Source organism: Inquilinus sp. NPDC058860, from assembly GCF_042743185.1.
In the GTDB taxonomy this organism is placed as follows: domain Bacteria; phylum Pseudomonadota; class Alphaproteobacteria; order DSM-16000; family Inquilinaceae; genus Inquilinus.
This window is the reverse complement of sequence record NZ_JBHYMS010000031.1, coordinates 1-54,163: the sequence shown is the minus strand read 5'-3', so window position 1 is coordinate 54,163 and position 54,163 is coordinate 1. Positions and strand designations below refer to the sequence as shown.

Annotated in this window: 59 protein-coding genes and 1 riboswitch (1 of these 60 cut by a window edge); of the genes, 40 read left to right on the top strand and 19 right to left on the bottom strand. The window is 70.3% G+C overall.

Going from position 1 to position 54,163, the window contains the following annotated elements:
• The 11 genes from ACFW16_RS20985 to murB form a co-directional block, all read left to right on the top strand.
• Positions 1 to 97: the final stretch of a tRNA1(Val) (adenine(37)-N6)-methyltransferase gene (locus ACFW16_RS20985; RefSeq protein WP_380308572.1), read on the top strand. Its footprint begins 647 nt before the window's first position; only the last 97 of its 744 coding nucleotides appear in the window; its start codon lies beyond the left edge, outside the window; it ends in the stop codon at positions 95 to 97.
• Between the two features lie 72 nt (positions 98 to 169).
• Positions 170 to 1,009 carry a S49 family peptidase gene (locus tag ACFW16_RS20980; protein WP_380308570.1) on the top strand — a complete coding sequence of 280 codons (840 nt, stop codon included), beginning with the start codon at positions 170 to 172 and terminating at the stop codon, positions 1,007 to 1,009.
• 8 nt (positions 1,010 to 1,017) lie between these two features.
• Entirely contained in the window at positions 1,018 to 1,242 is a 225-nt protein-coding gene (locus ACFW16_RS20975; RefSeq protein ID WP_380308568.1) for a hypothetical protein, read from the top strand.
• Between the two features lie 57 nt (positions 1,243 to 1,299).
• Positions 1,300 to 1,596 (top strand): CopG family ribbon-helix-helix protein, encoded by a 297-nt coding sequence (locus ACFW16_RS20970; protein ID WP_380308566.1) that lies wholly within the window; start codon positions 1,300 to 1,302, stop codon positions 1,594 to 1,596.
• Complete coding sequence (locus ACFW16_RS20965) at positions 1,586 to 1,870, top strand: type II toxin-antitoxin system RelE/ParE family toxin (protein ID WP_380308564.1); 285 nt, start codon at positions 1,586 to 1,588, stop codon at positions 1,868 to 1,870. Before ACFW16_RS20970 ends, ACFW16_RS20965 begins: the two co-directional genes overlap by 11 nt.
• Positions 1,871 to 1,963: 93 nt before the next feature.
• Positions 1,964 to 2,839 carry a glycine--tRNA ligase subunit alpha gene (locus ACFW16_RS20960; RefSeq protein WP_380308562.1) on the top strand — a complete coding sequence of 292 codons (876 nt, stop codon included), beginning with the start codon at positions 1,964 to 1,966 and terminating at the stop codon, positions 2,837 to 2,839.
• A gap of 11 nt (positions 2,840 to 2,850) precedes the next feature.
• The gene (glyS, locus tag ACFW16_RS20955) at positions 2,851 to 5,043 is read left to right on the top strand and encodes a glycine--tRNA ligase subunit beta (RefSeq protein ID WP_380308560.1); all 2,193 of its coding nucleotides are present in this window, start codon (positions 2,851 to 2,853) and stop codon (positions 5,041 to 5,043) included.
• A 585-nt stretch (positions 5,044 to 5,628) separates the two neighbouring features.
• Positions 5,629 to 8,304, top strand: coding sequence for a pyruvate, phosphate dikinase (gene ppdK / locus ACFW16_RS20950; RefSeq protein ID WP_380308558.1), 2,676 nt, complete (start codon positions 5,629 to 5,631; stop codon positions 8,302 to 8,304).
• Positions 8,305 to 8,308: 4 nt separating this feature from the next.
• The gene (locus ACFW16_RS20945; protein WP_380308556.1) at positions 8,309 to 9,226 is read left to right on the top strand and encodes an alpha/beta fold hydrolase; all 918 of its coding nucleotides are present in this window, start codon (positions 8,309 to 8,311) and stop codon (positions 9,224 to 9,226) included.
• Positions 9,223 to 9,927: a DUF1194 domain-containing protein gene (locus tag ACFW16_RS20940; RefSeq protein ID WP_380308555.1), complete on the top strand. Its 705-nt coding sequence runs from the start codon at positions 9,223 to 9,225 to the stop codon at positions 9,925 to 9,927. The genes ACFW16_RS20945 and ACFW16_RS20940 overlap by 4 nt, the downstream gene beginning before the upstream one ends.
• A 95-nt stretch (positions 9,928 to 10,022) precedes the next feature.
• Positions 10,023 to 11,081: a UDP-N-acetylmuramate dehydrogenase gene (murB, locus tag ACFW16_RS20935; protein ID WP_380308552.1), complete on the top strand. Its 1,059-nt coding sequence runs from the start codon at positions 10,023 to 10,025 to the stop codon at positions 11,079 to 11,081.
• A 9-nt stretch (positions 11,082 to 11,090) separates the two neighbouring features.
• On the opposite strand, the gene otnK is transcribed toward murB, so the two are convergent.
• Genes otnK through ltnD form a run of 3 tightly spaced genes read right to left on the bottom strand, consistent with a single transcriptional unit; the run spans position 11,091 to position 14,080 of the window.
• On the bottom strand, positions 11,091 to 12,362 hold the full coding sequence (gene otnK / locus ACFW16_RS20930; protein ID WP_380308550.1) for a 3-oxo-tetronate kinase: 1,272 nt from the start codon (positions 12,360 to 12,362) through the stop codon (positions 11,091 to 11,093).
• A gap of 10 nt (positions 12,363 to 12,372) precedes the next feature.
• Positions 12,373 to 13,158, bottom strand: a complete 786-nt coding sequence (gene otnI, locus ACFW16_RS20925; RefSeq protein ID WP_380308548.1) for a 2-oxo-tetronate isomerase — start codon at positions 13,156 to 13,158, stop codon at positions 12,373 to 12,375.
• Between the two features lie 4 nt (positions 13,159 to 13,162).
• Positions 13,163 to 14,080, bottom strand: a complete 918-nt coding sequence (gene ltnD / locus ACFW16_RS20920) for an L-threonate dehydrogenase (RefSeq protein WP_380308546.1) — start codon at positions 14,078 to 14,080, stop codon at positions 13,163 to 13,165.
• Positions 14,081 to 14,303: 223 nt separating this feature from the next.
• Between ltnD and ACFW16_RS20915 the strand changes: the two genes are divergently transcribed.
• From ACFW16_RS20915 to ACFW16_RS20900, 4 genes are all read left to right on the top strand, one after another.
• Positions 14,304 to 15,317, top strand: a complete 1,014-nt coding sequence (locus tag ACFW16_RS20915) for a LacI family DNA-binding transcriptional regulator (protein ID WP_380308544.1) — start codon at positions 14,304 to 14,306, stop codon at positions 15,315 to 15,317.
• 22 nt (positions 15,318 to 15,339) lie between these two features.
• Positions 15,340 to 16,005 carry an aldolase gene (locus tag ACFW16_RS20910; protein ID WP_380308542.1) on the top strand — a complete coding sequence of 222 codons (666 nt, stop codon included), beginning with the start codon at positions 15,340 to 15,342 and terminating at the stop codon, positions 16,003 to 16,005.
• A 69-nt stretch (positions 16,006 to 16,074) separates the two neighbouring features.
• A complete protein-coding gene (locus tag ACFW16_RS20905; protein WP_380308540.1) occupies positions 16,075 to 16,347 on the top strand; it encodes a DUF1778 domain-containing protein in 273 nt (90 codons plus the stop codon).
• Positions 16,344 to 16,838: a GNAT family N-acetyltransferase gene (locus ACFW16_RS20900; protein ID WP_380308538.1), complete on the top strand. Its 495-nt coding sequence runs from the start codon at positions 16,344 to 16,346 to the stop codon at positions 16,836 to 16,838. The genes ACFW16_RS20905 and ACFW16_RS20900 overlap by 4 nt, the downstream gene beginning before the upstream one ends.
• A gap of 1 nt (position 16,839) precedes the next feature.
• Here ACFW16_RS20900 and ACFW16_RS20895 read toward each other — a convergent pair whose 3' ends face one another.
• From ACFW16_RS20895 to ACFW16_RS20885, 3 genes are all read right to left on the bottom strand, one after another.
• Entirely contained in the window at positions 16,840 to 17,409 is a 570-nt protein-coding gene (locus ACFW16_RS20895) for a flavin reductase family protein (protein ID WP_380308536.1), read from the bottom strand.
• Between the two features lie 84 nt (positions 17,410 to 17,493).
• Positions 17,494 to 18,102 carry a superoxide dismutase gene (locus tag ACFW16_RS20890; RefSeq protein WP_380308534.1) on the bottom strand — a complete coding sequence of 203 codons (609 nt, stop codon included), beginning with the start codon at positions 18,100 to 18,102 and terminating at the stop codon, positions 17,494 to 17,496.
• Positions 18,092 to 18,778 carry a helix-turn-helix transcriptional regulator gene (locus ACFW16_RS20885; protein ID WP_380308532.1) on the bottom strand — a complete coding sequence of 229 codons (687 nt, stop codon included), beginning with the start codon at positions 18,776 to 18,778 and terminating at the stop codon, positions 18,092 to 18,094. Before ACFW16_RS20885 ends, ACFW16_RS20890 begins: the two co-directional genes overlap by 11 nt.
• A 140-nt stretch (positions 18,779 to 18,918) precedes the next feature.
• On the opposite strand from ACFW16_RS20885, the gene ACFW16_RS20880 reads away from it, so the two are divergent.
• The gene (locus ACFW16_RS20880; protein WP_380308530.1) at positions 18,919 to 19,350 is read left to right on the top strand and encodes an EamA family transporter; all 432 of its coding nucleotides are present in this window, start codon (positions 18,919 to 18,921) and stop codon (positions 19,348 to 19,350) included.
• Positions 19,347 to 20,177 carry a GNAT family N-acetyltransferase gene (locus ACFW16_RS20875; RefSeq protein ID WP_380308528.1) on the top strand — a complete coding sequence of 277 codons (831 nt, stop codon included), beginning with the start codon at positions 19,347 to 19,349 and terminating at the stop codon, positions 20,175 to 20,177. The genes ACFW16_RS20880 and ACFW16_RS20875 overlap by 4 nt, the downstream gene beginning before the upstream one ends.
• A gap of 93 nt (positions 20,178 to 20,270) precedes the next feature.
• Here ACFW16_RS20875 and ACFW16_RS20870 read toward each other — a convergent pair whose 3' ends face one another.
• The 3 genes from ACFW16_RS20870 to ACFW16_RS20860 all read right to left on the bottom strand — a co-directional run bounded on the left by ACFW16_RS20870 (position 20,271) and on the right by ACFW16_RS20860 (position 23,520).
• Positions 20,271 to 21,659, bottom strand: a complete 1,389-nt coding sequence (locus ACFW16_RS20870; protein WP_380308526.1) for a dipeptidase — start codon at positions 21,657 to 21,659, stop codon at positions 20,271 to 20,273.
• Positions 21,660 to 21,734: 75 nt separating this feature from the next.
• Positions 21,735 to 22,553 carry a c-type cytochrome gene (locus ACFW16_RS20865; RefSeq protein WP_380308524.1) on the bottom strand — a complete coding sequence of 273 codons (819 nt, stop codon included), beginning with the start codon at positions 22,551 to 22,553 and terminating at the stop codon, positions 21,735 to 21,737.
• Between the two features lie 85 nt (positions 22,554 to 22,638).
• On the bottom strand, positions 22,639 to 23,520 hold the full coding sequence (locus ACFW16_RS20860; protein WP_380308522.1) for a YgfZ/GcvT domain-containing protein: 882 nt from the start codon (positions 23,518 to 23,520) through the stop codon (positions 22,639 to 22,641).
• Positions 23,521 to 23,676: 156 nt separating this feature from the next.
• On the opposite strand from ACFW16_RS20860, the gene ACFW16_RS20855 reads away from it, so the two are divergent.
• The 4 genes from ACFW16_RS20855 to ACFW16_RS20840 are packed head-to-tail and all read left to right on the top strand — an operon-like array spanning position 23,677 to position 25,494.
• A complete protein-coding gene (locus ACFW16_RS20855) occupies positions 23,677 to 24,093 on the top strand; it encodes an EF-hand domain-containing protein (protein ID WP_380308520.1) in 417 nt (138 codons plus the stop codon).
• A 3-nt stretch (positions 24,094 to 24,096) separates the two neighbouring features.
• Positions 24,097 to 24,657 carry an RNA polymerase sigma factor gene (locus ACFW16_RS20850; RefSeq protein WP_380308518.1) on the top strand — a complete coding sequence of 187 codons (561 nt, stop codon included), beginning with the start codon at positions 24,097 to 24,099 and terminating at the stop codon, positions 24,655 to 24,657.
• Position 24,658: 1 nt separating this feature from the next.
• Entirely contained in the window at positions 24,659 to 25,072 is a 414-nt protein-coding gene (locus ACFW16_RS20845) for a hypothetical protein (RefSeq protein WP_380308516.1), read from the top strand.
• On the top strand, positions 25,069 to 25,494 hold the full coding sequence (locus ACFW16_RS20840) for a periplasmic heavy metal sensor (protein WP_380308514.1): 426 nt from the start codon (positions 25,069 to 25,071) through the stop codon (positions 25,492 to 25,494). Before ACFW16_RS20845 ends, ACFW16_RS20840 begins: the two co-directional genes overlap by 4 nt.
• A 13-nt stretch (positions 25,495 to 25,507) precedes the next feature.
• Here ACFW16_RS20840 and ACFW16_RS20835 read toward each other — a convergent pair whose 3' ends face one another.
• Positions 25,508 to 26,521: a DUF4424 domain-containing protein gene (locus ACFW16_RS20835; protein WP_380308512.1), complete on the bottom strand. Its 1,014-nt coding sequence runs from the start codon at positions 26,519 to 26,521 to the stop codon at positions 25,508 to 25,510.
• 428 nt (positions 26,522 to 26,949) lie between these two features.
• Between ACFW16_RS20835 and dksA the strand changes: the two genes are divergently transcribed.
• Positions 26,950 to 27,369, top strand: coding sequence for an RNA polymerase-binding protein DksA (dksA, locus tag ACFW16_RS20830; protein ID WP_225768652.1), 420 nt, complete (start codon positions 26,950 to 26,952; stop codon positions 27,367 to 27,369).
• Positions 27,370 to 27,536: 167 nt separating this feature from the next.
• A complete protein-coding gene (locus ACFW16_RS20825) occupies positions 27,537 to 28,259 on the top strand; it encodes a hypothetical protein (RefSeq protein ID WP_380308510.1) in 723 nt (240 codons plus the stop codon).
• 58 nt (positions 28,260 to 28,317) lie between these two features.
• On the opposite strand, the gene ACFW16_RS20820 is transcribed toward ACFW16_RS20825, so the two are convergent.
• Complete coding sequence (locus ACFW16_RS20820; protein ID WP_380308508.1) at positions 28,318 to 29,181, bottom strand: GyrI-like domain-containing protein; 864 nt, start codon at positions 29,179 to 29,181, stop codon at positions 28,318 to 28,320.
• Between the two features lie 181 nt (positions 29,182 to 29,362).
• Between ACFW16_RS20820 and recA the strand changes: the two genes are divergently transcribed.
• The 6 genes from recA to ACFW16_RS20790 all read left to right on the top strand — a co-directional run bounded on the left by recA (position 29,363) and on the right by ACFW16_RS20790 (position 36,668).
• A complete protein-coding gene (recA, locus tag ACFW16_RS20815; protein WP_380308506.1) occupies positions 29,363 to 30,442 on the top strand; it encodes a recombinase RecA in 1,080 nt (359 codons plus the stop codon).
• A gap of 93 nt (positions 30,443 to 30,535) precedes the next feature.
• Complete coding sequence (gene gltX, locus ACFW16_RS20810; RefSeq protein WP_380308504.1) at positions 30,536 to 31,897, top strand: glutamate--tRNA ligase; 1,362 nt, start codon at positions 30,536 to 30,538, stop codon at positions 31,895 to 31,897.
• 82 nt (positions 31,898 to 31,979) lie between these two features.
• Positions 31,980 to 32,801, top strand: coding sequence for an NYN domain-containing protein (locus tag ACFW16_RS20805; protein WP_380308502.1), 822 nt, complete (start codon positions 31,980 to 31,982; stop codon positions 32,799 to 32,801).
• 97 nt (positions 32,802 to 32,898) lie between these two features.
• A complete protein-coding gene (gene cysS, locus ACFW16_RS20800; RefSeq protein WP_380308500.1) occupies positions 32,899 to 34,284 on the top strand; it encodes a cysteine--tRNA ligase in 1,386 nt (461 codons plus the stop codon).
• 4 nt (positions 34,285 to 34,288) lie between these two features.
• Positions 34,289 to 35,884 (top strand): citramalate synthase, encoded by a 1,596-nt coding sequence (gene cimA, locus ACFW16_RS20795; protein ID WP_380308498.1) that lies wholly within the window; start codon positions 34,289 to 34,291, stop codon positions 35,882 to 35,884.
• Positions 35,885 to 35,897: 13 nt separating this feature from the next.
• Positions 35,898 to 36,668, top strand: coding sequence for an RNA methyltransferase (locus tag ACFW16_RS20790; protein ID WP_380308496.1), 771 nt, complete (start codon positions 35,898 to 35,900; stop codon positions 36,666 to 36,668).
• Positions 36,669 to 36,671: 3 nt separating this feature from the next.
• Here ACFW16_RS20790 and ACFW16_RS20785 read toward each other — a convergent pair whose 3' ends face one another.
• The 4 genes from ACFW16_RS20785 to ACFW16_RS20770 all read right to left on the bottom strand — a co-directional run bounded on the left by ACFW16_RS20785 (position 36,672) and on the right by ACFW16_RS20770 (position 39,629).
• Positions 36,672 to 37,313 carry an alpha/beta family hydrolase gene (locus ACFW16_RS20785; RefSeq protein ID WP_380308494.1) on the bottom strand — a complete coding sequence of 214 codons (642 nt, stop codon included), beginning with the start codon at positions 37,311 to 37,313 and terminating at the stop codon, positions 36,672 to 36,674.
• A 38-nt stretch (positions 37,314 to 37,351) separates the two neighbouring features.
• On the bottom strand, positions 37,352 to 37,813 hold the full coding sequence (locus ACFW16_RS20780) for a Fur family transcriptional regulator (RefSeq protein WP_380308492.1): 462 nt from the start codon (positions 37,811 to 37,813) through the stop codon (positions 37,352 to 37,354).
• Positions 37,814 to 37,823: 10 nt separating this feature from the next.
• A complete protein-coding gene (locus ACFW16_RS20775) occupies positions 37,824 to 38,480 on the bottom strand; it encodes a PadR family transcriptional regulator (protein WP_380308490.1) in 657 nt (218 codons plus the stop codon).
• 222 nt (positions 38,481 to 38,702) lie between these two features.
• Positions 38,703 to 39,629, bottom strand: a complete 927-nt coding sequence (locus tag ACFW16_RS20770) for a class I SAM-dependent methyltransferase (protein ID WP_380308488.1) — start codon at positions 39,627 to 39,629, stop codon at positions 38,703 to 38,705.
• A gap of 355 nt (positions 39,630 to 39,984) precedes the next feature.
• Here ACFW16_RS20770 and ACFW16_RS20765 point away from each other — a divergent pair, with 355 nt between their 5' ends.
• The 10 genes from ACFW16_RS20765 (at position 39,985) to rpsD (ending at position 47,366) form a co-directional block, all read left to right on the top strand.
• On the top strand, positions 39,985 to 40,179 hold the full coding sequence (locus tag ACFW16_RS20765; RefSeq protein WP_380308486.1) for a hypothetical protein: 195 nt from the start codon (positions 39,985 to 39,987) through the stop codon (positions 40,177 to 40,179).
• A gap of 55 nt (positions 40,180 to 40,234) precedes the next feature.
• Positions 40,235 to 40,492, top strand: coding sequence for a type II toxin-antitoxin system Phd/YefM family antitoxin (locus ACFW16_RS20760; RefSeq protein ID WP_380308484.1), 258 nt, complete (start codon positions 40,235 to 40,237; stop codon positions 40,490 to 40,492).
• The gene (locus ACFW16_RS20755; protein ID WP_380308482.1) at positions 40,492 to 40,923 is read left to right on the top strand and encodes a type II toxin-antitoxin system VapC family toxin; all 432 of its coding nucleotides are present in this window, start codon (positions 40,492 to 40,494) and stop codon (positions 40,921 to 40,923) included. Before ACFW16_RS20760 ends, ACFW16_RS20755 begins: the two co-directional genes overlap by 1 nt.
• Positions 40,924 to 41,266: 343 nt before the next feature.
• The gene (locus ACFW16_RS20750) at positions 41,267 to 41,542 is read left to right on the top strand and encodes a hypothetical protein (RefSeq protein ID WP_380308480.1); all 276 of its coding nucleotides are present in this window, start codon (positions 41,267 to 41,269) and stop codon (positions 41,540 to 41,542) included.
• 7 nt (positions 41,543 to 41,549) lie between these two features.
• Positions 41,550 to 42,488 carry a restriction endonuclease gene (locus ACFW16_RS20745; RefSeq protein WP_380308478.1) on the top strand — a complete coding sequence of 313 codons (939 nt, stop codon included), beginning with the start codon at positions 41,550 to 41,552 and terminating at the stop codon, positions 42,486 to 42,488.
• A 78-nt stretch (positions 42,489 to 42,566) separates the two neighbouring features.
• The gene (locus ACFW16_RS20740; protein WP_380308476.1) at positions 42,567 to 43,289 is read left to right on the top strand and encodes a hypothetical protein; all 723 of its coding nucleotides are present in this window, start codon (positions 42,567 to 42,569) and stop codon (positions 43,287 to 43,289) included.
• A gap of 222 nt (positions 43,290 to 43,511) precedes the next feature.
• Positions 43,512 to 43,743: riboswitch (cobalamin riboswitch) on the top strand.
• Positions 43,744 to 43,775: 32 nt separating this feature from the next.
• Complete coding sequence (locus tag ACFW16_RS20735) at positions 43,776 to 44,816, top strand: ABC transporter substrate-binding protein (RefSeq protein WP_380308474.1); 1,041 nt, start codon at positions 43,776 to 43,778, stop codon at positions 44,814 to 44,816.
• The gene (locus ACFW16_RS20730) at positions 44,813 to 45,847 is read left to right on the top strand and encodes a FecCD family ABC transporter permease (protein WP_380308472.1); all 1,035 of its coding nucleotides are present in this window, start codon (positions 44,813 to 44,815) and stop codon (positions 45,845 to 45,847) included. The genes ACFW16_RS20735 and ACFW16_RS20730 overlap by 4 nt, the downstream gene beginning before the upstream one ends.
• Complete coding sequence (locus tag ACFW16_RS20725; protein ID WP_380308470.1) at positions 45,844 to 46,608, top strand: ABC transporter ATP-binding protein; 765 nt, start codon at positions 45,844 to 45,846, stop codon at positions 46,606 to 46,608. Before ACFW16_RS20730 ends, ACFW16_RS20725 begins: the two co-directional genes overlap by 4 nt.
• Positions 46,609 to 46,751: 143 nt before the next feature.
• Positions 46,752 to 47,366, top strand: coding sequence for a 30S ribosomal protein S4 (gene rpsD / locus ACFW16_RS20720; RefSeq protein ID WP_380308468.1), 615 nt, complete (start codon positions 46,752 to 46,754; stop codon positions 47,364 to 47,366).
• 52 nt (positions 47,367 to 47,418) lie between these two features.
• On the opposite strand, the gene ACFW16_RS20715 is transcribed toward rpsD, so the two are convergent.
• Positions 47,419 to 48,714, bottom strand: a complete 1,296-nt coding sequence (locus ACFW16_RS20715) for a CynX/NimT family MFS transporter (RefSeq protein WP_380308466.1) — start codon at positions 48,712 to 48,714, stop codon at positions 47,419 to 47,421.
• 348 nt (positions 48,715 to 49,062) lie between these two features.
• Between ACFW16_RS20715 and ACFW16_RS20710 the strand changes: the two genes are divergently transcribed.
• Entirely contained in the window at positions 49,063 to 51,768 is a 2,706-nt protein-coding gene (locus ACFW16_RS20710; protein ID WP_380308464.1) for a beta strand repeat-containing protein, read from the top strand.
• A gap of 76 nt (positions 51,769 to 51,844) precedes the next feature.
• Here the strand turns inward: ACFW16_RS20710 and grxD are convergent, their stop codons facing one another.
• The 3 genes from grxD to purL all read right to left on the bottom strand — a co-directional run.
• On the bottom strand, positions 51,845 to 52,183 hold the full coding sequence (gene grxD / locus ACFW16_RS20705; protein ID WP_380308462.1) for a Grx4 family monothiol glutaredoxin: 339 nt from the start codon (positions 52,181 to 52,183) through the stop codon (positions 51,845 to 51,847).
• A 24-nt stretch (positions 52,184 to 52,207) separates the two neighbouring features.
• Positions 52,208 to 52,444 carry a BolA family protein gene (locus tag ACFW16_RS20700; protein WP_380308460.1) on the bottom strand — a complete coding sequence of 79 codons (237 nt, stop codon included), beginning with the start codon at positions 52,442 to 52,444 and terminating at the stop codon, positions 52,208 to 52,210.
• Positions 52,445 to 52,446: 2 nt separating this feature from the next.
• A partial coding sequence (gene purL, locus ACFW16_RS20695) for a phosphoribosylformylglycinamidine synthase subunit PurL (protein WP_380308458.1) occupies positions 52,447 to 54,163 on the bottom strand: 1,717 nt, incomplete at its 5' end.

The following is a 54,163-nucleotide window of genomic DNA, read 5'->3' as shown; positions in this document are numbered from 1 at the left end:
GGTGCTGGCGGCCGGGCTGGTGCTGCACGAGGCCGGCGGCGGCTACACCCCGGCGGCGCAGGCGGTGCTGCGCGACGCGGCGCCGCTGGCACTCTGAAGCGCGGCACCTTTTGAAATCGAGGCCCGGCGGGCCATATCCTGCCGACGGAAACCGATCGAGAGCGCAATCATGGGCCTGCTGTCCCGACTTCCCCTGCTCGGCCGCGGCGACGCGCCGCTGGTGACCGTTCTGCCGCTGCGCGGCGTGATCGGGGGCGGGCGCGGCTTCCTGGCCCAGGGCCTGTCGATGGAGAAGCTGGCGCGACCGATCGCCGCCGCCTTCAGCCCCAAACGCCTGGCCGCGGTGGCGCTGCTGGTGAACTCCCCCGGCGGGTCGCCGGTGCAGTCCTCGCTGATCGCGCGCCGCATCCGCGACCTGGCGGAGGAGAAGAAGGTCCCGGTCTACGCCTTCGTCGAGGACGTCGCCGCCTCGGGCGGCTACTGGCTGGCTTGCGCCGGCGACGAGATCTGGGTCGACGACAGCTCGATCATCGGCTCGATCGGCGTGATCTCCGCCGGCTTCGGCTTCCAGGACGCGATCGCCCGCATCGGCGTCGAACGCCGGATGCACACCGCCGGCACGCGCAAATCGATCCTCGACCCGTTCCAGCCGGAGCGGCCGGAGGACGTGGCCAAGCTGGAGGAGCTGCAGCGCGAGATCCACGCCGCCTTCATCGCCCATATCCGCGCCCGGCGCGGCGGGCGGCTGACGGCGGACGACGCCACCCTGTTCAACGGCGAGTTCTGGACGGGCGCGAAGGGCCGTGCCCTTGGCCTGGCCGATGGCATCGGCCACGCCCATGCGGTGCTGCGCGCCAAGTTCGGTCCGAAGGTGCGGCTGAAGCTGGTGCAGCAGCCGACCGGCTGGCTGCGCCGCCTGACCCGGGCCGACAGCCTGGCCGCCTCCGCTGTGGACAGCGCGGTCGGCGCGGTGGAGGATCGCCTCCTCTGGTCCCGCTACGGGATGTAAGGACTTAAATGCTCGGCAAGATCCTCGTCGCGATTGCGCTGGTGGTCGGCGTGCTCTGGCTGATGGGCATGGCCCGCCGCGTCGGCGTCGCCCGCGATACGGCGGCGCGGCGCGATGCGCTGTCGCAGCAGCACCGCGCCCGGAAGGCGGAGAAGCGCACCGAGGACCTGGTCCGCTGCCCGAACTGCGGCGCCTACCATGCCGACGGCCTGAGCCATCGCTGCGAGGGGTGAGTTTGCACTGGCCCTGTCAGTGCGCTATTCTTGCTGTGCCCGTGCAGGAGCCGCTCGATGACCGACACCAACTTCACTTTCCGCGTCGACGAGGATCTGAAGGCCGAGTTCACGAGGGCTGCCAAGGCCAATGACCGCCCGGCCTCCATCCTGCTCCGCGATTTCATGCGTGACTATGTGAACCGGAACCGGGAGGCATCAGAGTACGATGCCTGGGTCGACGCCGAGCTGGAGCAGCGGCTGCGCGAGGCCGACGATCCGGCCACGAAGTGGATTCCGCACGAGCAGGTGATGGACGAAATGGAGGCCTTGCTGAAGGAGCGGATCGCCCGGGCGGCCAAGCGTGCGGGTTGAGTGGCAGGACAGGGCGCAACAAGACACGTTCGAGATCGTCGCCTATATCGATATTCACAACCCCTTCGCAGCTCTCGCGATCGTGGGGGAGATTCGGCGACAAGTGGCAACCCTGGCCGAACACCCGCATCTGGGTCGGCCGGGACGCAGGCGCGGCACGCGCGAATTGGTGGTCAACGGAACACCTTACATCGTGGCCTACCGCATCGACGGAAACGTGGTGCGGGTCATCCATGTGCGGCACGGCGCCCGACGTTGGCCGCGACGCCTCTAATCCGTTCGCCGGCTTGAAGCCACCCGCCCGGCGCCCTATGGTGCGCGGCCTCACTCCAGCGCCAGCCGAGACATGCCGCCCCGAGACTTAGCAGTGGTCGCCCCACCCCCGAAGAGTTTTCAGGAGATCATCCTGCGGCTGCAGAATTTCTGGGCCGCCCAGGGATGCCTGATCCTGCAGCCCTACGACATGGAGGTCGGCGCCGGCACCTCGCACCCGGCGACGACGCTGCGCTCGCTCGGCCCCGACCGGGTCTGGAACTGCGCCTATGTCCAGCCTTCGCGCCGGCCGAAGGACGGCCGCTACGGCGAGAACCCGAACCGGCTGCAGCACTACTATCAGTTCCAGGTGCTGATGAAGCCGGCGCCGGCGGATGCGCAGGACCTGTATCTGCAGAGCCTCTACGCCCTCGGCATCGACCCGGCGCTGCACGACATCCGCTTCGTCGAGGACGACTGGGAGAACCCGACGCTCGGCGCCTGGGGCCTCGGCTGGGAAGTCTGGTGCGACGGCATGGAGGTCACCCAGTACACCTATTTCCAGCAGGTCGGCGGCATCGAGTGCGACCCGGTTCCGGTCGAGTTGACCTACGGGCTGGAGCGTCTGGCGATGTACCTGCTGGATGTGAAGAGCGTCTACGATCTGCCGTTCAACGACCCGCAGACGCCGGGCGCCAAGCGCTACGGCGAGGTGTTCCTGCGGGCCGAGCGCGAGTACTCGGCCTATAATTTCGAGCACGCCGACACCGCCATCCTGCTGCAGCACTTCAAGGATGCGGAGCAGGAGTGCAAGGCGCTGCTGGAACGCCGCCTGGCGCTGCCGGCCTATGACCAGTGCCTGAAGGCAGGGCACACCTTCAACCTGCTCGACGCCCGCGGCGTGATCTCCGTGGTCGAGCGTGCCGCTTATATCGGCCGCGTGCGCGACCTCGCCCGGGCCTGCTGCCGACTCTGGCTGGACGCGGCCTGAGGGGGGCTGACATGGCTGAATTCCTGCTCGAACTCTTCTCCGAGGAGATCCCGGCCCGTATGCAGGCGCGCGCCGCGGAGGATCTGAAAACCCTCGTCACCGACGCGCTGAAGGCGGCCGGGCTGGCCTTCGACCGGGCCGAGGCCTTCGTCACGCCGCGGCGCCTCGCCCTGGTGGTCGACGGCCTGCCGGCGGTGCGGCCCGATGTGGTAGAGGAGCGCAAGGGGCCGAAGGTCGACGCGCCGCAGCAGGCGATCGACGGCTTTCTGAAGTCGACCGGCCTGACGCTCGACCAGTGCGAGCAGCGCGACACGCCCAAGGGCAAGATCTGGTTCGCCAGCCTGACCATCCCCGGCGGCCCGACCGCGGAGCTGCTGCCGGAAGTGATCCGCAAGGCGATCCTCGGCCTGCCCTGGCCGAAATCGATGCGCGCGGCGGAGCAGGTGGTGCGCTGGGTGCGCCCGCTGCACCATGTGCTGGCACTGTTCGACGGCAGGCTGGTCCCGTTCCGCTACGACCTGCACAAGCCGGACATCGACGGCTCTGCCGAGGGCGCCGAGGAGGCCGTCGCTTCGACGGTGGGCCATCGCTTCCTGGCGCCCGGCCGGATCACGGTCGGCGGCCTCGCCGACTACAAGGCGAAGCTGCTCGACGCCTATGTCGTGCTCGACCGCGAGGAGCGAAAGGCGCTGATCCGCGAGCAGGTCGAAGGCCAGGCCAAGGCCGCCGGCCTGGTGCTGCGCGACGATCCCGGCCTGCTGGAGGAAGTGGCGGGGCTGGTCGAATGGCCGGTGGCCCATCTCGGCCGCATCGACGACGCCTTCATGGAGGTGCCGGAGGAGGTTCTGGTCACCTCGATGCGCACCCATCAGCGCTACTTCGCCCTGGAGGGGGCCGATGGCAAGCTGGCGCCGCGTTTCGCCGTGGTCGCCAACACCGAGACGAAGGACGGCGGCGCCACCGTCGTCGCCGGCAATGAGCGGGTGCTGCGCGCCCGCCTGTCGGACGCCAAGTTCTTCTGGGACCAGGACCGCAAGGCCCCGCTGGAGAGCCGGGTCAAGGACCTGGAGCCGATCATCTTCCACGCCAAGCTCGGCAGCGTGGCGCAGAAGGTCGAACGCATGGCGGCGCTGGCTGCCTGGCTGGCGCCGAAGCTCGGTGCCGACCCGGCCCGGGCGGACCGCGCAGCGCGGCTGGCCAAGGCCGACCTGACCTCCGGTATGGTCGGCGAATTCCCGGAGCTGCAGGGGCTGATGGGTCGCTACTACGCCCTGGCCCAGGGCGAGGCACCGGACGTCGCCGAGGCGATCGCCGACCATTACAAGCCAGTGGGGCCGGGCGACCGCTGCCCGACCGCGCCGGTCTCGATCGCCGTGGCGCTGGCCGACAAGCTCGACACCCTGGCCGGTTTCTTCGCCATCGACGAGAAGCCGACCGGCAGCCGCGACCCCTATGCGCTGCGCCGCGCCGCGCTCGGCGTGATCCGGCTGGTCGTCGAGAACCGCGCCACCCTGCCGCTGCGCGAGGCTTTCGCCACCGCCCATCGGCTGTACGAGAGCGGGACGACCGCCGGCTATGCGCGCCTGGAGCAGTCGCGTGACGGAGGCGGCCGCGTCCCGGAAAGCGTGCAGGTCGGCCGTCCGCCCGTCGTGCCGCTGCGCGACCAGGTCACCGTGGTCGAGGATCTGCTGTCCTTCATCGCCGATCGGCTCAAGGTGGCGATGCGCGAGAAGGGCGTGCGCCACGACCTGATCGACGCGGTCTTCGCCATCGGCGCCGAGGACGACCTGCTGCGTCTGCTCGGCCGGGCCGAGGCCCTGGCCGGCTTCCTGGGCAGCGAGGACGGCGCCAACCTCCTCACCGCCTATCGCCGCGCCGGCAACATCGTCCGGATCGAGCGCAAGAAGGACGGGGTGGAGGGCTTCGGCGCGGTCGACCCCGCCCGCTTCGCCATGGCCGAGGAGCGGGCGCTGTTCGAGCGATTGGAGGCGGATGCGCAGCCGCTGAAGACGGCGCTGGCGGCCGGCGATTTCGGAGGGGCGATGACCACGCTGGCCGGCTGGCGGCCCGCGGTCGACGCCTTCTTCGACGCGGTTCTGGTCAATGATCCGGACCCGGCGCTGCGCCGCAATCGCCTGGCACTGCTGGAGGATCTGGCGCGCTCGATGGATGCGGTCGCCGACTTCTCTCGGGTCGAGGGGTAGCCGCGGTCGGGTTCACTTTTGTGCGAAGAACCCGACCGCTGTTCCATCGTCGTGTCGAAGCCGTGCCCAAGGGGCGGCGACGTGGCACTCCTGACGCTGCCGAAGCGATACCGCGATCGGGCGAATTGTCGGCTGGTCGTACCTGTGAGACAGATTCATTCGTGTTTTCGGGTGGATGCGACGGCATCGGCATATCGATGCGGAAGCCTTCGAATGACCGTTATCAGATATGTCCGCTTATCAAATGCACACAGATTTCCATCTTCGCCCTTAGCAACTCCAGAATCGGCCATGTTGCATTGCAAACAGATAAAACTCTGAGGAATTCCGCGGCTTTTCCGCGCTTGACTTCGTCGCCTCGCTGCGCTGCAAGACACGGAACACGCGCGGGGATCGAACCGTTGTTCCCGCTGCGCTGGATCGAGGCGGAGGTACGATGAATCCGACCGCAAGGGCCCTGGAGGCGGCTGTCTGCCCGTCGCCCGTCCGAACGCCCGGTCCTGGGCCGGCGTACCGCTTCCGCCGTTTCCGGTCTAAGATCGGACCAACGTCTCCCACGAACGCCAAGGCGGAGAAAAGAACGAAATGACCAAATGGGTCTACGGCTTCGGGAACGGCAAGGCCGACGGCCGCGCCGACATGCGCAACCTGCTCGGCGGCAAGGGGGCCAATCTCGCCGAGATGAGCGTTCTGGGGCTGCCGGTGCCGCCCGGCTTCACCATCACCACCGAGCTGTGCTCCTACTACTACGACCACGGCCGGACCTATCCGGACGAGCTGGCGGAGCAGGTCCAGGCCGCGCTGGCCGCGATCGAGGGCCTGGTCGGCGCCAGGTTCGGGGACAAGGCGAACCCGCTGCTGGTCTCGGTCCGCTCCGGCGCCCGTGCCTCGATGCCGGGCATGATGGACACGGTGCTCAACCTCGGCCTCAACGACGAGACCGTCGGCGGCCTCGCGGCCCGCACCGGCGACGAGCGCTTCGCCTATGACAGCTATCGCCGCTTCATCCAGATGTATGGCGACGTCGTGCTGGGGGTGGAGCATTACCGCTTCGAGGACGAGCTCGAGGGCATCAAGCGCGAGCGCGGCGTATCGCTCGACACGGAATTGACGGCTGCCGACCTGAAGTCCCTGGTCGATCGCTACAAGGGCGTGGTCCAGACCGATCTCGGCCAGCCTTTCCCGCAGGACCCGAAGGACCAGCTGTGGGGCGCGGTCGGCGCCGTGTTCGGCTCCTGGATGAACCAGCGCGCCATCACCTACCGCCGGCTGCACGACATCCCGGCCAGCTGGGGCACGGCGGTCACCGTCCAGGCCATGGTGTTCGGCAACATGGGCGACGACTGCGCCACCGGCGTCGCCTTCACCCGCAACCCGTCGACCGGCGAGAACGCCTTCTACGGCGAGTACCTGGTCAACGCCCAGGGCGAGGACGTGGTCGCCGGCATCCGCACGCCGCAGAACCTGACCAAGGTGTCGCGCGAGGCGGCGGGCAGCGACCTGCCGTCGATGGAGGAGACGATGCCGGAGACCTTCCGGCAGCTCTGCGACATCCGCGACCGGCTGGAAAGCCATTACCGCGACATGCAGGACATCGAGTTCACGGTCCAGCAGGGCCGGCTCTACATCCTGCAGACCCGCAACGGCAAGCGCACCGCCGCCGCGGCGCTGCGCATCGCGGTCGAGCTGGCCGAGGCCGGGCTGATCGACCAGCGCGAGGCGGTGCGCCGGGTCGAGCCGCAGGCGCTCGACCAGCTGCTGCACCCGACGCTGGACCCGAAGGCCAAGCGCGAGGTCATCGCCAAGGGGCTGCCGGCCTCGCCCGGCGCCGCCTCGGGCAAGATCGTGCTGACCGCGGACGAGGCCGAGACCCTGGCCCAGATGGGCGACAAGGTGATCCTGGTGCGCGAGGAGACCAGCCCTGAGGACATCCACGGCATGCACGCCGCCGCCGGCATCCTCACCACCCGTGGCGGCATGACCAGCCACGCGGCGGTGGTGGCCCGCGGCATGGGCCGGGCCTGCGTCTCCGGCGCCGGCGAGCTGCGCATCGACACCAAGGCGAAGACCGTCTCGGTCGGCGGCGTCACGCTGAAGGCCGGCGACGTCATCACCATCGACGGCGCCGCCGGCGAGGTGATGAAGGGCGAGGTGCCGACGGTGCAGCCGGAGCTGTCCGGCGACTTCGCCAAGCTGATGGGCTGGGCCGATGCGGTGCGGCGGATGAAGATCCGCACCAATGCCGAGACCCCGCTCGACGCCCGCACCGCGCGCAAGTTCGGCGCCGAGGGCATCGGCCTGTGCCGCACCGAGCACATGTTCTTCGAGGCCGACCGCATCACCGCCGTACGCCGCATGATCGTGGCCGAATCGGTGGAGGCGCGGAAGGCGGCGCTGGCCGAGATCCTGCCGATGCAGCGGCAGGATTTCGTCGAGCTGTTCACCATCATGAAGGGCCTGCCGGTGACCATCCGGCTGCTCGACCCGCCGCTGCACGAGTTCCTGCCGCGGACCGAGGAGGACCTGGAGGAGGTCGCCCGGATCGCCGGGGTCGATCTCGGCCGGGTGCGGCACCGCACCGCCCAGCTGCACGAGAGCAACCCGATGCTCGGTCATCGCGGCTGCCGTCTCGGCATCTCCTTCCCGGAGATCTACGAGATGCAGGCGCGGGCGATCTTCGAGGCGGTGGCCGAGGTCCAGGCCGCGTCCGGCGAGACGGTGACGCCGGAGATCATGATCCCGCTCGCCTTCTCGAAGAAGGAGCTCGACATCCTCAAGGCCGCGATCGTGGCGGTGGCCGCCGCGGTCGAAAAGGAGAAGGGGATCAAGCTCGACTACCTCATCGGCACCATGATCGAGCTGCCGCGCGCGGCGCTCAGGGCGCATGAGCTGGCGGAGACGGCGGAGTTCTTCTCCTTCGGCACCAACGACCTGACCCAGACCACCTTCGGCATCAGCCGCGACGATGCCGGCACCTTCCTGCCGGACTACACCCGCGCCGGCATCCTGGAGCAGGACCCGTTCGTCACCCTCGACCGCGACGGGGTGGGCGAGCTGGTGTCGCTGGCGGCGGAGCGCGGCCGCAAGACCCGCTCGGGCATCAAGCTCGGCATCTGCGGCGAGCATGGCGGGGACCCGGCCTCGATCCATTTCTGCGAATCGGTCGGGCTCGACTACGTCTCCTGCTCGCCCTACCGGGTGCCGATCGCCCGCCTGGCCGCGGCGCAGGCGGCGCTGAAGGCCGAGGTCAAGGCCGAGTGACCTGATGGACCTCGCAGCCGTGCCCCGCACCGATGTCCTGACGACGCCGGACGGGGCGCGGCTGCGCTGGGCCGTGTGGCCGGAGCCGGAGGGGCGGGTGCGCGGCACCGTGCTGATCCTGAACGGCCGCAGCGAGTTCATCGAGAAGTACCGCGAGACCGCGGGCGAGCTGATCGCCCGCGGTTTTCGCGTCTTCGGCTTCGACTGGCGCGGCCAGGGCCTGTCGTCGCGCACGCCGACGGGCGACGAGACCGGCCATTACGACAGCTTCGATCCGCTGGTGCGCGACGCCGCTCTCCTGATCGACCAGGTGGTGCGGCCGGCGGGGGAGGGGCCGCTGATCCTGCTCGGCCATTCCATGGGCGGGCATCTGGCGCTGCGCCTGCTGGCAGGCCGGCCGAACCTCGCAGCGGGCGCGATCCTGACCGCGCCGATGGTCATGCCGATCGCCCAGTCCTATGCGCGCCAGGCGGCGCGGCTGCTGTCGTCCATGGCCGCATCCTTCGGCCGCGGGCGGCGCTATGCGCTGGGCGAGGGAGCCTACGACTCCGAGCGCCTGCTCGATCCGCGGCGCCTCTTGTCCAGCGACCCGGTGCGCAACCGCATCCAGGCCGACTGGTTCCGCGACCATCCGGACTACCGCGTCTCGGGCATCACCTGGGGCTGGCTGGCGGCCGCCTTCCGATCCTCCGCGGCGATCACGCGTGAGGCACCGTCCATCGGGGTGCCGGTGCTGATGCTGCTGGCCGGGCAGGAGAGGCTGGTCGACAACGCGGCCTCCCGACGGGTCGCCCAACGGATGCCGCAGTGCCGGGTCAGCGTCTATCCGGACGCCCGGCACGAGATCCTGATGGAACGCGACGACATCCGCAGCGCCTTCTGGCGCGACGCCGACGATTTCCTGGCAACGCTGGCGCCATGAGGCGGCGGCACTTCGCCGGCTGGCTGGCGGGCGCGCTGCTGGCCCGGCCGCTCGCGGCTCAGAGCCCGTCGCCGGAGCCCAAACCTGCGCCGGCGGGAGAGCCGGTCGATCTCGAGCTGGTCCTGCTGGTCGATGCCTCGGCCAGCATCACCGCCGGCGCGCTCGACTTCCAGCTGCGCGGCCATGCCGCCGCCTTCCGCGACGAGAAGGTCAAGGCGGCGATCGCCGCCGGCCCACGCGGCGGGATCGCGGTGACGATGGCCCGCTTCGACGGTCCGCACAGCCTGAAGGTGCTGCTGCCCTGGCGCCGCCTCGCCAACGCGGCCGATGCCGACGCCTTCGCCGAGGCCGTGCTGGCGGCACCGGCGGGGCAGGAGACCGGGTCGACCGCGGTCGGCAGCGCCGTGCTCGACGCGCTCGAGCTGTTCAAGGGCAGCGGCTTCGACAGCCCGCGCCAGACCATCGACATCGTCTCGAACGGCTTCTCCAACGCCGGGCTGGATCCCACGCTGGCCCGCGATGCGGCGGAGACGGCCGGGGTGACGGTCAATGCGCTGGTCATCCTCGACGAATACGACTGGCTCGAAGGCTATTACCGGCAGCAGGTGATCGGCGGCATCGGCGCCTTCGTCCGCACCGCCGAGGGCCGCGACAGCTTCATCCAGGCGCTGATCGCCAAGCTGATCGACGAGATCGTATAGGAGCCCCGACGATCTTTTCTTCTTGTCATTGCCGGGCTTGACCCGGCAATCCAGAGGGCCTCGACATCTTCTGGATGCCCGGGTCAAGCCCGGGCATGACAGTTGAAGATGGGCCACCGTCCCGAAGCCGCCATGCCTTCCTGATGTATCAGATCCTGACCGACCACCCGCTGCAATCCGCCAACAGCTTCGGCATCGCCGCGCGCAGCCGCTACGCCGTGGAGATCCGTGACGAGGCCGACCTGCCGATGGCGCTGGCGGATCCGCGCTTCGCCGGGCTGCCGCGCCGGCTGCTGGGCGGCGGCAGCAATGTCGTGCTGACCGGCGATTTCGACGGGTTGACGCTGCTGATGCGCATCCCCAGCCGTCGGCTGGTAGGGGAAAGCGCGGAGGCGGTGCTGGTCGAGGCCGGGGCCGGCGAGGTCTGGCACGAGCTGGTGGCCTGGACCATCGCCCAGGGCCAGCCGGGGCTGGAGAATCTGGCGCTGATCCCGGGCACGGCCGGGGCCGCGCCGATCCAGAACATCGGCGCTTATGGGGTGGAGCTGGAGGAGCGATTCGAGAGCCTGCGCGCGTTCGACACCGCGACCGGCGGCTTCGTCACGCTCGATCGCGCCGCCTGCCGGTTCAGCTATCGCGACAGCCTGTTCAAGCGCGAGCCGGAGCGCTGGATCGTCACCGGCGTGACCCTGCGCCTGCCGCGGCCCTGGACGCCGGTGACGGCCTATCCCGACCTGGCGCGGGTGTTCGGCGACCGCACCGACGTTACGGCGGCGGAGATCTTCGAGGCGGTGGTGGCGGTGCGGCGGCAGAAGCTGCCGGACCCGGCGGTGATCGGTAACGCCGGCAGCTTCTTCAAGAACCCGATCGTGCCGGGGGCGCAGTATGACGACCTGGCCGCGTCCTTCCCCGGCATCGTCGGCTATCCACAGCCGGACGGCCGGGTGAAACTGGCCGCCGGCTGGCTGATCGACCGCTGCGGCTGGAAGGGGCGGGCGGTCGGCCAAGCCGCGGTGCACGACCGCCAGGCGCTGGTCCTGGTCAACCGCGGTGGCGCCACCGGGGCCGAGATCCTCGACCTGGCCCGGCAGATCCAGAGCGACGTCCGTGCCACCTACGGCGTGGCGCTGGAGCCGGAGCCGGTGATCCTCTGAAGCGGTGCCCTACGGCATCGCCTTGAGCGCATCGGCGAAGAAGTCCGGGCCGCCGAAATTGCCGGATTTCAGGGCCAGCACCATCGGCGGCTCGCGGCCGACCGTATAGAGCACCGGCACGCCCGGGGCGATCTCGGCGCCGATGCGGAAGGCGGGCAGGGCCAGGGCGTCGACCACCGCGCCGGAGGTCTCGCCGCCCGCCACCACCAGCCGGCGGACGCCGGCCTCGACCAGGCCGAGGGCGATCCGCGCCATCGCCTGCTCGATGGCATGGCCGGCGGCGTCGCGGCCCAGCTTCTGCTGCACCGCCGCCACCTGCTCGGGCGGCGCGCTGCTGGCGATCAGCACCGGTCCCTCGGCGCGATGCCCCTCGGCCCAGGCGAGGGCCCGCCCGACCTCGCCGGGATCGCCGGCCAGCGCCTCGGGGTCGAGACGCAGGACGGGCATGCTCCGCTCCGCCGTCGCGATCTGGCCCAGCGTCGCCTGCGAGCAGCTGCCGGCCAGGATCGCGGCCGGGCCGCCCGTCGGGACCGGCGCTTCGGTCCCGCCCGCGGCCGTGATCCGGCCGGCGGCGACCAGCGCCCGGGCGAGGCCGAGGCCCAGACCGGAGGCGCCGGTCGAGATCGGCTGGTCCAGCGCCGCCACGCCCAGCGTCTCCAGATGCCGGTCCAGCACCGCGTCGGCGATCACCGCGCCGGCGCCTTCGACGGCCAGTTGGCGGAGATAGGTCCGCACCGTCTCCGGCCCGGCCTCCACCGTGGCCAGGGGCAGCAGGGCGACCGGTGCCCGGCTCTGCCGGCCCAGCACGCGGACCAGATTCGAATCCCGCATCGGGTTCAGCGGGTGGTCCTTCAGCGGGCTCTCGTGCAGCGGCACGGCGCCGACGAAGAGATGGCCGAGATAGACGGTCCGCCCGGTCTCCGGGAAGGCGGGGGTGACCAGGGCCGGGCCGGCGCCGATCTCGGCCCGCAGCGCATCGGTCACCGGGCCGATGTTGCCGGCATTGGTCGAATCGAAGGTCGAGCAGATCTTGAACAGCACATGGCCGGCGCCGCGGCTGCGCAGCCAGCGCGCGGCCGCCAGGCTGCGCTCCACCGCCTCGGCGGCCGGGATCGACCGGCTCTTCAGCGCCACCACCACGGCGTCGACCGCGGGAAGATCCAGGTCGTCGCGCGGCACGCCGATGGTCTGGACGGTGCGCAAGCCCGCCTTGGACAGGGTGTTCGCCAGGTCGGAGGCGCCGGTGTAGTCGTCGGCGACGCAGCCGAGCACGAGGGTCATCGTCTCCTCCTCATCCTTCGCGGCGGCCGGCATAGGGCGCGAACCAGCCGAGGCCTTCGAGCGTGCCGGCGCGGGGCCGGTACTCGCAGCCGATGAAGCCGGCATAGCCCAGCCGCTCCAGCTCCTGGAACAGGAACGGATAGTTCAGCTCCTCGATGTCCGGCTCGTGCCGGCCGGGCACGCTGGCGATCTGGACATGGGCGGTGATCGGCAGCAGCGCCCGCAGGGCCATGGTCACGTCGCCATGCAGGATCTGCCGGTGGTAGCAGTCGAACTGCAGCTTCAGGTTGGGCAGGCCCAGCTCGCCGATCAGCGCCGCGGCCCGGTCGAAGCCGCCCAGGAAATAGCCCGGCATGTCGCGGGTGTTCAGCGGCTCCAGCAGCAGGTCGACGCCCTTGGCGGCGAAGGCCTCGGCGGCAAAGGACGTCGCCTCGCGCCAGGCCCGCTGCGCCCGCGGGTCGGCGGGGTCGGCATTGCCGCTCATCATGTGCACGCGGCCGACGCCGGTGGCCTCGGCATAGGTCAGGGCGGTGGCGACCGAGGCGCGGAACTCCTCCGCCCGCTCGGGCAGGGCGGCCAGGCCGCGCTCGCCCTTGGCCCAGTCGCCGGGCGGCAGGTTGAACAGCGCCTGGGTCAGGCCGTTGCGCGACAGCCGTTCGGCGATCGCCTCGGGCGGGTGCTCGTAGGGGAACAGGTATTCGACCGCGGTGAAGCCCGCCCCGGCCGCCGCGTCGAAGCGGTCGAGGAAGTCCCACTCGGTGAACATCAGGCTGAGATTGGCGGCGAAGCGCGGCATCGGCCTAATCCTCCTTCTTCGCGCCGGGCAGGTCGAGGCCGGCGATCCGGGCATAGAGCCGGGCGACCGAGGCGTCGTCGTCCCGGCCCATGCCGGCGGCGGCGGTCATCAGGAACATCTGCAGGGCGGCGCCGGCCACCGGCACCGGGAACTTCCCGCTGCGCGCCATGTCCATGACGATACCGAGATCCTTGGTGAAAATGTCGACCGCGCTGCGCGGCGCATAGTCGCCGTCCAGCACATGCGGGATGCGGTTCTCGAACATCCAGGAATTGCCGGCCGAGGCGGTGATCACCTCATAGACCTTGCGGATGTCCAGGCCCTGGCGGGCGGCGAAGGCGATCGCCTCGCAGGCGGCGGCGATGTGCACCCCGGCCAGCAGCTGGTTCACCATCTTGAAGGCGGCGCCGGTGCCCGGGGCGTCGCCGAGCTCGTACAGCTTCGCCGCCATGGCGTCGAGCGCCGGCCGGGCCGCAGCGAAGGCGGCGGCGCTGCCGGAGGCGAGGATGGTCAGCGCCCCCTCCGCCGCGCGCTGGGCGCCGCCGCTGATCGGGGCGTCGAGATAGTGCCGGCCGGTCGCCTCCAGCCGCTCGGCCATGGTCCGCGCCGCTTCCGGCGCCATGGTGGCGGACGACACGAACACCGCCCCCTCCGGCATCGCCGCGGCGCAGCCGGCCTCGCCGAACAGCACCGACTCGGTCTGGGCCGCGTTGACCACGACCGAGACCACGATATCGGCGCCCGCGGCGGCTTCGGCCGGGGTCTTGGCACCGGCGCCGCCGGCGGCGACCAGGCGCTCGACGGCGGCGGCGGACAGGTCGCAGCCGGCGACCTCGAATCCGGCCCGGCGCAGCGACAGAGCCATGCCCAGCCCCATCGAGCCCAGCCCGATCACGGCGGCCTTTCGAGTGGCGTTCTGCATCTCCGGTTCTCCTCGCCCGATCTCCCGGCCGGCGATCCCGACCGTTCGGATCGCATCGCAGGCCAGCATCCGGCAGATTGATTGATACCGATATCATACGAGGTTGACCGGCGCGGCAAAGGGAAAAGTCGTGTAGATCCTTCGGGCTTCGGGTTGGCTATGATACCGCTATCGTGACGCCGATGCCGGATGCATGGGCTGCGAATCCAGAGACAGGATCCCGATGGCGCGCACGAGACGGCCCGATCCCAGGGGCATCACGCTGGCGGATGTCGCGCGCGCCGCCGGGGTCAGCAAGATCACCGCGTCGCGGGTGCTGCGCGGCGGGCCGGTGGCCGGGGAGACGCGCGAGCGGGTGCTGGAGGTGGTGCGGCGCCTGGGCTATGTGCCGAACCGCCTGGCCGGCACCCTGTCCTCCGCCGGCTCGAACCTGGTCGGGGTGATCATCCCGTCGCTCGCCAACATCGTCTTCCCCGACGTGCTGCGCGGGGTCGAAGGCGTGCTCGACGCCGCCGGGTACCGGCCGGTCGTCGGCGTCACCGACTACGATCCGGCGCGGGAGGAGGGGCTGATCGAGGCGATGCTGGCCTGGCGCCCGGCCGGGCTGATCGTCACCGGGCTGGAGCACACCGACCGCGGCCGGGCGATGCTGGCCAAAGCCGGGATCCGCGTGGCCGAGCTGATGGACCTCGACGGCACCGGGCTCGACATCGTCGTCGGCCTGTCGAACCGTGCGGTCGGCCGGGCCAGCGCCCGTCATCTGGTCGAGCGCGGCTATCGCCGCCTCGCCTATGTCGGCCACGATCTCGGCCATGACCGGCGCGCAGCCAAGCGGTTCGAGGGCTTCCGCGAGGCGCTGTCGGAGAGCCCGGCGGCGCTGGTCGCGACCGAGCTGCTGCCGGGCCGCTCCTCCGCCGCCTCCGGGCGGGAAGGGCTGGCCCGCATCCTCGACCGGGACGACCGTGGCGACCGGGTCGACGCGGTCTATTTCTCCAACGACGACATGGCGATGGGCGGCTGCTTCCTGTGCCTCGCCCGCGGCATCGCCGTGCCGGACCGGGTGGCGCTGTTCGGCTTCAACGGGCTCGACCTGGCCCAGGCGCTGCCGCAGCCCCTCTCCACCATCCGCTCGCCGCGGGTGGAGATGGGGGAGGTCGGGGCGCGGCTGGTCTGCGGTCGCGAGCCGCCGGCGGTCGTCGATCTCGGCTTCGAGCTCATCGCCGGCGCCACCGCCTGACCGGTATCGGAAGGAAGGACCCATGGACGAGACCAGGCTGCGCGAGGACATCTGCCGCTTCGGCCGCTCGCTGTTCGAGCGCGGGCTGACGCCCGGCTCCTCCGGCAACATCAGCGTGCGGCTGGACGATGGCGGCTGGCTGGTGACGCCGACCAACGCCTCGCTCGGCTTCCTCGACCCGGCGCGGCTGTCGCGGCTCGACGCCGAGGGCCGGCTGCTGTCGGGCGACAAGCCGACCAAGGAGATCCCGCTGCACGGCGCCCTCTACGAGACGCGCGGCTCGGCCCGCGCCATCGTCCATCTGCACTCGACCCATTCGGTCGCGGTGTCGATGCTGCCGGGCATCGACCCGAAGGCGGTGCTGCCGGCCTTGACCGCCTATTACCTGATGCGGGTCGGGGCGACGGCGCTGGTGCCCTACTACCGGCCGGGCGACCCGGCGGTGGCCGACGCCATCCGCGGCCTCGCCGGGCGCTATTCATCCGTGCTGCTGGCCAATCACGGCCCGGTGGTGGCGGGCGAGAGCCTGGAGGCCGCGGTCTATGCGACCGAGGAGCTGGAGGAGACGGCGAAGCTGCACCTGCTGCTGCGCGGCCTGAACCCGCGCCTGCTGTCGCCGGGCCAGATCTCGGAGCTGAAAGAGGCGTTCAAGCTCGACCTGCCGGAGGACGGGCACGGGCACGAGTAGGTTGTATTGACATTCGCTACACATTCTCCATCTTGTGTGGCAATTGTGTATGCGAGCGTGAGGTGGACCATGCGTGATGCCGCCATCAATCTGCGCGCTCTGCCCGAGCAGCGAGATCTAATCGACCGTGCTGCGGACCTGCTGGGCAAGAGCCGCTCGGATTTCATGTTGGAAACCGCCTGCGAGCGGGCGCAGTCGATCATGCTCGATCAGGTCTTTTTCAACCTGGACGCGGAAAAGTTCCGGCAGTTCACGAGCATGCTCGACGCGCCGCCGGCCGCCAATCCCGGCTTTGAACGCCTGATGGCCGTCAAGGCTCCCTGGCGCACCGGCAAAGCGTGAGCTTGCAGCTCTCGGCGCCACGGCCTCTGGCTGCAGCCCACCACCTCGACGCGTTCGATTGCGGCGAGCCATCGCTCAACGACTGGCTGAAGCGTCGGGCGCTGGCCAACCATTTGAGCGGAGCCAGCCGCACCTTCGTCGTGGCCGATGCCGAGCATCGCGTTTTCGGCTACTACGCATTGTCTGCAGGGGCCGTCGCGCATCGGGATGCGACCGGTGCTGTCCGGCGCAACATGCCCGATCCGGTGCCCGTGATGATGCTGGCGAGGCTCGCGGTCGATCTCCACGCCCAAGGCATCGCACTGGGAGCAGCGCTGCTGCAGGATGCAGTGCTCCGTGTCCAGGCCATCTCGCAGAATGCCGGGGTCCGTGCCCTGCTCGTCCACGCGCTGCACGAGCGGGCCAAACGGTTCTACGAGCACTACGGATTCCAGGAATCGCCGGTGCAGCCCATGACCCTGATGCTGCGGATCAGGCCTGAAATGCCATGATTCAGTCCTCATCCACCCCGGGCGTCGCGGCCGGGCGTGCGGCGACGCCGGCGTAGCGGCGCAGGCTCCAGAGCAGGGGGGAGGCGTCGCGGGTCTCGACCTCGGTGACGAGGCCGACGAACAGGATGTGGGTCGACACCTCGGTCAGGCCGATCAGGTGGCAGTCGATCACGGCGACCGCTTCCTCCAGCTTCGGCCGGCCGGACGGCCAGGCGGACCAGGTGCCGCGGGTGAAGCGCTCGGAGCGGTCGATCGGCAGCCTGCCGGCGAAGGCGTCTGCGACCTCGTCCTGGTGCTCGGCCAGCATGGCGACGGAGAAGCCTTCGGTGGCCTCGATCACCCCGGCCATGGCGCTGGTCCGATCGATCGAGACCAGCATGGTCGGCGGGTCTGCCGCCAGCGACATCACCGCCGTGGCGGTGCGGCCATGCCGGGTGCCGTCGGGCTCCGCCGCCGCCACCACGCAGATGGTCGCGGTCAGGCGCGACAGCGCCTCGGCGAAACGGGCTCGGGGAACGGCCGGCGGGTGCCGCGGGTCCGGGTTGAGGCGAAGCGAGGTGCGCGCGACCAAGGTCTGTCCCTGAGGGCCGTCGGAAAAGGGCGCCCGCCAGCCCGGTTCCCTTGCAGGAAACCTGACTGGCGGGCGGTGTCGGCGTCAGGCGGCCTTGAGCTGGGCCTCGGCGAACTCGTAGTTGGCGAGCTTGTCGAGGAAGTTCTGGGCGTAGTCCGGACGACGGTTGCGGAAGTCCAGATAGTAGCTGTGCTCCCACACGTCGAGGCCGAGCAGCACCTTGCCCTCGCCGGTGGCGAGCGGGTTCGATCCGTTCGGGGTCTTGGTGATCTTCAGCTTGCCGTCCTTGCCCAGCACCAGCCAGGCCCAGCCGGAGCCGAACTGGCCGATCGCGGCCGCCTTGAAGGCGTCCTTGAAAGCCTGCACGCCGCCGAGATCCTCGGTGATCTTCTTCTCCAGCGCACCCGGGATGCCGCCGCCGTTCGGCGACAGGTTCTGCCAGAACAGGATGTGGTTCCAATGCTGGCCGGCGTTGTTGAACACCGGCGCCAGGTTGTCCTTGCCGTAGGCGAAGGTGACGATCTCCTCGAGCGACTTGCCCTTCAGCGAATCGTCCTTCTCGACGAAGCCGTTCAGCGCCGTGACATAGGCCTGGTGGTGCTTGCCGTGATGCAGCTCCAGCGTCTCCTGGCACATGCCGCGCTCGGCGAGGGCGTTCTGCGAGTAGGGCAGGGAGGGGAGTTCAAACGCCATGGTGGTGCTCACTTTCTGATCGGCTTGGTTGTGGAAGGATGCGGTAGGCGCAACGGCGCGCCCCCGCCTGGATGTGCTCCGTGCGCTCCACCCGGGCCTCCGGCCCGAGCACGCGGCGGAACAAGTCGAGCTCGGAGCGGCAGAAGCCCTGGCAGGCGGCCGCCGCGGCGCAGATCGGACAATGATTCTCGACCAGAAGGAAGCCGTTTTCGTCTTCCTCCCACCCAGCCATGTAGCCCTCGCGGGTGCGAAGGCCAGCCAGGGTGGCGATGCGGTCGCGCAGCGTCGTCGCGCCCGCCACCGCGTCGGCATAGCGGGCGAAGGTCTCGGCCTCGCGCGCGGCGATCAGCCGGTCGAGCGCCGCGTCGCCCAGCTCGCGCCGGACGCCGGCGATCAGCCCGGCCACCATCTCGGCATGGCCGTCGGGGAACCGGGCGTGGCCGGCGGCGGTGAGGGACCAGAGCTGGACCGGCCGGCCGACCCCGGCGCGCTGCGGCGCCGACTCGACCAACCCGGCCTCGGCCAGCTTGACCAGCTGCTGCCGCGCCGCCTCCCCGGTGGTGCCGAGCGCGGCGCCGAGCGCGGATGCGCTCTGGCTGCCGCGGGTCTTCAGCAGCAGGAGCAGCCGCTCCGCCGCCGTCGCCGGCCCCCGGGAAGGATCATTGTCAAAGTCCATTCTTTGAAAATAACGATGCCGTCCGGCGCTCGCAAGCGTCATGCGCCGCCACATGGCTGGCGCATCGCCGCGGCCCCTTCCGCTGCGCTCGGGATCGGGGCCAAGGTGGCTCGGTGCTCCCGCAAGCCGAGTCGACCCGCATGAACCTCCTCTCCTCCTGGCAGCTCTGGGCGCTGCTCTCCGCCGTCTTCGCCGCCCTGACCGCGATCTTCGCCAAGATCGGGATCGAGGCGATCAGCTCCGACCTCGCCACCTTCATCCGCACCGTCGTCATCCTGCTGGCGATCGGCGGCATCGTCGCGGCCACCGGGCAGTTCCAGCCGGCCTCCTCGATCTCCGGCCGGACCTGGCTCTTCCTGGTGCTGTCCGGCCTCGCCACCGGGGCCTCCTGGCTCTGCTACTTCCGGGCGCTCAAGCTCGGCCAGGCGGGGCAGGTGGCGCCGATCGACAAGCTCAGCGTCGTGCTGGTGGCGGTGTTCGGCGCGATCGTGCTGGGCGAGTCGCTGTCCGGGCTGGCCTGGCTCGGCGTGGCGCTGATCGGCGGCGGCGCCGTGCTGGTGGCGGTCGGATGACGCCGGTCTGCCGCCGGATGCGGCCGGAGGAGGCGGAGGCGCTGGCGGCGCTGCTGGCCGCGGCCTATGGCAGCCCGCGCTTCGGGCCGACCGTCGCCCGGCTGTCCCGCATGCCAGATGCCGCCATCCATGTGCTGGAGGCGGACGGCGCGCTGCGCGCCGCCGCAGCGGTGGTGGATTACGGCCGGGTGGCCTATCTCGGCATCGTCGGCACCGACCCGGCGATGCAGGGCCGCGGCTTCGGCCGCCGCATCGTCGAGGCGGCGCTGGCGCCGGTGCCGGCCGACCGCGTGATCCTGCTCGACGCCTCGCCTTCCGGCGCGCCGCTGTACGAGAAGCTCGGCTTCGTCGATGTCGATGCCTCGGTGGTGCTGGAGGCGAAGGCGCCGGTCGAAGCGCCGTCGGTGCCCGGCCTCGCGCCGATGACGGAGGCCGACCTGCCGGCCGTCGCGGCCTATGATTCGGCAGTGTTCGGCGCGGACCGCACGACCGGGCTCACGGCGCTGTTCCGCGAGCACCCGGCCGGCGTGGTCTGCCGCCGTGACGGACGGGTGATCGGCTACGGGCTGCGCCACCCCGACCGGGTCGGCCCGGTCCTGGCCGAGGACCAGGAGACCGCGGTGGCCCTGGTCGCGGCGCTCTCCGCCCTCGCGCCGGCGGGGCCGATGACGATCACCGTGCCCTCCAGCCACGCCGCGCTGCTCGACCATCTGCGCCGCCGCGAGGTGCCGGAGCTGCGCCGGCTGCGCCACATGCGCCGCGGCGGCGACCGCCACCCGAGCGACCGGGGACGCATCGCCGCCATGGCCAGCTTCCACCTGGGGTGATCGGCTTCGTAGGTTGGGTTCGCCGTTGGGCGAACCCAACATCAACAGGCGGCGAAGAGTGTTGGGTTCGCTTCCGCGAACCCAACCTACGGCCTACTTCTCCGCCAGCGCCGCCAGGATCCGGGCCCAGGAGCGGATGCCCTTGTGGAAGCTGGTCAGGTCGTATTTCTCGTTCGGGCTGTGGATCTGGTCGTCGTCCAGGCTGTAGCCGACCATCACCGAATCCATGCCCAGAATGCGCTTGAACGACCCCACCACCGGGATCGAGCCACCGGAGCCGATCAGCATCGCCGGGCGGCCCCATTCGTCCTGCAGCGCCGCACGGGTGCGGGTCAGGGCCGGGCTGTCGATCGCCAGCGACAGCGCCGGGCTGCCGTCGCGCGACCAGAACTCGGCCGAGCAGTCGGCGGGCAGGCGGGCGAGCACGAAGTCGTGGAAGGCATCGCGGATCTTAGCCGGGTCCTGGTCGCCGACCAGCCGGAACGAGACCTTGGCATGGGCCTTGGACGGGATCACCGTCTTGGCGCCCTCGCCGGTGTAGCCGCCCCAGATGCCGTTGACGTCGCAGGTCGGTCGCGCCCATAGCCGCTCCAGCGGTGCGCGGTCGTGCTCGCCGGCCGGGACCGACAATCCGATCTGGCGGAGGGCCTCGGCCTCGTCGAACCCCATCGACTGCCACTGCGCCTTCAGCTGTGTCGGGGTCTCGGGCACCCCCTCGTAGAAGCCGGGGATGGCGATGCGGCCATCCTCGTCGTGCAGGGCCGCCAGGATCTTGGTCAGCACGTGGATCGGATTGCGGGCGGAGCCGCCATAGATGCCGGAATGCAGGTCGCGATTGGCCGCCGTGACCGTCACCTGCTCATACACCATGCCGCGCAGGCTGGTGGTGATCGCCGGCGTCTTCGGGTCCCACATGCCGGTGTCGCAGATCAGGGCCAAATCCTTCGACAGCTCCTGGCGGTTGGCCTCCAGGAACGGGTTCAGGCTCGGGCTGCCCGATTCCTCCTCGCCCTCGAAGAACACGGTGATCGGCAGCGGCAGCGACCCGGTCACCGCCTTCCAGGCGCGGCAGGCCTCGACGAAGGTCATCAGCTGGCCCTTGTCGTCCGAGGCGCCGCGGGCGCGGATGCGCTTCACCCCTTCGGCGCCGGTCTCGATTCGCGGCTCGAACGGCGGGGCGTGCCACAGATCCAGCGGATCGACCGGCTGCACGTCGTAATGTCCGTAGAACAGCACCGACGGGCCGGCGCCGGCCGTGACGGCATGCCCCACCACCATCGGATGGCCGGGAGTCGGCCGCACCTCGGCGGCGATGCCGGCTTCGGCCAGGTACGCCGCGAGCCACTCGGCGGCGGCGCGGCATTGCTCCTTGTAGGCGGGGTCGGTCGAGATGCTGGGCTGGCGCAGGAACGCCATCAGCCGGTCGAGGCTGGAATCAAGGCCGGCGTCGATCGCCGACAGGACCTGGTCGAGCGTGCTCACGGGAGAGAATCCTCTGGAAGTCGCTGGCACGACCCTAGAGCAGATCCGGTGGCGGCGGAAACGGGGAAGGGAGCTTCAGCCTTTGCGGCCCGCCATGTGCCTCAGATAGGCGATGACCTGATCGATTTCGTGGTCGTTCATCTGCTCCGGCGTGAAGCCCTGCATCTTGCGGTCGGGCCAGTCGCGCACCGAGGCCGGGTCGCGGATCAGCGCATGCAAAGCCGCCGGCGCCAGATACTCGGTCGGGTTCATCGGCCGGTTCAGGTCCGGCCCGACCTCGGCCGACCCGGCGCCGTTCAGCTTGTGGCAGACCAGGCACTGGGTGACGAACAGCGTCTGGCCGCTGCGGATCGGGTCGGCCGCCGGCAGGGCCGGGTCGACCGCCAGCTCGGGCCAGCGCGCGGCGGGGGAGGGCTGGGTCGTCAGCCTGGCCATCTGGTAGGGCCACTGCTCGCTGCGCACCGTCGCCGCCTCGGCCCCGGTCCACACCAGGTAGAAGGTGCCGGCGCTGACCGTCTTCTCCGGCAGGGTGGGCCAGGGAGCATCCGCCGGCTCGATCGCCACCCAGGCGATCACGGATTTCGAATCGGTGCCGAGGATCTGGTCGACCGGCAGCTGCGCCGCGTAGCCGTCCGTCGCCACCGCCTCGATCACGGTGTCGGGCGGCGGCGTCAGCCCGGCGATCAGCCCTGCCACCGGCACGGCGCGATAGGTCATGGCGCGGCCGTAGATCGCGTCCTTCGCCACCTCGATCGTGGCGGCGTCGGGCCGGGCCAGCAGCTGGTCGCGGGTGAAATGGCGGGTCTCGCCGCCGATGGTCAGGTCCAGCGCCGGCTCGGCAGCACCGGCGGTGGCGGCCCACAGCAGCAGGCCGATGACAGCAAAGATGCGCATGGTTGCCTCCCCCTCGCGGCGAGAACGCGCCGCAACGGATAGGAAACCATGCCGCCAGGGTGAGTCGCCAGCGTGCGGAGGTCTCTCAGGCGGCTTTTCCGGTGGGTGCCGCGGGACGGATCTCGGTCTCGCCGGCCAGCAGCGGTCCGACGTCGCCCTCCAGCGCCTCCAGCCGCAGCAGCGCCAGGCCGATGCCGTCGCGGCTCGACCGCATCTCGCCGGCCTCGCGGCCGTCGCGCAGGATCACGGTGCCGGGCTCGGGCGCCGGGCCGTCCAGCAGCACCGGCGCCAGCCGTTTCTTCAAGAGGCCGCGGTAGCGGGTGCGGGCGGTCAGCTCCTGGCCCATGTAGCAGCCCTTGTCCCAGGCGATGGCGTTCAGCGAATCGTAGTTCGCCTCCAGCAGCACCGTCTTCTCCGGCACCAGGTCTCGGCTGCCGTCGGGCACGCCGAGGGTCAGGCGCAGCCGGTCCCAGGCCTCCGGGCCGGTCTCGGCCAGGCCGAGACCCTCCAGCGTGGCCTTCGCCGTCGCCTTCGGCAGCAGCGCCCGGGCGCCGAGCGCCGCCAGCCGGGCATCGACATGGGCCGCACCGTCGGCCAGGGCTCGTGCGGCGCCGGGTTCGTCGGACAGGCCGAGGGCGGCGTTGCCGGACTCGCCCGGGATCGCCGCCACGGCCCAGTCGGCGCTGACGTCGGCCAGCTCGACCTTGGAGCGCAGCTTGTACATCCGCAGCCGCCGGAACAGGTCGGCGCCGCGCCCGGCCTCGCAGTCGATCAGCCAGGCATCGCCCAGCGCGGCCACGTGGAAATCGTGCAGATACTTGCCTTGCGGCGTCAGGAAGGCGGCGAAGACGGCGCGGTCCGGCGCCACCTTCCGCATGTCGTTGGAGACCAGCCCCTGCAGGAAGGCGGCGCGGTCCTCGCCGGTCAGGCGCAGGACATCGCGGTCCAGGAGGGTGAATTCGGCCATGGCATCGCCCGGTTGCGGATCGGCATCTGCACCAAGAGGTGGGCCAAGTCGCGGGGTCGCGCAAGCGCCTGGGAGTCTGACTTGCGACGGAAGCGGCGCTCTGCGTCGTGAAGGGACCATAAGGCACCCATGGTGGTGCGCAATGTCGAGAGCATCATGAAGACGAAGTGGATTGTCGGTTCCGCGCTGCTCGCCCTCGTCGCCGGCACCGCCCTGGCGGCCGCCCAGGAGGGGGCGCCCGAGGGCGGCTGGCGCGGCGGCTTCTTCCGCCAGCTCGACGCCAACAAGGACGGCAAGGTCGAGCGGACGGAGGTCCAGGCCTGGTCCGAGGCGCGGTTCAAGACGCTCGATACGGCAGGTGACGGGGCGCTGACCAAGGAGCAGTATGTCGACGCCATGATCGCGCAGATCCGCCCCCGCCTGGAACAGCGTTTCGACAAGCTCGACGCCGACAAGGACGGCAAGGTGACCGCGGCCGAATTCGAGGCGCCGGCTCTGGCCCGCTTCGACCGCCGCGACACCGCCAAGACGGGTGCACTGTCGATCGATGACCTCAAGACCCACCGCAACTGAAGCGTGGCCGAGAGCGACGATGCCCTGGTGGCGGCGGTGGCGGCAGGAGACGCCGCCGCCTGCCGCCGCCTGGTCGACCGGCATCTCGGACGCCTGCTCGCCTTCGCCCAGCGCATGCTGGGCAGCCGCGCCGATGCCGAGGACGTGGCCCAGGACGCGTTCCTGGCCTTGTGGAAGGAGGCCGGGCGCTGGCGGCCCGACGGCAGCGCCACGGTCTCGACCTGGCTCACCCGCGTCACCTACAACCGGGCAATCGACCGGCTGCGGCGGCAGCCTTCGGTCGCGCTCGACGCGGTGCCGGAGCCGCCGGACCCCGGCGCCGGTGCCGAGGCCGGGCTGCAGCGCGCCCGGGTCTCGCGCCGGGTCGCCGAGGCGCTGGCCCAGCTGCCCGAGCGGCAGCGGGCGGCGATCCTGCTCAGCCACTACGAGGGCCAGGGCAATCGCGAGATCGGCGAGGCCCTCGGGGTCGGGGTCGAAGCGGTGGAATCGCTCCTGGCGCGCGGCCGGCGCGCCCTCCGCCAGGCCCTGGCGGCGGAACGGGCCGATCTGATGGGAGAGGTGTGAGATGGCCGAGATGACGCTCGATCGGTTCCTCGATCTGCTCGACCGGCACGGACCGGTGATCGACCGATGGCCGGCGCCCGACCACGACGGCGCGGAGGCGCTGCTGACGGCCTCGGCCGAGGCGCGATCCGCCATGGCCGACGCCCGGGCGGTGGCCTCGATCCTCAACGACCTGCGGGCGGCTCCGCCCTCGGCGGCGCTGCTGGGCCGCATCCTCGACACGGCGCCGCGGCCGCGCCGCTGGATCGCGGAGATCCTGTCCTGGCGGCCGGCGGTCGCTTTCGCCGCCGCGCTGGTGGTGGGGGTCTATCTCGGCGCCATGGTGCCGACGGTGCAGGCCAGCGACGACGACTGGTCGTCGACCCTCGGCTATGCCCTGGCCGACGACGTGTCGCCCTTCGGAGGAACGCCGTGACAGCACGCTCCTGGCGCTGGGCCTTCGTCGCCTCGCTCGCGCTCAACCTCCTGCTGCTCGGCGTGATCGGCACCACCTGGTGGCGCTGGGATTCGCGGTCCGGCCCGTCGGCGCTGGCCGAGGCTGTGGCGACCCTGCCGGAGCCCGACCGAACCGCGCTGGGGCATCTGCTCGACCAGCGGCGGGCCGAGGCCGACGCGATCTGGAACGATATGCGCCGGCTGCGCTCGTCGGCGAACCAGGCGCTGTCGGCCGATCCTTACGACCCCGGCAAGGCGGCGGCAGCGCTGGCGGCAGTGCGTGACAAGTTCAAGGATCTGCGCGACGTGGTGGAGGGGACGGCGCTCGAGATCATGCCCAAGCTGCCGGCCGAGCAGCGGCGGAAGCTTCTGGAACGGCGCAGCGCGCTCTGGCGGCTGTGAGGCCTGCGGGCTCTCACCGGGCCGGGCTCGGCCGCAGGATCAGCACGGCGAGATCGGCGGCGGGCGTGAAGTCGGTCTTCCGCATCTCGAACCGGGTCGGCGAGATCTTCTTCACCCCGTCGCCGCAGAAGCTGACCAGGTTCCGGGCGTCGCCCTTGTCGACCACCAGGCGGAAATCCTTGATCGGCGCCGCCCAGTTGGCACCGGTGGTCAGGATGTAGGCGACCCGCTGCTCGCTGAACGGCATGCCGTCCTTGCCGGCCTTGGCCTGCGCCCGCTTGACGGCGGCAAGGAGGCTCTGGTCGACGCAATAGGTCCGCAGGTCATTCGCATATTCCGTGCTGCCGTTGGCGTAGGACGAGCCGATCACCGACCCGACGCTCTGGCCGGTGGCCGGCGTGTAGCGGTGCTCGATCACGACCTCGCGCCCGGCCGGGAAGGTCTGCTGGAAGTGGTAGGTGGTCTTCAGCGTCCAGCTCGGCACGACATGCTGCTCCCACCCCCGGCCGGCGTCGAATTCGTTGACGGCGGCGAGGCCGAGGCCGATCAGCTCGTCCCGCTGCGCCTTCGGCAGGGCCGTCAGGCCATCATAGTCGGCATCGGGATACAGCGGCACGCCCAGCCTGCGCAGCAGCGCCGTCTGGTCGACGCCGTTGCCGAAAGCCTTGACCTCGACATCGGTCGCCACCGGCTTGCCGTCGGCCTTGGTCGAGAAATCCAGGAAGTTCTCGCTGCCGGGATGCGGCACCGAGGTCATGCCGTCGATGAAGTCGAGCGTCACGTCCGGCATCGGGAAGGCGACCGTCACCGTCCGGTCCTGCGCCGCCTGGTTGAAGAAGCGGTAGGCGACCCGGATCTCCTGCGCCGAGACGAACAGCTCCTCGGACCGCATCTCGATGTCGGCGGTCTTGGTCAGCACAAGCCCGCCGGCCGCCAGCTCCGCCGTCGAATCATTGGCCAGGGCGGCGGCGGGCGGGACGATCAGGGCGGCCAGGCCGATCGACAGTGCGGCGAAGGGGGTGTTCACGATCAGCTCCCGGCAGTCGGCTCCTGCCGCAGTTTCGCGCGGCAGGTCGGGCTTTTCCAGGGGGATCGGCCCGCCCGGAAAGATCCGTTCACCGCTGCTCTTCGCCATGCGCATGGCCGATCGGAATTCCGCCATACTCTGATCCCCTTGCGTTCCTGCCCCGTTCGGCGCTATCAGGGCGCCGCATGCCGCAATGTGCCGACCGGCCCCGATCCGGTGGGCCGCTGCGGCACCCCGATGCTGCGAGGCGAAGCGGCGTCCGGGGGCGACGGATCTTGTGCAGTCGTCAAAAGTCCAACAAAATCAGCGGGTTATAAAATACGATCCGCGCGTCGTTTCGATTGTTTCCGTTCCGGCGTCTCCCTATACTCCGCGCCGCCCAGGCTTCGGAAGAAGGCCGGCACGTCAGACAGTGAGTGGTTGTTGCGATGACAGCGATGCTTCTGCCCCCGGATTATCGGCCGTCGGATGATGAAGATTTCATGAATCCGATGATGCTGGAGTATTTCCGGCGCAAGCTTCTGAAGTGGCGGGCCGACCTCCTCGCCGAATCCAATGCGACCCTGAACAGCCTGCAGGATGGCGGCATCCAGGAGCCGGATCTGACCGACCGGGCCTCCGCCGAGACCGACCGTTCGCTCGAGCTCAGGACCCGCGACCGCGAGCGCAAGCTCCTGTCCAAGATCGACGCGGCGATGCGGCGGATCGAGGACGGCTCCTACGGCTTCTGCGAGGAGACGGGCGAGCCGATCGGCGTCAAGCGGCTGGAGGCGCGGCCGACCGCGACCCTCAGCCTCGAGGCGCAGGAGCGCCATGAGCGGCTGGAACGCACCCACCGCGACGATTGATCGATCCCACGGCGCCGAAAGGCGCCGTTCTCGTCTGTGGTCCCGGCCGAAAGGTGTGGTTCCGCCCGCCCGGCGCCATCTTTGACCGAAGGCGCCGTTCTCGTCTCCGCCTCGCTGCGTGTCCGTGCTAGGGTGGCGCCGAGGGGCTTTCAGATCGAGGTTATTCGATGGTTCGTGGCGCAGCGCTTTTCGCCGCCGTTCTCGCCGTCTCGGGCTGCGGGATCGATCCGGTGACGCCGAAGGAGACCCGCGTCGACTATGCGGGTTTCATCAACAGTGCGGATCAGGCCGCCATCTACGCCAACGCGCAATGCGCCCAGATCAACCGGCTGGCCGTGTTCAAGGCCGAGGACGTGGTCGACGGCCGCAAGGGGGCGAGCTTCCAGTGCCTGCCGGTGCCGAACTGCTACCCGGCCGAAGCGGCGGCCCCGGGGCAGCCGGTCGCGCTGACGCCGGCCGCCGTGCCGGTCGCTGCGCCGCCGGCCGCGGCCGGCCCGGGGCAGCCCTATACCGTTCCGCCCGCCGCGGCGGCGCGGCTGCCGGGCCCGATCGTGGCGATGGCTCCGGTGTCCTCGGCCCGCGACCGCCGCGCCGCGCGGCGCGCCGCGGCCGGACCATCGATCGAGGATCAGTCGGACGACACCTACATCCCCTTCGCCGCGGTCCCGGTGGCGGCCGGCGAGCAGCCGCAGCGCGTGCCGGCCTATGACGTGATCAACGTGCCGACCGGCCCGAACCCGGTCTCGGCGGAGGCCCCCGGCCCGTATCCCGAAGGCTCCTATGCCACCGCCGCAGAGCCGAGCTGGCGGCGGGCGGTGACGTGCAAGCCCAACGCCGCGCTGCCGCTGGCCGTGAACCGGCTGCCGACCGGCGACGTCTATCCGTTCTGAGGTCTGATCGGACGGCGGGGAAGGCCGGATCGTCCACGGATCCGGCCTTCCGGCGTCGTCAGCGCTCCCCCGGAATCGCCCGCACCGGCAGGTGGATGTCGGTGATCAGCTCCGCCGGCGGAGTGCTGCGCGGGTCGTTGAGATACTCCTCGAAGATCGGCGCCTCCGCAGGCTCGGCGCCGCTGGTCGGCAGCCAGGTCCGGTACAGCCAGGCATAGGACCGCTCCAGCTCGGCATAAGGGCCGGTGTGGCGCAGCACCGCATGCGGCCCGCCGGCGACGGTGCGGAGGACGACCTCGCCCTCGCCCGCGACCCCCTCCGGCACCTCCAGGCAGGCGTCGGATCGGAGCTCGGCGGGCGGCACCGCGGCCGGATCGTCGTAATAGACGCCCAGGCTCCGGGCGCCCGGGCGCAGCAGCTGGCGGGCGCGGGCCCAGGACATCAGGATGTCGAAGCTGCGGCCGACCTCCATATAGGGGCCGGTGTGGCGGACGGCGGCGACGCGGATCGGCGCCAGGGTGCGGTAGGTCACGTCGGGCATGGCTGTCTCTCCTTCGGGTGAGTCGAAGGGGAACGACCGGCGCGTGCCGCGATAGGCCCCCGGCGGGCGGCCGTAGCGCTCGGCGAAGGCGCGGCTGAAGGCGGCGGTGCTGCCATAGCCCGCCCGGCGGGCGATGCGGGCCACCTCCGTCTCGCCCTCCAAGAGGGTGCCGGCGGCGCGGTGCAGGCGCAGCCGGCGCACCGTGTCGGCCACCGTCTCGCCCAGCAGGTGCCGGTAGGCCCGGTGGAAGTGATAGGGCGAGAAGCAGGCCACATCCGCCAGCCGGTTCAGGTCGATCGGATCGTCGAGATGGGTGACGATGTGGTCGATCACCCGCTGGATGCGGGCGAGATGGCGGTCGAGGGTGGCGTCCTTCGGCATCGGTTCGTTCTCCCGGTTTCCGTGTTAGCCCGAAGCGGATTGATCCTGCTTGCGAAGCTGCGGCCGCAGAAGGGGCGTCAGAAGGGGCGTCGCGCCTCGGCTCTTGCTCGATAGGAACAAAACATGTACAAGAGCTGCATTGACGCGGCGCATGGCGCCATGCAACTGGAAAGGACAGGTGATGTCGATCCCGACTCTCCGTGTTGTGGAAAGAGCCCCGATGGACAAGACCAAGGCGCTGGAAGCCGCCCTGACTCAGATTGAACGGGCCTTCGGCAAGGGCTCGGTGATGAAGCTCGGGGCGCGGCCCCAGGTCGACGCAGAGGTGATCTCGACCGGCTCGCTCGGCCTCGACATCGCGCTCGGCATCGGCGGCCTGCCGAAGGGCCGGATCATCGAGATCTACGGGCCGGAAAGCTCGGGCAAGACCACGCTGGCGCTGCACGCCGTGGCCGAGGCGCAGAAGGCCGGCGGCACCTGCGCCTATGTCGACGCCGAGCATGCGCTCGACCCGACCTATGCCCGCAAGCTCGGCGTCAACATCGACGATCTGCTGATCTCGCAGCCCGATGCCGGCGAGCAGGCGCTGGAGATCACCGACACGCTGGTCCGCTCCGGCGCGATCGACGTGATCATCATCGATTCGGTGGCGGCGCTGGTGCCGCGGGCCGAGCTCGAGGGTGAGATGGGCGACAACCAGCCCGGCCTGCAGGCCCGGCTGATGAGCCAGGCGATGCGCAAGCTCACCGGCTCGATCTCGCGCTCCAACACCCTGGTCGTCTTCATCAACCAGATCCGGCTGAAGATCGGCGTGATGTTCGGCAACCCGGAGACGACGACGGGCGGCAACGCGCTGAAGTTCTACTCCTCGATCCGGCTCGACATCCGCCGCATCGGCGCGATCAAGGACCGCGAGACCGTCACCGGCAACCAGACCCGGGTGAAGGTGGTGAAGAACAAGATGGCGCCGCCGTTCCGCGCCGTCGAATTCGACATCATGTACGGCGAAGGCATCTCGAAGACCGGCGAGCTGCTCGATCTCGGCGTCCAGGCCGGGGTGGTGGAGAAGTCGGGCGCCTGGTTCTCCTATGACGGCCAGCGCATCGGCCAGGGCCGCGAGAACGCCAAGGTCTTCCTGCGCGACAACCCCGAGACGGCGAAGTCGGTCGAGGCCAAGATCCGGGCCAATGCCGGGCTGGTCTCCGACCGCATGATGACCGCCAGCGGCGGTTCGGAGGGTGGCGACAGCGGCGAGGAGTGATCGCCGCCGATCCCTGACCTCATCATCGGCGATGGAAAGGCCCGGATTTCCGGGCCTTTTCCGTTGCCGGCCGGATCGTGCTATCTCCCGCCCATGACCGACTTGCCGACCTCCGCCCCGATCATCACCCGCTTCGCCCCCAGCCCGACCGGCCTGCTGCATGTCGGCAACGTCCGCACCGCACTGGTCTGCTGGCTCGCCGCCCGCGCCACCGGCGGGCGCTTCCTGCTGCGGCTCGACGACACCGACACCGAGCGCGGCAGCGCCGAATTCGCCGCGGCGATCGAGCAGGATCTGCGCTGGCTCGGCCTCGTCTGGGACGGCTTCGCCCGCCAGTCCGACCGTACCGGCCGCTACCGGGCGGCGCAGGACCGGCTGAAGGCGGCCGGCCGGCTCTACCCCTGCTACGAGACAGCGGAGGAGCTGGAGCTCAAGCGCAAGAGCCTCCTGGCCCGCGGCCTGCCGCCGCTCTACGATCGCGCCGCGCTGGCCCTGACCGACGCCGACCGCGCCCGGCTCGAAGCCGAGGGGCACCGGCCGCATTGGCGCTTCAAGATGGCGGACGCCCCGATCGAATGGGACGACAGGGTCCGCGGCCGGGTGCATTTCGACGGCCGCGACATCTCCGACCCCGTGCTGGTGCGCGAAGACGGGCGGGCGCTCTATCACATCGGCTCGGTGGTCGACGACATCGACATGGGCATCACCCTGGTGGTGCGCGGCGAGGATCATGTCGCCAACACCGCCATGCACATCCAGCTGGCCGAGGCGCTGGGCGCCGCGCCGCCGGCCTATGCCCACACCTCGCTGATCGCCGATGCCGAGGGCCACGGCCTGTCCAAACGGATCGGCAGCCTGTCGCTGCGCAGCCTGCGGGAGCAGGGGATCGAGCCGATGGCGGTGACCAGCCTCCTGGCCAAGCTCGGCACCTCCGACCCGATCGAGCCGCGGCATTCGCTCGACGACCTCGTCGCCGAGTTCGACTTCGCCAAGTTCTCCCGCACCATCCCGCGCTTCGACCCGGCCGAGCTGGAACGGCTGAACGGCCGGATCCTGCACGAGACGCCCTACGCGGCGGTGCGCGGCCGGCTGGCGGCGCTGGGCCTCGGCGCCGTCGACGAGCCCGCCTGGGCGGTGCTGCGCCCGAACCTGCAGCGGCTCGAGGACGCCGCCGGCTGGTGGCGGGTGGTCACCGGGCCGGTGACGCCGGTCGTCGCCGATGCGGCGCTGCTGGCCGCCGCGGCCGAATTGCTGCCGCCCGAACCCTGGGGCGACGCCGTCTGGGGCGAATGGACGGCGGCGGTGCGCGACCGCACCGGGGTCAAGGGCAAGCCGCTGTTCCTGACCCTGCGCCTGGCCCTGACCGGCCTGGATCACGGCCCGGAGCTGCGCGGCCTTCTGCCGCTGATCGGGCGGGAGCGGGCGCTGGCCCGGCTCTCCGGCCGTGTGGCCTGAACGCCCCACCCGCTAAAGCTTGCGTAAAACTTAATCATCCCCCTCTTGGCGCCGACCCGCGGTCCGGAGTAAGAAGCCCGATATGACCGACGAGATTTCGCCTGCTCAGGACACCCCGGCGCTGCCGGTGGCCGCGGTCTTCCTCGATGTCGCGTCGCTGTCGGGCGCCGCGTCCGTCGATGATGGGCCGGAGGACCTCGCCCGCATCCTCGGCGCGCTCGGCACCGTCTGCCGCCCGGCCCGCCGCATCGCCTATGCCGACTGGGCGGCGCTGTCCGACCTGCGCGGCGTCGCCCATCGCCACGGCTTCGACCAGGTGCAGACCACCGAGATCGAGCCCGGCCGCGACGCGGCTTCGCTGCGCCTGGTGGTCGACGCCATGGAGCTGGGACTGCTCGAGCGCAGCATCGACACGGTGGTGTTGGTGACCGGCAGTGCGGCCTTCCTGCCGCTGGTCCGCAGTCTGCGTCGCCATGGCAAGCGGGTGATCGCCATCGGCCCCGCCCGCCGCATGGACCCGCTGTTCCAGTCGGAATGCGACCGGTTCGTCGACTGCGCCACGCTCGGCCGCGCGGCGGCACCGGCGCGGGCCGAAATCCGCCCGGCCGCGGCGCCGGTCGCCCGTCCGGCCGCCCCGGCGCTTCGCCCGGACCCGGCGCCGGCCCCACGACCGGCGGAGCCGGCGCCCCGCCTGCGCGTGAAGCCGCCGGCCGAGCCCGCCCGCGTGGCCCGGCTGGGGCCCGCGGTGGCGGAACCGCCGCGCCCCGCCGCGTCAACCCGCGCCCACCGCCCGTCCCTGACCGCCCAGTTCGAGGAGCCGGAGGGCGCCCCCGCCGGCCCGCCGCTGATGGCGGGTGCGCCGGTGGTGCCGCAGCGCAAGGGCTGGTTCGGCAAGCGACGCTGACCGGGCTGCCCTGCGGCCGGAACCTTGGACGCCAGGGGTCCGATCTGGTAATCGTCGCGGTCCCGACCGGACAGGTCTGACCTTAGGACTGCGACCCGTGGCGCTCTCTCTGCACAACACGCTCACCCGGACGAAGGAAATCTTCGTCCCGATCGACCCGAGCCATGTGCGGATGTATGTCTGCGGCCCGACGGTCTACGACTACGCCCATATCGGCAACGCCCGGGTCTATGTCGTCTTCGACGTGCTGTACCGGCTGCTGCGGGCGCTGTATCCGCGGGTGACCTATGCCCGCAACATCACCGATATCGACGACCGCATCATCGAGCGGGCGCGGCAGAGCGGCGAGCCGATCGACAGCATCACCCGGCGCACCGCCCAGGCCTTCATGGACGACATCGCGGCGCTCGGCTCGCACGCGCCCGACATCCAGCCGCGCGCGACCGAGCACATCCCGCAGATGCAGGCGATGATCGGCACGCTGATCGACAAGGGCCACGCCTACGCCGCCGAGGGCCACGTGCTGTTCAACGTGCCGTCGATGCCGGATTACGGCCAGCTCTCCCGCCGCAACCGCGACGAGCAGATCGACGGCGCCCGGGTCGAGGTCGCGCCCTACAAGCGCGATCCGGCCGATTTCGTGCTGTGGAAGCCGTCGACCGGCGACCAGCCGGGCTGGGACAGCCCATGGGGCCGCGGCCGGCCGGGCTGGCACATCGAGTGCTCGGCCATGGCGGCGACCCATCTCGGCGACGAGTTCGACATCCATGCCGGCGGCCTGGACCTGATCTTCCCGCATCACGAGAACGAGATCGCCCAGAGCCGCTGCGCCCATGGCACGCCGGTGATGGCGCGCACCTGGCTGCACAACGGCTTCGTGCAGGTCGAAGGCGAGAAGATGTCGAAGTCGCTCGGCAACTTCTACACGCCGCACGACCTGCTGGAGGAGTTCCAGGGCGAGGCGCTGCGCTACACGCTGCTGTCCGGCCATTACCGCCAGCCCTTCGACTTCACCAAGGAAGGCGTGCGGCAGGCCCGGGCGGCGCTCGACCGGCTGTACGGCGCCCTGCGCGCGGTCGAGGCGGTCGAGGCGAGCGAGCCTTCGGACGCTCCGCATGTGGTGCAGAGCGCGCTGGAGGACGACCTCAACACGCCGCAGGCCCTGGCGGCGCTGCACGACCTGGCCGGCGCGCTGAACAAGGCGGGCGACCCGGCGGTGCAGGCACGGCTCAAGGGCGAGCTCCTGGCCGGCGCCCGGCTCCTCGGCCTCCTGGACCAGGATCCGGAGGAGTGGTTCCGCTGGCGTCCGAAGGCGGCCGCGGGGTTGGACGACGCCGAGATCGACGCGCTGGTGGCCGATCGCCGGGCGGCGCGCGCGGCGAAGAACTTCGCCGAGGCCGACCGCATCCGCGACCAGCTGACGGCCGCCGGCATCGCGCTGGAGGACAAGCCGGACCGCACACTCTGGCGCCGGGTGGGGTGAGGCGATGAGCGAGCGGATCTGGCTGTTCGACACCACCCTGCGCGACGGCGCGCAGACCCAGGGCGTGGACTTTTCGGTCGCCGACAAGATCGCCATCGCCAAGAGGCTCGACGCGCTCGGCATCGACTATGTCGAGGGCGGCTGGCCCGGCGCCAACCCGACCGACGACGCGCTGTTCCGCGACCCGCCGAAGCTGGCCCAGGCCCGCTTCACCGCCTTCGGCATGACCCGGCGGCCGGGCCGCAGCGCCGCCAACGACCCCGGCCTGTCGGCGCTGCTGAACAGCGACGTGTCGTCGATATCGATCGTCGGCAAGACCTGGGACTTCCATGTCGACGTCGCGCTCGGCATCCCGCGCGAGGAGAATCTAGAGCTGATCCGCGACAGCGTCGCCGAGGTGGTCGGCCGCGGCCGCGAGGTCGGCTTCGATTGCGAGCATTTCTTCGACGGCTGGAAGGCCAACCCGGACTATGCCCTGGCCTGCGCCAAGGCGGCGTTCGAGGCCGGGGCGCGCTGGGTGGTGCTGTGCGACACCAATGGCGGCGCCCTGCCGCACGAGGTGACCGAGATCGTCACGGCCGTCGCCCGGCACATCCCGGGCGACCGGCTGGGCATCCACGCCCATGACGACACCGGCAACGCCGTCGCCAACAGCCTGGCGGCGGTGCGGGCCGGGGTGCGCCAGATCCAGGGCACGCTGAACGGCCTGGGCGAGCGCTGCGGCAACGCCAACCTCGTCACCCTGATCCCGACGCTCGCGCTGAAGATGGGCTACGAGACCGGGGTCACCGAGGCCGGCCTCGCCTCGCTGACCGATCTCAGCCACTGGTTCGACGAGCGGCTGAACCGCACGCCGCAATCCGGCGCACCCTATGTCGGCGGCCGCGCCTTCGCCCATAAGGGCGGGCTGCATGTCTCCGCCATCGCCAAGGACCCGCGCTCCTACGAGCATGTGGCGCCGGAGCGGGTGGGCAACCGCCGCCATCTCGTCGTCTCCGACCAGGCCGGGCGGGCCAACATCCTGGCCCGCTTCGCCGAGATCGGCGTCGCCATCGACCCGAAGGACCGCAATGTCGAGCGGCTGGTCGACCTGGTGAAGCAGCGCGAGTTCGAGGGCTATTCCTACGACACCGCGGCCGCCAGCTTCGAGCTCCTGGCCCGGCGCATGCTGGGCCAGGTGCCGGCCTACTTCGCCATGGACCGGTTCACCGTGGTCGACGAGCGGCGCTTCAACGCCCGCGGCGAGGTGGTGCAGGAATCCGAGGCCACGGTGCTGGTGCGCGTCGGGACCAGGTCCCTGCACGAGGTGTCCTTCGGCAACGGCCCGGTCAACGCGCTCGACAACGCCATGCGCAAGGCGCTGGAGCCGATCTATCCCGGCCTGAAGCCGCTGCGGCTGGTCGACTTCAAGGTCCGCATCCTGCGCTCGAACGAGGGCACCGGCGCCATGCCGCGGGTGATGATCGAGACCGAGGATGCCGACGGCACGCGCTGGTCGACCATCGGCGTCTCGACCAACGTCATCGACGCCTCCTTCGAGGCGCTGGGCGACAGCTTCACCTATGCGCTGCTGCGGGCCGGCGCCGCGGCCCCCCAGTGATGGACCAGTTCTGATGGCCGGCACCGACCAGACCCGCGACCCGCTGCTGGGCGGCCCGGCGATCATCCTGATCGAGCCGCAGATGGGCGAGAACATCGGCACCGCGGCGCGGGCGATGCTGAATTGCGGCCTGACCGATCTGCGCCTGGTGCGGCCGCGCGACGGCTGGCCGAACCCGAAGGCGGTGCCCACCGCCTCCGGCGCCGACGCCGTGCTCGACCATGTCCGGGTGTTCGAGCGGACCGAGGACGCGATCGCCGATCTCGGCGCCGTCTACGCCACCACGGCGCGGCTGCGCGACCAGCTGAAGCCGGTGGTGACCCCGCGCCGGGCGGCGACGGAGATGCGGGCGCACCACGCCGCGGGCGTCGGCACTGGCATCCTGTTCGGGCCGGAGCGCACCGGCATGACCAATGACGACATCGCCCTGGCCGATGCCGTGGTCAATGTGCCGCTGAACCCCGCCTTCTCCTCGCTGAACCTGGCCCAGGCCGTACTGCTCGTCGCCTACGAGTGGTTCACCGCCGGCGACGCCACGCCGGAGCGGCGGCTGGACTATGAGGAGGACGCGCCGCCGGCGACCAAGGACCAGCTGCTGAACCTGTTCGAGCATCTCGAAGAGGCGCTGGACGCCGGCAACTTCTTCCGGGTGCCGGAGAAGAAGCCGAGCATGCAGCGCAACATCCGCGCCTTCCTGCTGCGTGCGCAGCTGTCGGAGCAGGAGGTGCGGACCCTGCACGGCATGATCGTCGCCCTGGCCGGCCGGCGGAAGGGCGGGGGGTAGGGATCAGCCGCGCGTGATCCGTCCGGCCCAGGCCGACACCGCCGCCGCGACTGTCCGCAGATGCTCGGCGGCGGTGAAGCCGGAGACGCTCTTGCGCGGCTTCAGGTCGTGGTCGCCGTCCTCCAGCCACAGCAGTTCGATCCGGTCCGACAGGGCGTAGCCGGCGACCTCGTCGCGGGTGCCGAACTCGTCGCGCGTGCCCTGGCAGATCAGGGCCGGTGTCGCGAGGCCGGCGAGATGCGCTGTGCGCAGCTGCGCCGGCTTGCCCGGCGGGTGGAACGGATAGCCGAGGCACAGCAGCCCGGCGATCCGCCCTGCTGCGTGCATCTCGTCCGCGGCCATCGACGCCACGCGCCCGCCCATCGACTTGCCGCCGATGATCAGGGGCCCCGTGGCGCCGAGGGCATCGACCGCGGCCCGGTATTCCGGGATCACGGTCTCGGCCCGCGGCGGCGGTTTGCGCTGCCCGTCGCGCCGGGCCGCCATGTAGCCGAACTCGAAGCGCGCCACCCGGAACCCGGCCTCCGCCAGCGCCTTCGCCGTCGCGGTCATCGAGGCCGAATCCATCGGCGCGCCGGCACCATGGGCCAGCAGGATGGTGGTGCGGGCCCCGGCGGGGCCGTCGATCAGAAAGCTCGGTGCCATCGGCCGACCCTAGCACGCCAGCGCGACCGGCCCGAACATCAGGGAATCTGCGCGAGCTTGGCGAAGGCTGAAAGCGGGTCGGGGTCGGCCACCGGCGCTGCGGGATGCAGCTTCTCGACCTCGAGCTCGAACCGGGCGCGGACCAGGCGATAGCCGAACTGGCGCAGCACGTCGGCCAGGGCGGCGCGCAGCTGGACCTCGCCCAGCGTCAGCGTCTCCGCCGGCGCGGCGGCCGGGCCCACCGCCAGGCGCTTCGGTGCGTCGTCGCGCCAGCCGGTGAGGCCGGCCCGGCGCAGCGCCGCCAGGAAGCGGTAGACCGTGGCCAGGCTGATCCGCGGGTCCAGCCGGCGCGCCCGGCCCAGGATCTCCTGGGCGTCGAGCGTGCGGTCGGCCTCGGCCAGCACCGCCAGCAGGATGCGGCGCGGCCGGGTCGGCCGCAGCCCGGCATCGCGCAGCCGGGCCAGGGCCGGGGCGGGGTAGGGAAGGGGGGCGGGGCTCATGCCGCCGCCCTCAGCCGCGACGGATCTCGGCCGCCGCCCGGGCCAGGATCTCGACGATCCGGGTCTCGGCGTCCGCATCCTCGGCCAGCTTCTGCGCCGTCGCCTCGCGCAGGTTGTCCAGCGCCGCGACCACCAGCGACGGCATCCGGCTCGACCGCTCGCGCTCGCGGTCCCGCTCGCCGCCCATCATCTTGTTGACCCAGGCGATCTTCTCGCCGGCCGCGGCCAGCCGGCCCAGCACCGCGTCGACGATGCCGCGGTTGGCGTCGAGATAGGCGCGGCCTTCGTCGGTGATCCGGTACAGCTTCTTGCTGCCCTCGGCCTCGACCGTGACGTAGCCGGCCTCCTCGAGATAGGTCAGGGTCGGGTAGACCGTGCCCGGGCTCGGGCTGTACCAGCCGCCGGTCTTTTCCTCGATCAGCTTGATGATCTCGTAGCCGTGGCGCGGCTGCTCCTCGATCAGCGCCAGCGCCAGCAGGCGCAGGTCGCCCTGGGCCAGCATCCGGCCGGCGCGCATCAGATCGCCGCCGCCGAAGCCCCCGAAGCCGCGGCCGCCGAAGCCGCCGCCGCCATGGCCCCACATGCGGCCGCCGCGGCCACGGCCGCCGGCCCACATCTCGTCGCCGCCGCAATCGTCGCGGTGTCCGCGATGGTGTCGTCCGAACATCGAACTTGCTCCATTGATTTCGATATATCGTAAGATATGCCGACCAACGATCGCTTTCAAGATATATCTTAAGATGTGACGAACCTGGCCGAAACCATGAGGCGAGGCTGCTTTCCATCATCGGCGTCGGCCGTGGCTTGACGATCGTGGCCGGCCATCCGACCCGCACGCCATGCCCGTCGATGCGGAGGGGATCTGGGCGAACTCGGGATGCCGCTCGGCTCACATGCGGTAATCGAGAAAGAGGTTGACGCCCGCGGGTTCCCCGAAGACCCGCACGCGATCTCCCTCGAATCCCGCGCGCTCGGCAAGCCTCCACAGCAATGCTTCATCTCGGTGACGAAGCATCCACTCGCCGACCACCTCCATATAGCGGCGCGACGGGTGTTGCGTGGAAAAGTTCCCGACGACGATCCTGCCGCCGGGCCGCAACCAGCGCGCGATCCGCGAAAGCAGCGCCACGAACAGTCGATCCGAGAGATAATCGAACAGGCCGGCCGACCAGACCAGGTCGTATCTCGGGGAAGAGGTGAAGCGGAGCGCATTGCCTCTATGGAACCGGACCGCGGCTCTGCCGCGGGTCGAAGCAAGCAGGCCGGTTGCGTGGGCGATGGCGTTTGCGTCCTGATCGACGCAGTCGATCGCCACATCGGCGTCCGGGTTTGCGTCGATGAAGTCCCTGACATCCCGGCAGGGGCCGCTGCCGAGGTTCAGGATGTGCAGTTGTCGGCCGGGCTGCTCGGCCATCGCTTGTCGGATGACCTGCTGCAGCACCAGTTGTCGATTCCTGACGGCGTGCGCACCACTCTGGGCATGGAAATACTGGTCCCAACGGACGAAGTGCGGATTGGGCGAGGTCCAATGCGTATAGATCCGGTCGATGATCTCGAAATCGCCGGCGTAACCATGAGGCTTCAAGAGCACGAAGCCCTGCATCGTGTCGCGCAGGAAGGACTCGCCCTGATCCCACCAGATCTGCTGCAGTTCGCGCCTGGTGGCCATTCCCCGAAGCACGAGGTCGTCAGCCTCGCCGAGCATCGATGTGAGGGACTCGTACGCATCCGGCTCCGGCCCGCCCCGGTCTATCAGCATCTGGAGGCGGGCCAGGAGATCGTGTGCCGAAGGCATGGCGGGCGCGGCGAGGTTCATTGTTCGTCTCCATCGGGGCGGCCGGTCGGCACAGGCAAGCTCCTCCGGGCGAGCGACGGCTTGTCGCCACGCGGCTTGCTGCCGAGGACCTGATCAATGCAGGCGGTGGACTTGATCTCAGCCTGGTGGTTGGGCGCAGGTCACTGCCGCGCCTCTTGTTCAACGATGGCCTCTATAGACGCTTGCAATCCAGAATGAGGAAAATAGTCCTTGAATCTTGAGGGGCGTCAACAGAAATAATTTTCCATAAATAAAACTGTTTTATTGATTTCAATTGAGATTAGAAGATTCTCCGAATTGCTTTTTATAGAATAGTTTTAGAAAAAATCATCGATACGCGAGCAGAGCGGCGAAGATGTCGAGGCTGGGGCCGGCGGCGGCGCCCACGCGGATATCCGGTACCAAGGCGCCGAAGGGGTGTCTCGCTGCGGCGCAGTCCGTCTTCGCTCAGCATGGCGGCTTCGCCGCCATCGACCGTGACTTCGACCAGCATCTGGAATCGGTGCTGCAGGATCTGAACGACGCCATCTGGGGCCGGCCCGCGGCGTAGGGGTGGTCAACCGGAGTCAGGATATAGTAACATCTCTACAAAAGGGAGATGTCGGATGCCAATCACGACCCTTTCCAGCCGCGAGTTCAATCAGGACGCCAGCCGGGCCAAGCGGCTGGCGCGTCGCGGGCCGGTCTTCATCACCGATCGGGGCCGGCCGGCCCATGTGCTGCTGACGATCGAGGAGTATCGCCGGCTGGCCGGCGACCAGGGCGACTGGATCGCCAGCCTCGGCCTGCCGCCGGGAGTGGAGGATGTGGAGTTCGAGCCGCCGCGTCTGGACGATCTGGCGCGGCCGGCGGACTTCACCTGATGTATCTGCTCGACACCAACGTCGTCTCGGAACTGCGGAAGGTGCGGTCTGGAAAGGCGGATCGGAACGTCGCGGCCTGGGTCGCCTCGGTGCCGCAGGTCAGCCTGTTCCTGTCGGCGATCACGGTGCAGGAGCTGGAGATCGGCGTCCTTCTGGCTGGACGGCGCGACCGGTCGCAGGGGGCACTGTTGCGAGACTGGCTCGACGGCCACGTGCTGCCGGTCTTCGCCGACCGTATCCTGCCGGTCGACCCGGCCGTGGCGCGCCGCAGCGCGGCCTTGCGCGTGCCCGATCCGCGGCCGGTGCGCGACGCGCTGATCGCCGCCACGGCCCTGGTCCATTCGATGACCGTCGTGACCCGGAACACCGTGGATTTCACTTCGACCGGCGCCGCGATCCTGAACCCCTGGGCCGCCCCGCCCTCGCCGTGATACTGACCCGTTACGCGCGCCTTTCCTCTCCCGACGTTCGAGCCCGCCGAAAGCTGGCGAGGTGATCCAGGACCCGGCGGCCGGCACCGGCGGCTTCCTGATCGCGGCCGACCGACAACACGATCGAGTTGGTCGGCGCCTGCGTTATCGTTGATTCGGATCCAGGCAATCTGTACTGAGTGACAAAGTTCTGCGGCTGGAATTTCATGAGCCGATCAAACAATGGGTGCTCTGGTACCTCAGATCGCCGGAGAGGCGTCGCCAGTTGGAGGAGATCTCGTCAGGGAACCAGTTGTCGATGCGCAACATCAGCCAACAGGCCCTACGAACCGTGACAATCCCTATGCCAAGCCCTGAGAAGCGAGCGGAAATCGTCCGCCACATCGAGGCTGCCTTCGTCCGGATCGACCGCCTGGCCGCGGAGGCGGAGGGCGCCCGCAAGCTGCTCGATCGGCTGGACCAGGCGGTGCTGGCCAAGGCGTTCCGGGGAGAGCTGGTGCCGCAGGACTCGGCGGATGAGCCGGCCTTGGTCCTGCTTGACCGCATCCGCGCCGAGCGGGCGGCGAAGGGCGCCGTGACCAAGGGGCGGCGCGGCCGGCCGCGCAAGGCAATGGCGTGAGGCGACGATGGCGATCCCCGACTACCAGACCCTGATGCTGCCGGTCCTGCGGCACGCCGCGCTGGGCGAGACCCGCGTGCCCGATCTCGAGGATCGGATCGCCGACGAATTCGGCTTGGCCGCGGAGGAGCGGGACCAGCTTTTGCCCAGCGGCCGGCAGAAGATCCTGAGCAACCGGATCCACTGGGCGAAGTTCTACATGGGCAAGGCCGGGCTGATCGATTCGCCCCGCCGCGGCCGCTTCGTCGCCAGCGAGGCCGGGCGCGCCCTGCTCGCGCGCAATCCGGAGCGGATCGATGTAGAGCTCCTGCAGCAGTACCCGAGCTTCCGGGACTTCTATCGCGGCGGTGCAGAGGCGGGCGCTGAAGCTGGCTTGACCCCCGAAGCCTCTTTGGCGGTCTCCGAGCCGACGGCCACGACCACGCCGGAAGAGCAGATCGAGGCCGCCCATCTCGCCCTGCAGGCGGCGCTGCGCGACGAGTTGCTGCAGCGCATCCTGCAGAACAGCCGTAGTTTCTTCGAGCAGGTGATCGTCGATCTCCTGGTCGCGATGGGCTATGGCGGCTCGCATCGCAACGCCGCCACCCGGCTGGGCCGCAGCGGCGACGGTGGCATCGACGGTGAGATCAACGAGGACCGGCTGGGGCTGGACCGCATCTACGTCCAGGCCAAGCGCTATGCCGAGGGCATCACCGTCGGCCGGCCCGACGTCCAGGCCTTCGTCGGCAGCCTCGTCGGGCGCGGCGCGACCAAGGGCGTCTTCGTCACCACCTCCGGCTTCAGCCAGCAGGCGAAAGACTTCGTCCAGCACCTCTCGCAGAGGGTGATCCTGATCGACGGCCAGCGCCTCGCAGACCTGATGATCGAGCACGATGTCGGCGTCCGCGTCAGCCGGGCGATCGAGTTCAAGCGGCTGGACGAGGACTTCTTCACCGAGGACGAGTGATTCCGCCGCCCGACGGGCGAGATGAGTTTGCGCAACGTCCTATTGCCTTAGCTCGCGATCATGTTCATGATACGTTCCATGAGCATGGCGCAGACCGATCGCGACGCGACCGAGGCCCGGCCGGCCGATCCCGACCTGAACTGGACGGGATGGGCGCTGGAGAAGCTGCGCGATGTGGTCGACATCGACATCCGGTCCAAGCGGATGACGCTGCAGCAGCAGTCGGTGACGCCGGCGGGGCGGGAGGCGGCGCCGGATTTCGCGCTGATGCAGTCGCGCCTGTCCCGCTCGATACGCCTGTCGATCGCCATGGCCGAGCGGGTCCGCGGCAAACACCTGCACCGCCGGGCCGCGGCCAAGGAGTCGGGGGCGCTGGAGCGCCGCCGCCGGCGGCGGGAGCAGGCGGTGCAGGCGGTGGTCGAGGCGGTCACGGCCGCCGAGGCGGCGGACCTCGCCGGGGTCGGCGGGACCGTCGATCCCGAGGCGACCGAACGCCTGCGGGCCGACGTGTGGGAGAGGCTGACCGAGGACGAGGTCCTGGACGTCCGCATCGACACGCTGCCGCCCGACGAATTCGTGCGGGAGGTCTGCCGCTGGCTCGGCCGCCGGCTGGACCCGAGCCGGCTGCCGCAGGGCTGGGACGACGTCCTTGAGGCCGATGACGATGCCTCCGGCAGTCCGCCCGGTGCGGAACCGGAATGCATTGCCGTGACTGAGGCCGGAGACGGCTGGCCTGAACGGCCGGACACGCTCGAAGACGGCCGCCCGCCGCCTGGGCTCCCGAAGCCGGACAGCAGCTGAGCGCCGTCGCCGGGTGCCATGTCGAGCTTACGGGTGTCTGGTCGAGGACTTTCGGGCGTAGGAGAGGAGAGGGTTTCAATTTCTATTGTCATCCTCGGGCTTGACCCGAGGATCCAGGGGCCACCCGGAGCGGCCTCGACATTTCTGGATGCCCAGGTCAAGCCCGGGCATGACAGAAAGGGATGTCCGATTCCCCTCGATTGACCGGCTCTCGGCCGTGCTGATACACATCGCGGCGACGGTTCCCATCCGGGATCAAAAGGGAACACGGTGGCGCCCCCCATCAAGTGCATGGGTGGGCGGAATCCGTGGCTGCCCCCGCAACTGTCAGCGGATCGCCGAGCGTCCTCGTGGTCCCTCGAGGGCCATGCCACTGCCCGCGGCGCGGGTGGGAAGGCCGATGCGAAGCCATGATCCGCGAGCCAGGAGACCTGCCGTCGCAGCGCAATCCGTTTCCCGGGCGGGGTGGCCCGGGCAGGAGGCATCATGGCGGCATTCCGGTCCTTTTCTTCGTGCGTTCTGGCGCGTGCCCTGGCCCTGGCCGGGCTTCTGGTCCTGTCGCCGGCGGCCTGGGCCGACCCGACGCAGTATCCGCTGACCATCCGCAACTGCGGCGTCGACGTCACCTTCGACCACGCCCCGAGGCGCGCCGTGTCGATCGGGCAGAGCAGCACCGAGATCCTGCTGTCGCTCGGCCTGGCCGACCGCATCGTCGGCACCGCCGTCTGGTTCGGCCCGGTGCTGCCGGCCTATGAGGCGGCGAACGCGAAGATCCCGCGCCTGGCCGACAACGACCCCAGCTTCGAATCCGTGGTCGGGACCGAGCCGGAGCTGGTGACGGCCCAGTTCGAATGGCATGTCGGGCCGAAGGGCTCGGTCGGCACGCGCGAGCAGTTCGCCGGCCTCGGCATCCCGACCTACATCTCGCCGGCCGATTGCGTCGCGAAGGACAATTCCGGCGGCGGCGACGGCGTGCGCAGGCAGCTCTTCACCATGGACCTCGTCTATCGGGAGATCCGCGACCTGGCCCGGATCTTCGACATGTCCGACCGGGGCGAGGCGCTGGTCGCCGAGCTGCGGCAGCGTGAGGCCGCGGCCATCGCCTCGGTGGCCGGCCGGCAGGCGGGCGGCGTGCCGGTGGTGTTCTGGTTCTCCAGCAAGGAGGTCGCGGGCGAGGCGTTCGTCGCCGGCAGGAACGGCGTGCCGGCCTGGATCCTGCGGCAGCTCGGCGCCCGCAACGTCATCACCACGGAGGAGGAGTGGCCGCTGGTGAGCTGGGAGCGCATCGCCGCCGCCGACCCCGCGATCATCGTGCTGGGGCAGATGAGCCGCCGCCGCTACCCGGCCGACGACATCGCGGCGAAGCTCGGCTTCCTCGCCGGCGATCCCGTGGCCAGCCGGCTGCAGGCGGTCAGGGACAAGCATTTCGTGGTGATGGACGTGCAGGCGATGCAGCCCTCGATCCGCGCCGTCGACGGCATCGAGGCGCTGGCCCGCGGCATCAAGAGCTTCGGGCTCGGGGGATGAGGCCGCTCCTCGATGGCGGCTGGGGCGTCCGCGCCCTGCTGGCCGCGCTGTCCCTGGCGGCGCTGGTCGCGGCCATCGCGCTCGCCGTGTCGATCGGCGAGATGCGGATCCCCCTGGCCACCACGGTCCGGGTGCTGGCCAACGGGCTGCTCGGCGCCGGCTTCGCGGTCAGCCCGATCCAGGAAGGCGTGGTCTGGGACTACCGGCTCAGCCGCGCCCTGGTGGCGGCCTGCTGCGGCGCCGCGCTGGCCCTGTCCGGCGCGATCCTGCAGGCGCTGCTGCGCAACCCGCTGGCCGAGCCCTATGTCCTCGGCATCTCCGCCGGGGCGTCGACCGGCGCCGTCGCGGTGATGATCGCGGGGGTGGGCGGCGGCGCCCTCTCGCTGTCCGGCGGCGCCTTCATCGGCGCCGTCCTGGCCTTCGTCCTGGTGTCGCTGCTGGCGGCCGGGACCGGGGGCGGCACCGACCGCGTCATCCTGGCGGGCGTCGCCGGGTCGCAGCTGTTCAACGCCGTGACCTCGACCATCGTCACCACCTCGGCCAATGCCGAGCAGGCGCGCGGCGTGATGTTCTGGCTGCTCGGCAGCCTGGGCGGCGTGCGCTGGCCGGACGTCCAGGTCGCGGTCCCGGTCGCCGCGCTCGGCTTCGTCCTGTGCCTCCTGCACGCCCGCGCGCTCGACGCCTTCACCTTCGGGGCGGACGCCGCCGCCTCGCTCGGCATCGCCGTGACCCGGGTGCGGGTGGTGCTGTTCGCGGCCACCGCGGCGATGACGGCGACCATGGTCAGCATCGTCGGGTCAGTCGGCTTCGTCGGCCTCGTCATCCCCCACGCGGCGCGCTTCCTGGTCGGGCCCGGCCATGCCCGGCTGCTGCCCGCCTCGGCGATGATCGGCGCCGTCTTCATGGTGCTGGCCGACATCGTCTCGCGCATCATCATCCCGCAGCAGGTCCTGCCGATCGGCGTGGTCACCGCCCTGTTCGGCGCGCCGGCTTTCGCGCTGCTGCTCTATCGGGCGAGGCGGGCGGCATGACCATCGCGACGCAGGACGTGCGCTGGGCCGCCGGCGGCCGGATGATCGTCGACGGCGTCACGCTGGAGGCGGCGCCCGGCCGGATGCTGGGCCTGCTGGGTCCGAACGGCGCCGGCAAGTCGACCCTGCTGCGCCTGATCTGCCGCCTGCGGCGTGTGGAGAGCGGCGTGATCACCTTGGGCGGCGCCGATATCGCCGGCCTGCCGCGCGCGGCCATCGCCCGCCGCGTCGCCCTGGTCGAGCAGCAGGCGGCGACCGAGGCCCAGGTGACGGTGCTCGACATCGTCCGGCTCGGCCGCACGCCGCATCGCGGCCCCCTTTCGGCCTGGACCGGGCAGGACGACGCGGCGGTGGAGGAGGCGCTGCGCCGGGTCGGGCTCGCGGACAAGCGCGGCCAGCCCTGGCACACCTTGTCGGGCGGGGAGCGGCAGCGGGTGCAGATCGCCCGCGCCCTGGCCCAGACGCCGACCGAGCTCTTGCTGGACGAGCCGACCAACCATCTCGACGTGCAGCACCAGCTCGAGATCCTGGCGCTGGTCGGGCGGCTGCCGGCGACCAGCATCGTCGCGTTGCACGACCTCAACCTGGCCGCCATGTTCTGCGACGCCGTGGCGCTGCTGCGGGAGGGACGGGTGGTCTGCGCCGGCGCGCCGGAGGAGATCCTGACCGAGGCGCGGATCCGCGAGGTGTTCGGGGTGCGGGCCCATGTCGAACGGTCGCCGCATCACGGCCGGCCGCATATCCATTACCTGCCGGGCTGAAACCGGCTTCAGGCTTGACATCCGGCCCAGAATGGCGTTCTTCACCGCTTCCATTCCTGGGAACGCGGGTCCGGCGCATGAGCCGGCGCCCCGCCCTGCCTTTGGCGGGGCCTACCGGGACAACATGAGAGAGGATCGAGCGCGTGAGCAAGCGCCTGAATTCGAAGCACAAGATCGACCGCCGCCTCGGCGTCAACCTCTGGGGCCGTCCGAAGAGCCCGCTGAACAACCGCGAATACGGCCCGGGCCAGCACGGCCAGCGGCGCAAGAAGCCGACCGATTTCGGCACGCAGCTGATGTCCAAGCAGAAGCTGAAGGGCTACTACGGCAACATCGGCGAGAAGCAGTTCCGCCGCCTGTTCGAGGAGGCCGTGCGCCGCAAGGGCGACACCGGCGAGAACCTGATCGGTCTCTTGGAGCGCCGCCTGGACACCGTCGTGTACCGGATGAAGTTCGTCCCGACCGTGTTCGCCGCCCGCCAGATCGTCAACCACGGCCATGTGCTGGTGAACGGCAAGCGCCTCAACATCGCGTCCTACCAGGTCAAGGACAGCGACGTGATCGAGATCAAGCAGAAGTCGCGTGAGCTGCCGGTGATCCTGGCCGCGATCTCGTCCTCCGAGCGCGACGTGCCGGACTACATCGAGGTCGATCACGGCGCCTTCAAGGGCAAGCTGGTGCGCAGCCCGGCCCTGGCCGACGTGCCGTACCCGGTCCAGATGGAACCGAACCTGGTGGTCGAGTTCTACAGCCGCTGATCCAGCCGGCTCGGTCATGCGGAAAGGGCGCCCTCGGGGCGCCCTTTCTGTTTCAGCGCGCGACCGTCCTGGCCGAGACCAGCTTCGCCCGGCCGGCGCCGATGCCGGCGACGGCGGCGGCGAGGCCGATGGCGAGCACGAACAGCCCGGCCGCGGCCCAGCCGCCGGTCCAGTCGTGCAGCAGGCCGATCAGCAGCGGCCCGCCGGAGGCCAGGGTGTAGCCCACGCCCTGCGACATCGAGGAGAGATGGGCCGCGACATGGGCGTCCGGCGTGCGCAGCACCACCAGCGTCAGCGCCACGGCGAAGGCGGCGCCCTGGCCGATGCCGAGCAGCACGATCCAGAGCCAGACCGTGCCGAGCGGCGCGAAGATGCAGCCCAGGAACCCGACGATCGAGAACGCCATGCACAGCAGCGCCGCCAGCCGCTGGTCGCGGCCCCGGGTCGCCAGCGACGGCGCCACCAGCGCGGCGGCGACCTGGACCATGATCGAGACCGACACCATGATCCCGGCGGCCACGCCGTCGACGCCGCGGTCGCGCAGGATCGGGGCCAGCCAGCCGAAGACGCTGTAGGCCAGCGAGGACTGCAGCCCCATGAACAGCGTCACCTGCCAGGCCAGCGGGTCGCTCCACAGGCCGCGGACGGTGAAGCCGGCATGGGCGGCCGGGCCATGGCGGGGCGGGATCTGCGTCAGCCAGACCAGGGCGGCAATGATCGCCGGGACCGCCCAGAAGGCCAGGGCCGCGGCCCAGGACCCGTCGGCCGCCTGGGCGATCGGCAGGGTGGCGCCGGCGGCCAGGGCGGCGCCGGCGCACAGCGCCATGGTGTAGACCCCGGTCATCAGCGGCGCCTGGTCCGGGAAGTCGCGCTTGACGATGCCCGGCAGCAGCACGTTGGTGACGCCGATGCCGGCGCCGGCCAGGACGGCGCCCAGCAGCAGGGCAGGGGGCGTGCCCAGGCCGCGCAGCGCGGTGCCGACCGCCAGCACCAGCAGCAACGCCAGCACCGCGCGCTCGGTGCCCAGCCGCCGGCTGATCCGCGGGGCCAGCACGCCGAACAGGCCGAGGCAGACCACCGGCGCCGTCGTCAGCAGGCTCGCCGCGCCGGCGGAGATGCCGGTGTCGGCGATGATCTCCTTCAGCACCGGCCCCAGGCTCGACAGCGCCGGCCGCAGGTTGAGCGCGATCAGGACCAGGCTGACCACCAGCAGCCACCCGGCCTTGAGCGGCGTGGCGGGCACGGGAATGTCGTCGACCTCGGCGTCGATCAGCAGCTCGTCGGCCAGGCCATGGGGGACGTTGGGCACGGCTCGGTCGTCCCGATCCTGCTCGGCTGTCGACACCACGGGGTTCCTCCTGGCCGCGAAACGATATCCGCCCCGGCGGGCTGCGGGGCGGTTGGGCGCCATTCTGGACCGGACCGGGCCGTCATCGCCCGCCCCACCTCGTCATGCCTGGGTCGAGGGCTCGGCATGGCCGAGTGCGGGGGCGAATCGGCAAAAAAGCCGGACAAGATACACGCCTGCGCGACGACGCGCACCCTCCGTTCGGCTGATGCCGAACACGGCGTTTCAAAGCAGGCTAGGGGTTCCTCTTCGGGCTCGGCGATCCGTGCGCATCTCGGGCATCGGACGTGTGGCGCTGCCTCGGGGCCGGCAGGAGATCATGCGATTTGAACAGAAGGCATAATCACGATGGCGATCATTCCAGGAACCTCCGGCAATGATTCCCTGAACGGGACCGCCAGTGCCGATACCATCGACGGTCTGGCGGGCGACGATACGCTGCAGGGATATGCGGGCAACGATATCCTCCGAGGCGGCACCGGCCGGGACTACATGTATGGCGGCGAGGGTGACGACCGGATCGAGACCGGCGGGGGTGGCGGCGACTACGGCTCGGGCGGCGACGGCAACGACACCCTGATCGGGTCGGCCGACGCCGAGAGCCTCTACGGCGACGCCGGCAACGACACCATCACCGGGGCGGCCGGCAACGACACGCTTTACGGCGGCGTCGGCAACGACAACCTCGGCGGCGGCGACGGCGACGACTATATCAGCACCGGGATCGGCGTCGACATCGTCGATGGCGGCGCCGGCACCGACACGCTCTATGTCGACCGCAGCAGCATTGCGACCGGGGTCAGCTTCACCCTGAACGGCGCCGCCGGCAGCGACGGCAGCCGGGCGATCAACATGGAGCTGATGACCTACTACGCCGGATCGGGCAACGACACCATCACCGGGGCGGCGGGCAACGACACGATCTACGGCTATGACGGCACCGACGTCCTGAACGGGGCCGCCGGCAACGACAACCTCAACGGCGGCAACGGCACCGACACGCTCACGGGCGGCGACGGCGACGACAGCCTGTCGGGGAACGACGGCAACGACATCCTTCGCGGCGGTGCCGGCCGGGACTACATGTATGGTGGGGTCGGCGACGACCGGATCGAGACCGGCGGTGGCGGCAGCGATTACGGCTCCGGCGGTGACGGCAACGACACCATGGTCGGATCGGCCGATGCCGAGAGCCTGTACGGCGATGCCGGCAACGACGCCATCACCGGTGCCGCCGGCAATGATTCGCTCTATGGCGGGGCCGGCAACGACACCATCAGCGGCGGCGACGGCGACGACTACATCGCCACCGGCGTCGATGTCGATATCGTCGATGGCGGCGCCGGCACCGACACGCTCTATGTCGACCGCAGCAGCACCGTCACCGGGGTCAGCTTCACCCTGAACGGCGCCGCCGGCAGCGACGGCAGCCGGGCGATCAACATGGAGACGATGACCTACTATGCCGGGTCCGGCAACGACACCATCAACGGGGCGGGCGGCACCGACGCGATCTATGGCGGCGACGGCGCCGATGTCCTGAACGGGGCGGCGGGCAACGACAACCTCAACGGCGGCGCCGCCAACGACACGCTCGGGGGCGGCGTCGGCGACGACAGCCTGTCGGGGAATGACGGCAACGACATCCTCCGCGGCGGTGCCGGCCGGGACTACATGTATGGCGGTGCCGGCGACGACCGGATCGAGACCGGCGGTGGCGGCAGCGACTACGGCTCCGGCGGCGACGGCAAGGACACCTTGGTCGGATCGGCTGATGCCGACAGCCTGTACGGCGATGCCGGCAACGACACCATCACCGGCGCGGCCGGGAACGATTCGCTCTATGGCGGCGCCGACAACGACAATCTCAGCGGCGGCGACGGCGACGACTACATCGCCACCGGCGTCGGGGTCGACATCGTCGATGGCGGCGCCGGCACCGACACGCTCTATGTCGACCGCAGCAGCACCGCCGCCGGGGTCAGCTTCACCCTGAACGGCGCCGCCGGCAGCGACGGCAGCCGGGCGATCAACATAGAGACGATGACCTACTATGCCGGGTCCGGCAACGACACCATCACCGGGGCCGGCGGCATCGACGCGATCTACGGCGGCGACGGCACCGATGTCCTGAACGGGGCGGCAGGCAACGACAGCCTCAACGGCGGTGCCGGGACCGACACGCTGGCGGGCGGCGATGGCGACGACAGCCTGTCGGGGAACGACGGCAACGACATCCTCCGCGGCGGGACCGGCCGGGACTACATGTATGGCGGCGCCGGCGACGACCGGATCGAAACCGGTGGGGGCGGCAGCGACTACGGCTCCGGCGGAGACGGCAACGACACCTTGGTCGGGTCGGCCGACGTCGAGAGCCTCTACGGCGATGCCGGCAACGACACCATCAGCGGGGCGGCCGGCAACGATTATCTCTATGGCGGCGCCGACAGCGACATTCTTCGGGGCGAAGCGGGGGCGGACTACCTGAATGGCGGCGACGGCATCGACACCGCCAGCTACTTCACCAGCTCGGTCGGCGTGTCGGTCAGTCTCGCCGCCGGCACCAGCAGCGGCGGGGATGCCACGGGAGACACCCTGACCGGCATCGAGAATCTCGCCGGCAGCCAGGGCAACGACATCCTGGTCGGAGACAGCGGCGCCAACGCCTTGAGTGGGAGCGGTGGCAACGACGTGCTCAATGGGCTCGGCGGCAAGGACAGGCTCTCCGGCGGCGCTGGGGCCGATCGCTTCGTCTACGGCAGCATCGCCCACAGCCCCGTGGGCGCGGGGGCCGACCGGATCACCGATTTCAGCCATGCCCAGGGCGACCGCATCGATCTGTCGGCGATCGATGCCAGCACTGCAGCAGCCGGCAACCAGGCCTTCAGCTTCATCGGCACCGGCGCCTACACCGGTGTGGCCGGCCAGCTGCGCTATGTGACGGTCGGTGGTGTGACCACCATCGGCGGCGACGTCAACGGCGACAAGGTCACCGACTTCCACATCACTCTGACCGGCAATATCGCCCTGGCGTCGGCGGATTTCGTGCTCTGACGCTCCGGGTCAAATGACAATGCCCGCCCCGGAGAGGGGCGGGCATTCTGTCTGGTCCAGATCGTCCGGAGCGGGCTCAGCCCTGGGCGGCGACGGCGACGCCCTTGCTCTCCAGCAGCTCCTGCAACTCGCCGGTCTGGTACATCTCGCGGACGATGTCGCAGCCGCCGACGAACTCGCCCTTGACGTAGACCTGCGGGATGGTCGGCCAGTTCGAGAATTCCTTGATGCCCTGGCGCAGGCCGGGGTCGGTCAGGATGTCGATGCCTTTGAACGGCACGCCGAGATGGGTCAGCACCTGCACCACCGCGGCCGAGAAGCCGCACTGTGGGAACACCGGGGTGCCCTTCATGTAGACGACGACGTCGGTGCCGGCGATGTCGCTGCGGATGCGCTCGAAGACGGGATTGTCCATGGGAAACTCGCTCCGGGGAAAGGGTCAGGCTTCGGCGGCGGTGGTGTGCAGCATCAGCGCGTGCAGCTCGTTGCCCATCCGGCCGCCCAGCGCCTGATAGACCATCTGATGCTGCTGCACGCGGCTCTTGCCGGTGAAGGCGGAGCTGGTGACGTAGGCGGCGTAGTGATCGCCGTCGCCGCGCAGATCCTCGATCCGCACCTCGGCGCCGGGCAGGCCATCCTTGATCAGGCGGACGATCTCCGCCGGGTCCATCGCCATCTCTATGCCTCTCCAGCCTGGACGATATCGGTCATGTATCCGGGCAGCCACGCCTCGTTGACGCGGCGCAGCTCAGCCACGGATATGGCACTGCCGTCCTTGCGCTTCAACACGTCGCCGCCGGTACGGCCGATGATTTGGGCGGGGACGCCCGCCGCGCGGGCCCGCGCCAGCAGCGCCTCGCCATCGGCCGTGGTGACCAGGTAGCGGCCCTGGTCCTCGCCGAACAGCAGCCCGGCCTCGGCCGGAAGATCTACCGCGGCGCCGATCCGCCCGGCCATCGCCATCTCCGCCAGGGCGACATAGAGGCCGCCATCGGAGAGGTCGTGGCAGGCGGTGGCCGTCCCGTCCTGAATCAGCGCCCGCACCAGATCGCCGTTGCGGCGCTCGGCGGCCAGATCGACCGGCGGCGGCGCGCCGTCCTCGCGGCCATGGATCTCGCGGGCATACAGCGAAGCGCCGAGATGCCCTTTGGTTTCGCCAATCAGGACAATGGTTTCGCCGGCGGCCTTGAAGCCGAGCCGGACATGGCGCCCGCCATCCGCGATGAGGCCGACGCCGCCGATCGCCGGGGTCGGCATGATGCCTTCGCCGGAGGTTTCGTTGTAGAGCGAGACGTTGCCGGAAACGACAGGGAAATCAAGGGCCAGGCAGGCCGCCTTCATGCCCTGGATGCAGCCGACGAACTGGCCCATGATCCGCGGCTTCTCGGGGTTGCCGAAGTTCATGTTGTCGGTGATCGCGAGCGGCAGGGCGCCGGTGGCCGTGAGGTTCCGCCACGCCTCGGCGACGGCCTGGGCGCCGCCGGCCTCGGGGTCGGCCAGGCAGTAGCGCGGCGTGCAGTCGGTGGTGATCGCCAGGATCTTGCCGGTGCCGTGCACCCGCACCAGCGCGGCATCGGCCTGGCCGGACAGGGCCACGGTGTCGGCGCCGACCTGGCTGTCATACTGCTCCCAGATCCAGCGCTTGGAGGCGAGGTCGGGGCAGGCCAGCAGGCGGGCCAGCACCGCCTCCGGCGTTTCCGGCAGGGGCAGGGACGCGGCCGCGATCTCCGGCTGCTTCGGCGTCGGCTCCCACGGCCGGGCGTAGTTCGGCGAGGCGTCGACCAGCTCCGCCACCGGCATGTCGGCCCAGACCATGCCGTGCATCTTCAGCACCATGCGGCCGGTGTCGGTGACCCGGCCGATCACGGCGAAGTCCAGCTCCCATTTGCGGAAGATCGCTTCGGCCTCGGCCTCGCGGCCGGGCTTCAGCACCATCAGCATCCGCTCCTGGCTCTCGGACAGCATGATCTCGTAGGGGACCATGCCGGTCTCGCGCTGCGGCACGTGGTCGAGGTCCAGCTCGATGCCGCAGCCGCCCTTGCTGGCCATCTCGACCGAGGACGAGGTCAGGCCGGCCGCGCCCATGTCCTGGATGGCGACGATGGCGTCGGTGGCCATCAGCTCCAGGCAGGCCTCGATCAGCAGCTTCTCGGTGAAGGGGTCGCCGACCTGCACGGTCGGGCGCTTCTCCTCCGACGCCTCGTCGAATTCGGCCGACGCCATGGTGGCGCCGTGGATGCCGTCGCGGCCGGTCTTGGAGCCGACATAGACCACCGGGTTGCCGATGCCGCCGGCGGCCGAATAGAAGATCTTGTCGGTGCCGGCCACGCCCACGGTCATGGCGTTGACCAGGATGTTGCCGTTGTAGGAGGCGTGGAAGTTGGTCTCGCCGCCC

Excerpts from the sequence above, each read along its gene's own strand:
- ACFW16_RS20980 (WP_380308570.1), top strand. The coding sequence starts at position 170 with ATGGGCCTGCTGTCCCGACTTCCCCTGCTCGGCCGCGGCGACGCGCCG.
- ACFW16_RS20975 (WP_380308568.1), top strand. The coding sequence starts at position 1,018 with ATGCTCGGCAAGATCCTCGTCGCGATTGCGCTGGTGGTCGGCGTGCTC.
- ACFW16_RS20970 (WP_380308566.1), top strand. The coding sequence starts at position 1,300 with ATGACCGACACCAACTTCACTTTCCGCGTCGACGAGGATCTGAAGGCC.
- glyS (WP_380308560.1), top strand. The coding sequence starts at position 2,851 with ATGGCTGAATTCCTGCTCGAACTCTTCTCCGAGGAGATCCCGGCCCGT.
- ppdK (WP_380308558.1), top strand. The coding sequence starts at position 5,629 with ATGACCAAATGGGTCTACGGCTTCGGGAACGGCAAGGCCGACGGCCGC.
- ACFW16_RS20945 (WP_380308556.1), top strand. The coding sequence starts at position 8,309 with ATGGACCTCGCAGCCGTGCCCCGCACCGATGTCCTGACGACGCCGGAC.
- ACFW16_RS20940 (WP_380308555.1), top strand. The coding sequence starts at position 9,223 with ATGAGGCGGCGGCACTTCGCCGGCTGGCTGGCGGGCGCGCTGCTGGCC.
- murB (WP_380308552.1), top strand. The coding sequence starts at position 10,023 with ATGACAGTTGAAGATGGGCCACCGTCCCGAAGCCGCCATGCCTTCCTG.
- otnK (WP_380308550.1), bottom strand. The coding sequence starts at position 12,362 with ATGACCCTCGTGCTCGGCTGCGTCGCCGACGACTACACCGGCGCCTCC.
- otnI (WP_380308548.1), bottom strand. The coding sequence starts at position 13,158 with ATGCCGCGCTTCGCCGCCAATCTCAGCCTGATGTTCACCGAGTGGGAC.
- ltnD (WP_380308546.1), bottom strand. The coding sequence starts at position 14,080 with ATGCAGAACGCCACTCGAAAGGCCGCCGTGATCGGGCTGGGCTCGATG.
- ACFW16_RS20915 (WP_380308544.1), top strand. The coding sequence starts at position 14,304 with ATGGCGCGCACGAGACGGCCCGATCCCAGGGGCATCACGCTGGCGGAT.
- ACFW16_RS20910 (WP_380308542.1), top strand. The coding sequence starts at position 15,340 with ATGGACGAGACCAGGCTGCGCGAGGACATCTGCCGCTTCGGCCGCTCG.
- ACFW16_RS20905 (WP_380308540.1), top strand. The coding sequence starts at position 16,075 with ATGCGTGATGCCGCCATCAATCTGCGCGCTCTGCCCGAGCAGCGAGAT.
- ACFW16_RS20890 (WP_380308534.1), bottom strand. The coding sequence starts at position 18,102 with ATGGCGTTTGAACTCCCCTCCCTGCCCTACTCGCAGAACGCCCTCGCC.
- ACFW16_RS20885 (WP_380308532.1), bottom strand. The coding sequence starts at position 18,778 with ATGGACTTTGACAATGATCCTTCCCGGGGGCCGGCGACGGCGGCGGAG.
- ACFW16_RS20880 (WP_380308530.1), top strand. The coding sequence starts at position 18,919 with ATGAACCTCCTCTCCTCCTGGCAGCTCTGGGCGCTGCTCTCCGCCGTC.
- ACFW16_RS20875 (WP_380308528.1), top strand. The coding sequence starts at position 19,347 with ATGACGCCGGTCTGCCGCCGGATGCGGCCGGAGGAGGCGGAGGCGCTG.
- ACFW16_RS20865 (WP_380308524.1), bottom strand. The coding sequence starts at position 22,553 with ATGCGCATCTTTGCTGTCATCGGCCTGCTGCTGTGGGCCGCCACCGCC.
- ACFW16_RS20860 (WP_380308522.1), bottom strand. The coding sequence starts at position 23,520 with ATGGCCGAATTCACCCTCCTGGACCGCGATGTCCTGCGCCTGACCGGC.
- ACFW16_RS20855 (WP_380308520.1), top strand. The coding sequence starts at position 23,677 with ATGAAGACGAAGTGGATTGTCGGTTCCGCGCTGCTCGCCCTCGTCGCC.
- ACFW16_RS20845 (WP_380308516.1), top strand. The coding sequence starts at position 24,659 with ATGGCCGAGATGACGCTCGATCGGTTCCTCGATCTGCTCGACCGGCAC.
- dksA (WP_225768652.1), top strand. The coding sequence starts at position 26,950 with ATGACAGCGATGCTTCTGCCCCCGGATTATCGGCCGTCGGATGATGAA.
- ACFW16_RS20825 (WP_380308510.1), top strand. The coding sequence starts at position 27,537 with ATGGTTCGTGGCGCAGCGCTTTTCGCCGCCGTTCTCGCCGTCTCGGGC.
- ACFW16_RS20820 (WP_380308508.1), bottom strand. The coding sequence starts at position 29,181 with ATGCCGAAGGACGCCACCCTCGACCGCCATCTCGCCCGCATCCAGCGG.
- recA (WP_380308506.1), top strand. The coding sequence starts at position 29,363 with ATGTCGATCCCGACTCTCCGTGTTGTGGAAAGAGCCCCGATGGACAAG.
- gltX (WP_380308504.1), top strand. The coding sequence starts at position 30,536 with ATGACCGACTTGCCGACCTCCGCCCCGATCATCACCCGCTTCGCCCCC.
- ACFW16_RS20805 (WP_380308502.1), top strand. The coding sequence starts at position 31,980 with ATGACCGACGAGATTTCGCCTGCTCAGGACACCCCGGCGCTGCCGGTG.
- cimA (WP_380308498.1), top strand. The coding sequence starts at position 34,289 with ATGAGCGAGCGGATCTGGCTGTTCGACACCACCCTGCGCGACGGCGCG.
- ACFW16_RS20790 (WP_380308496.1), top strand. The coding sequence starts at position 35,898 with ATGGCCGGCACCGACCAGACCCGCGACCCGCTGCTGGGCGGCCCGGCG.
- ACFW16_RS20785 (WP_380308494.1), bottom strand. The coding sequence starts at position 37,313 with ATGGCACCGAGCTTTCTGATCGACGGCCCCGCCGGGGCCCGCACCACC.
- ACFW16_RS20780 (WP_380308492.1), bottom strand. The coding sequence starts at position 37,813 with ATGAGCCCCGCCCCCCTTCCCTACCCCGCCCCGGCCCTGGCCCGGCTG.
- ACFW16_RS20775 (WP_380308490.1), bottom strand. The coding sequence starts at position 38,480 with ATGTTCGGACGACACCATCGCGGACACCGCGACGATTGCGGCGGCGAC.
- ACFW16_RS20770 (WP_380308488.1), bottom strand. The coding sequence starts at position 39,629 with ATGAACCTCGCCGCGCCCGCCATGCCTTCGGCACACGATCTCCTGGCC.
- ACFW16_RS20765 (WP_380308486.1), top strand. The coding sequence starts at position 39,985 with ATGTCGAGGCTGGGGCCGGCGGCGGCGCCCACGCGGATATCCGGTACC.
- ACFW16_RS20760 (WP_380308484.1), top strand. The coding sequence starts at position 40,235 with ATGCCAATCACGACCCTTTCCAGCCGCGAGTTCAATCAGGACGCCAGC.
- ACFW16_RS20755 (WP_380308482.1), top strand. The coding sequence starts at position 40,492 with ATGTATCTGCTCGACACCAACGTCGTCTCGGAACTGCGGAAGGTGCGG.
- ACFW16_RS20750 (WP_380308480.1), top strand. The coding sequence starts at position 41,267 with ATGCCAAGCCCTGAGAAGCGAGCGGAAATCGTCCGCCACATCGAGGCT.
- ACFW16_RS20745 (WP_380308478.1), top strand. The coding sequence starts at position 41,550 with ATGGCGATCCCCGACTACCAGACCCTGATGCTGCCGGTCCTGCGGCAC.
- ACFW16_RS20740 (WP_380308476.1), top strand. The coding sequence starts at position 42,567 with ATGAGCATGGCGCAGACCGATCGCGACGCGACCGAGGCCCGGCCGGCC.
- ACFW16_RS20735 (WP_380308474.1), top strand. The coding sequence starts at position 43,776 with ATGGCGGCATTCCGGTCCTTTTCTTCGTGCGTTCTGGCGCGTGCCCTG.
- ACFW16_RS20730 (WP_380308472.1), top strand. The coding sequence starts at position 44,813 with ATGAGGCCGCTCCTCGATGGCGGCTGGGGCGTCCGCGCCCTGCTGGCC.
- ACFW16_RS20725 (WP_380308470.1), top strand. The coding sequence starts at position 45,844 with ATGACCATCGCGACGCAGGACGTGCGCTGGGCCGCCGGCGGCCGGATG.
- ACFW16_RS20710 (WP_380308464.1), top strand. The coding sequence starts at position 49,063 with ATGGCGATCATTCCAGGAACCTCCGGCAATGATTCCCTGAACGGGACC.
- grxD (WP_380308462.1), bottom strand. The coding sequence starts at position 52,183 with ATGGACAATCCCGTCTTCGAGCGCATCCGCAGCGACATCGCCGGCACC.
- ACFW16_RS20700 (WP_380308460.1), bottom strand. The coding sequence starts at position 52,444 with ATGGCGATGGACCCGGCGGAGATCGTCCGCCTGATCAAGGATGGCCTG.